We start from the raw sequence: 53,801 nt of genomic DNA, 5'->3' as shown, positions 1-53,801 counted from the left end.
GTACGCCTCGGGAATCACCGTGCCGAAAAAGCCCAGCTGGCCCATGGGCTTGATGGCCTCCGCATAGGGAAAATAGTGGTCCTTGTCCCACTGGTCCGCGTTCGGGGCGATCCGTTTGCTGGCAAACTCGCGCACCGCCTTGCGCAGCATCTCCAGTTCCTTGGTCAGCTGAAAATCCATGGGGTCTCCTTTGCTTCTCCGCTTGAATGATGGTTGACGGGCTGTCCGAAAATCGGGGGCTCCGTCTGGCCTCGTATTTGAACGGGCCCTTGGCGCTAACCGACGACTCGGTCAACCAATTCCACAGCTGCTTCCAAAATTCCTTTTTTAAACCGGATGGCCAGCGCGGCTTTGAGCATTTCCATTGAGATCACGCGGTCCATTCTGGCCAGGACAGCCAGGCTGGCCAGCGCCCAGTCCTGGGATTTGAGCTTCTGGGCTTTGAAATCAAACTCCCGCACCGTCGCGCCGGTCTCGGGAAGGGCGACTCCGGCAGCCTTGATGATCAGGGTATCACCGCCCAGCCGGGACAGCATTTTTTTTCGTCGCCCCACCCCTTCATCGGCCAGAGCCACCACCACATTTGGTCGGTCGATGCCCGTGTAGTCAACCGGCTGTTGGGACAGCACCATTTCGCTGACCGAATGCCCGCGCAGCACGGTGATGGGATAGTCATTTTTCAAGGTGGCATGCCAACCGCCAGTCATGCCTGCCAGGCAGAAAATCTCTCCGGCGGTGACGATGCGCTGACCGGCGCTGCCCAGAATCAAAACTTCCTGGCGGCCGCTGGCCGGCGGCTGAAAGCGGGCCTCAATTTTTTCCGGCTGTGCGGGTTTGGGCAGCCGAGCGGCCACTTCCCGGTATGCACTGCCGTATTCCTTGCGTTGGTTGCTCGGCACCGGCCCCTGAAAAGGAGGCAAGCCGGCCAGGTCGGCCTCGATACTTCTGGGTGTGATTTTATTGCGCTTGGTGTAGCGTCCCGGACACATGCCCCACATGTCAAGGATGGAAAACCCATCATAACTGATGGCTGCGGCCATCTGATCCACCAGGTCGGGGGCATAAGATGAGGTGCGGGTCACGAAGGCGGCACCGGCCGCAGCAGCGACCTGACAGATGTCCACGGGTTTTTCCAGCTGGTTGAGAAACCCGGACCCCACCACGGCCTCCTGGGGGGTAGTGGAGGAACACTGGCCACCGGTCATGCCGTAATTGAAGTTGTTGAGGATCAGCAGGGTCAGGTCGATGTTGCGCCGGCAGGTGGAAAGCACATGCGCGCCGCCGATGCCCAGGCCCCCGTCCCCCATGGTGACGATCACCTTCAGGTCCGGGCGGGCCATTTTCAGCCCCGTGGCGTAGGTCAGTGCGCGGCCGTGCAAGCCGTGAAAGGCATGGGTATCGAAAAACGTATCGAACAGACCGCTGCAACCGATGTCGCTGACGATGACCACCTGGCTGCCGTCCAGGCCCATCTGCTCAAAGGCCTTGTCCAGGGTATGGACGATGCGTTCATGACTGCATCCCGGGCAGAAGACCGGGGGGCGGCTGGTATTGATCAGACTGCTCATTTATATTACCTCCCGGATCTGTTCCGGCTTGATCAGATTACCGTTCATCTGGCCGAGAAAGTCCACCGTTTTGCCGGGCAGCAGCCGTTGAACCTCCCGCACGTATTGCCCCATGTTCATCTCCACCACCACGACCCGGTCATAGGGGACGGCCGTATCGATGATCAGCCGTTCCGGTACCGGCCAGAGGGTCTTGAGTGTCAGCATGGATACCGGCTTGCCCGCTGCTCTGGATTCAGCCACCGCCACCCGGGCTGCCCTGGCGGTGACCCCGTATACCACCACCAGCGTCCTGGCCTGTGGATCCAGATCCTGTTCGAAATGGGTGAACGCATCCACATGGGCCTTCAGTTTTCTCTCCAACCGAAGCTGAAATGCGTTGATTTCCTCAGGGTCCACGGTGATGTACCCGTTGACCCCATGCGTAGAAGAGGTTTGGCGTACCAGGGTCTGGTCACCGATGGGCAGAAAATCCGGGGCCGTGTCGTCGCTATGGGCAGCAAAGGGAAGAAATACAGTGTTCCGATCCGCTGTTTGGCGGGTAATGATATCCGGCAGTTCGACGGTGTCGAGATCGACACTCTCGCGGGTCATGGCGATCTCTTTGTTGGAAGCCAGAAACACCGGGCAGCGATACTGCTCGGCCAGGTTGAAGGCATGGACGGTGAGCCGATAGCAGTCAGCCACGTCCACCGGCGCGAGTACGATTACCGGCAGACCCGAACTGGATCCCCAGCGCATGAACTGGATATCACCGTCCGCCCCTTTGGTTGCGGATCCCGTGGAGGGTCCCAGCCGCTGGACATTAACGATGACCAAGGGGATCTCGCTGCCGATGGCAAATGAAATCTGCTCACTGTAAAGACTGATGCCCGGACCCGACGTGGCGGTAAGCACCTTGTTGCCTGCCATGGAGGCACCCAGGCAATATCCGATGGAGGCGATCTCGTCCTCGCCCTGCAGACAGACGCCGCCTTCGGGGGGCAGGTACTTAAGCATGGCGTTGTATATGGTGGTTGCCGGGGTGATGGGATATCCGGCAAAAAACCTGCAGCCTGCGGCCATGGCGCCCAAGGCCACCGCCTCGTTGCCCTCGATAAAACGCATTGCCATTGCAACTCTCCCTGAAAAAATTATCACAAATTTGATCAAATTTAGGATCAAACTGGCTTTCCCATAGCGAACCCGCATGGGGCTGTCAACGATTTTTAGAACCCTTGCCGTGTCCGATAGTCAATGTTCAAACCCGAAGGGAGATCCCCGCACGGCCAAACCAGTTTTTTTTTACAAGTTGCCACGACGGCACAACGGGCTTATTATGAAAAATATACCAGGAGGCGCCATGGCCGAGAAATCCGAGCATACCGACACCCCACCGACCGCTGCCGAGCCCTTTGAAAACCGGCTGAGCATATTGGGGGATTTATATGCGGCCTCCGCCAACTACCTGGCCGGCCTGTCGCGATACACGACCGATTTCATGCTGCCCTACCTGCTTTCAACCTACTACTTCCAGCAGGCTGAAACCACCCGCGTGGCCCAGGCTTCACCTGCAGACACACTGACCGCCTACCTGGGACTGCTGAATCAGAACTTCGAATTGATGCGTCGGGGTGTTGGCGGCGCAATGGAGATGGTGCGTCGCTATAGCGCCGCGGAGATGAACGGTTTCATGGCGGCATTCCTTAAAAGCGTATGGCAGCTCAATGCCGACGACCTGAAGTACATGGCACGTCGTCAGGCGCAGTTGATGGAACAGGTGGCAATCGCCTATCCAAAAGCAATTGCCGCCATCCAAGATGAATACGGTTTCCATTTCGAACGGGGCATCAACCCCCTTGTGGAGGAAACAGACCGTTTTCTTCTCTATCAGATCATGCCTACCAGCACCACCAAGGTCAACCCGGCAACAAAACCCGTCTGCATCATCCCGCCCTATGTGCTGGGAGCCAACATCCTGGGGTTTTTGCCCGGCGAACAGCGCAGCTACGCCCATTGTTACGCCAACCAAGGCATCCCCACCTACATCCGCATCCTTAAAGATATCGGCACCACCGCAGCCCTGCAGATCATGAGCGCTGAAGACGATGCCCGGGACACCGCCGTTTTTTGCAGGACCATCAAGGCCCGCCACGGCAAGCCGGTAACGCTGAACGGTTATTGCCAGGGCGGATACAACGCCCTGTGCACGATCTTGAGCGGCGTTCTGGATGGCCTGGTGGATGCGTTCATCACCTGCGTCGCGCCCATGGACGGCACCCGCAGCAAAGGCCTGGCTGGTTTTCTGGGTAAACTGCCGCCTCGTTTCAACGATCTGGCCTACGGTGTCAAAACACTGGCAAATGGCAATCAGGTGGCGGACGGGACCCTCATGGGCTGGGTATACAAGCTCAAGAGCATCGAAACCGAATCGCCCCTGGCGGCCTTTTACCGGGATCTGATCATGTTTGCCGGTCAGAAGGGTGACAAGCTGACGGTGGGAAAAACAGCCGCTGCCTTGAACTACTGGCTGGGTAACGAGCGCAACGACCTGCCCCTTGCCATCACCAGGATCAGCTTCGCGTCGTTCAACACGCCTATTGCTGCGGACGGTACGCTGCCCGTGACGCTTTTCGAAAACCCGCTCAATATCAGACGCATGCAAGCAAAGAAGCTTCCCTGGCTGATTTGTTACGGCACCCACGACGACCTGGTCGAAAAGGATTGCGCCCTGGCGCCGTTGGACCATGTCGATGCAGAGGTCACCCCTTTTCCCAAGGGGCATGTAGCCATGGCCACCTCCTGGTCACACCCGGATTCCGAGTATGCCCTGCACAAGCGGTACCAAAACGACCGCTATCGCGGTCCGGTGCGCTTTCATCTGGACCTGGAACTGCGGCCGGAAAAATAAATCAACCGAATGCGCCATTAAGCTGATCCATCAATGGGGGGTTCCATGGGTGAGAAGAAGGAAGATCCCTTTGGGTTTGAATCCATGGTTGGTGCCTGGACCGAGGCCATGAATGCGTTCTGGGGCAACCTCGCCCCATTGGCGCCTTCATCCGCCGAAAAATCCAAAGCGCCGCCGACTGCGGAAAAGGAAACATCATTCTCGAATCCGAACGTCATGGGCAGGGCAATGAAAAACTGGCGGACCCTGGCTGCGGCCATGTCGGCGCCGGAATCAGTGAGCGCCCTGCTCAAGGGCGCCGGTGCCATGCCGGAAATCCTGGCTCAGCTGGCCCAGAGTGCCTTGGGCAGTTTCATGGAACTGCAGCAGAAAGCAACGCAAAGTGCCGGCCGCATCGGCGCATCGGTGGAAGCCTACCAATTCGAGAATATAGACGAGAATATTTTCCACGTCTGGACGGAGATTTACGAAAAGGAGTTTAGTCAGTTTTTGCGCATCCCCCAGCTGGGCCTGAACCGTACATACCAGGAAAAACTCAACCTGGCGGTGGATACCTGCAATCGCTTCCAATCCACATTCGCCGAATTTCTCCGGCTGCTGGCCCTGCCTTTTAGCCGGGCATTGACCGTCATGCAGGACCAGATGGGAGAACTGGCTGAAAAAGGAGAACTGCCGGAGGATACCCAAGCGTACTATCGCATGTGGATCAAGGTGCTTGAGGGGCATTTCATGACACTGTTCCAGACTCCCGAATACGCGGAAACCCTGGGCAAGACAATCACATCCCTGGCGGAATTTTCCAACGCCAGGAATGCCGTGTTCGAGGATATGCTGCGCAGCCTTCCCGTGGCCACCCGAACGGAACTGGACGATCTGGCACGGGAGGTTTACGAGTTGAAAAAGCGCATCCGCCGGCTTGAAAAGCGCCACTAGCCGCAGGCGACCTGAAACGCAACCATTTCTGCCCACTGGGAGATGACCAATGACCCAATTCAAAATTCCTGTGGATTTGATCATATCCAAGCTGGCTGAAGAAGCCGAACGCGTGCAAAGTCGGGCCAAAAAAGCCTCGGAGGTGCTTCTGTCCGACCTCGACGCAAAACTGGCCCAGACGCCCTGCGACATCGTTTACCGGGAGGATCGGGTTACCCTGAAACATTACCGGCCCAAAAACGGCGTCCGCTATGAAACGCCGCTGCTGGTCGTTTATGCGCTGATCAACCGGGAGACCATGCTGGACCTGCAGCCAGGCAGAAGCGTGGTGGAAAGGTTTCTGGAAGCGGGCATCGATCTCTACATGATCGACTGGGGCTACCCCACCCGCAAAGACCGCTTCCTGGACTTCGACGACCACATCAACGGCTACATGGACAACATCGTGGAGATCATCCGCGCAAGAACCGGCGCCAACCAGATCAATCTGATGGGAATCTGCATGGGAGGAACCTTCAGCGTGATCTACGCCGCCCTGCATCCGCAGAAAATCAAGAACCTGGTCACCACGGTGACGCCCACGGCCTTCGACACCAAAAAGGGCCTGCTGCACGTCTGGATGAAACACCTGGATGTCGACCGGGTGGTGGATACCTTTGGAAACCTGTCGGCAGATATCATGAACTTCGGATTTCTGCTGCTCAACCCGGCGCGCCTGATGATCGACAAATATGTGGGCTTCATGGAGAATATGGACGACAAGACGTTCGTCGAGAATTTTCTGCGCATGGAGAAATGGATCTTCGACAGTCCGGATCTTCCCGGAGAGGTCTTTCGCCAGTTCATCAGGGATTGCTATCAGGAAAACAAACTCATCAACAACCAACTCGAGGTAGGCGGTCAACGGGTGGACTTGAAGAAGATCTCCATGCCCCTGCTCAATATATACGGCAAATTCGACCACTTGGTGCCGCCGGAAGCCTGCGAACAGTTGACCCGCCATGTGGGCAGCACGGACACAGAAGACCTTTGCCTGGATACCGGCCACATCGGCATATATGTCAGTTCCAAGTATCAGCGTGAGTTCGCGCCCAAGATCGCCGCATGGTTGAAGGACCGCGATCTGCCCGCGAAAAAAAAACAACCGGCGGCAGGCAACAAACAAACCAGAACCGTTAAAAAGAAACCCCGTCAATCATCAGGAGCGCTTACATGACCAAAGAAAAGGATTATTTCAAAACCTTTTGTAAAATCAGCAAGGCCTTCGGTACGGCCGCAACCAAGAATGAGTTGCTGATCTTGATTGTCGACAGCGCCATTAAAACCATGGAGGGCAAGGCCGCCTGCTTGTTTCTGAAGGATGAGAAGCAGGATGTCTTCATACCCGTGGCCCAACAGGGTCTGTCCGAAACCTACCTGCACGCCAACCCCATCCAGGCCAAACGGGTGGTCACACCCCTGGAAAAAGAAGGCTACCTGACCTTTCCCGATGCCACCTCGGACCCACGCCTGGAGAATCACGCGGCCAAGAAAGCTGAGGGCATCGCCTCGCTGCTGACCGTACCCGTAACGGTAAAAGGTCGCACAATCGGGGTGTTGTCGTTGTATTCAGGCACCCGGCGCGAGTTCAAACCCGATGAAATTGATTTTCTACGCGCATTGGCCGAACAGGGGGGGATCGCCATCGAGCATAACCGTCTGCTCCGGCGCATGCACAAAAACGCCATGCTTTTTCTGGAATTGGCCTCCAATATCAACTCCACCTTAGACATTCAGCAGGTGCTGGGCAACCTGACGGAGAACATCTGCGACACCCTGGGGATGAAAGGGGCGCTCATCCGCCTGATGGACGAAGATACAGGTTCGCTGAAGCTGGTGGCCAGCCATGGGCTCAGCAATGAATTTCTCGAAAAAGGCGCCATTACCTCTACGGAAACAGCGGCCCGCGCCCTGAAGGGTGAAACCATTGTGATCAGCGACGCCACCACCGACGCGCGCATCCGCTTCAAGGGTGCCATGAAACGCGAGGGCATCGTTTCCATGATCGTCACCCCCATTCTGGCCCGGGACAGGGTGATTGGCGTAATGCGTCTGTACAGCGGCGTCCAGCGGGAATTCCCGTCCGACCTGATGGTGATGGTGGAGGCCCTGGCCCACCAGGGCGGGCTGGCCATTCAAAACGCCTCCATGTTCCTTAAGCTTCAGGAGGACAAAAAAAATCTGGAGGAAGAGATCTGGAGCCATCGCTCGTGGTTCTGACAATCACAGCACGTCTATCAGCCATTGCCGGCCAGCCTCTCTTGACAACCCAGCCGGAGAGACCGATCTTTTGTCCATGAAATGCTTCCTGCCCAAAACAAGGATCGGCTGTCATGACCGTGATGATCATTTTTATATGTCTGGCTGTTCTGTACAGCGCCCTGAAAATCATTCTGGAAAAGCGCCTGGCACCGCTGGATGCTGTGGGTGAAGACGGAGACCTCTCGGATGTGGCCTTTTCCAGCGGGCTCAGCGTATACACACTTTTTCAGAAAGCCGGGACGCTGTGGCAGTTCTCCCATGCCAGGATTGATAACGATTTCAAGACTTATCTGTACACGGGGCATATTCCCGGATACGTTCGCCTGTTTGTCAAGCAGCAGCCAGCAAAAACCCGGGACCGCACCTTAAGCAAACTGATCTATTCCGGCGGCCGGCCGCCATACCTGTAATCGGTTTTCGGACAGCAAGGACTTCACGCACGCCATCGCCGGGGGCGATTTCATGGCGATGGGTCGAGCGGAATCTTTTGAATCAGACATTGAAGCGGAAGTTGATGATGTCTCCGTCACAGACCTTGTAGGTCCTGCCCTCCAGGCGGACCGTTCCTTTTTTACGGGCCTCGGCATAGGTCCCTGCATCCATGAGGTCATCGTAAGCCAGCACCTCGGCCCGGATAAACCCTTTTTTGATATCCGAGTGAATCACTTCGGCCGCATCCACGGCTTCGGTATTCCGGCCGATCGTCCAGGCCCGCACTTCATCTTCACCCACCGTGAAAAAAGAAATCAGCCCCATCAGGTCGTAAGAACGCTGAACCACGCGGTCCGTGGCCGACGCAGTGATGTTGAACTCCGCCAGAAAATCCTTGGCCTCGTCGTCTGACATCTGGGCCAGCTCCTGTTCCAGTTTGGCCCGGATCAGCAGGCATTCCTCCCCTTCCGGAAGAGCAGCGGCTTCGGGAAGAACATCATCTTCATCATCGTTGTTCAAGAGGATCAGCATGGGTTTGGCGGAAAGAAAAGCAAAACCACGCAGCAGTTTGGCTGCAGCGATATCGGCAAACCGACGCAGGGGTACTGCGTTGCCCAGATGTTCCTTGCAGCGCTCCAGCAAAACGGTCTCCTCGGGATTGGGTTTTTTTCCCCTGCGGTCGTCCAGAGCCAGACGCTCCAACCGCTTTTCAACCACCACCAGGTCAGAGATGATCAATTCCTGGTCCATGGCCGCCACGTCCGCCTTGGGTGTGGGTGCATCGAAGCCGTAGCCGCTGAAATTGCGCACCGCATGAATCAGTGCATCGCAGTCCCGCACCTGGGTCCAGATGCCCTGGTCATTTTTCGCACCCGTGTGATCCCCTTTGCCGGGCAGGAAATACTCGACCTGGGCGAAAATGGTTTTGCGGGGCTTGTACATGTCGCTGAGGATCTCCACACGCCCGTCCGGTACCGTAATCGTACCGATGCGGCTCTCCTGACGGTTGCCGTCGGCGGGAACACTGCGGGTCAAGGCTTCGAAAACGGTGGTTTTGCCCGATTGGGGCAGGCCGATGATGCCGAGTCTCATGGGTGATATGCTCCTGGTGCGCAACGATTGACGGACAGTCGACCTCCGGCTTCAATTTCCGGTTACAGCTGTTCCGGTGCGTGTTTCCGGTCTGGCCTTCGCATATCCGTTAACATTCGTCAAGGCAAACAACAGGGGGCCGTAAATTGAAAAACCGGAGGATTGCTCAGGGGTGCCCCCAGCGGTAAATCCGCAGGAATTTTTACTGTTATTCCTCGGTAATGCCGGATTCGGAGGCCTCGGGCTTTTGCAACCGGGGTGTGACCTCCTCTTTAAGCATGCAACAGGCGATTTTATAAAGCAGTTTACCGTCCTTGGCTGGGGAAAGGTTGCGCGGCTGGATAATGCGGTTCATGACGCATCCCTCGGGGATAAGCAGGGGAAACAGGTCGGCCTCGTTGATCCCGGCGGTCTCCACCAGACGGCCTCCACGGATTTCGAGGCTGTGCAGGGGGTAATCCTCGCACAGGGGACACCGATATACCCGTCCGTTGGGGAAGATGAAGTAGTTGTCCGCCACCACGCCGGCACATTCGAAAGGCTCATCCGGCTCCAGAAAAACCGTCGGAAAGGTGACGGTGATTCCCTGTCGGGCGGCTGCCTTCGCCGTCTTGGGAACGATCTCCAGCCAGGCATCCCGCTCAACCTGGGAAAGGGTTTCCAGACGCAGTTCATCTTCAATCCATTGCCCCCGAACGCCGATAACCTGTATGAAAAAACGATCCACCCCCAGCTCTGCCAGCAGGGACGGCATGCGCTGCAGGTGGTCGATATTGGCCCGACTCACCGTGTAGATGAGACTGACGGCAAAACCGCGCCTTTTGGCAGCCGCAATTCCCTGGGTACACTGTTTGAAACTGCCCTCGCCCCGCAGCGGGTCGTTGATCGATGGACTGGGTCCGTCCAGGCTGAAACTGAAAAAATCCACTTCTTCGGGGGTAACCCGGTCCAGGATGTCGTTAAAAAGATAACCGTTGGTGTCGATGGTGACCGATGCGTATCCTAATTTTCTGGCCCGCTTGACGGCAATGGCCAGATCCGGATGCAGGGTCGGTTCCCCGCCCAGAAAAATCACGTTGGGTGATGGGTGCCGACCGGCAAAAATCGCCAGCCAGCGGTCGATGGTATCGATGTCCAGCGTAGTATGGCCATGCTGGTTCGGATTGATGTAGCAGTGACGGCAACGAAGGTTGCAGCGGGTGAGGATGTGAAAAAAGACATTCGCCGATTGGCGGGTGAAAGCGACGGTTTTTCGCATTACAAAGATTTCATGAGCTCATCCAGATCCGCATCATCATTCTTGTCCGTTTCCGGGTTGTCTCTGCCGCCCAGGCGTCGTAAATCTTTTCTGGCCCGGATCAACTCCTCATTGGTGAGGCGAAGCCGATAGGTCATGTATTCGGCAAAGATCCGGTAGAGCAGAAGCAGGAAATCCAAGCGCTCGTCTTTTTGTTCGGATGTGGAAAGCCGGTTGCCGGCCGAGGTGTCCACGGCCAGGCAGATGGTTTTGCCCACGGAAAGCACCGTGGCGCTGCGGGTCTGGTCGTCGATAATACGCATTTCGCCAAAGATTTCACCATTTTTGTTGATGGCCCCGATCTCCTCGCCTTCCTTGGTTATCCGAATCTTACCGGACAGCAGAAAGTAAAGCCAGGGATCCATGTCTCCTTCCTGGATGATGGTCTCACCGTCTTCGTACTGGCGAATCTTGCTGAGTCGCAGCAACTTGCCCAGATTGCGGGTCTCGAAGTGCTTCAGGGCGGAGATGGACATGAGCCGCTGAATATTTTCGATATTTTCCTTTAGATATTTGGACTCTATCACGGAACCCCCCGGGGCGATGGTATTTGCCGGATGCCACCTGTATAGGGATATATTAGTGTGCCAACGCATGAAAGGCAAGCCCGATTGCATCTATCTGATTGATCCGGGCTCCATGCAGTGCTTGGACAGATTTTCATCGAACTGGACCGGGTAGCAGCCATCGAAGCAGGCTTTACAGAATTGGTCTTCCGGGTTTTCGATGCCGGTGGCCGCGAGCAACCCTTCCAGGCTGAGGTAGCTCAAGGTATCCAGACCCAGGTGCTTGCGCAGCTCCTCAACGCTCATTCTGGCGGCAATCAGTTCCCCCTTGGTGGAAAAATCGATGCCATAATGGCAGGGAAACCGGTGGGCCGGCCCGCTCACCCGCAGGTGAACCCGCTTTACTCCCAGATCACGCAGGGCCTTGACCCGTGTTCTGGCCGTTGTGCCCCGGATGATGGAATCTTCGATGATGATGATATCCTTGCCTCTGAGCAATTCCTTGATGGGGTTGAGCTTCACGCGCACGCTGAAGTCCCGCATGCTCTGGGTGGGTTGAATAAAAGTGCGGCCCACGTAGTGGTTGCGGATCATGCCCGTCTCGAAGGGGATCCCGGAGGTTTCCGAAAAACCCAGCGCCGCATAGGTGCCGGAATCGGGAAAAGGCATGACCAAGTCTGCATCCACCGGTGATTCCTCCGCCAGCCGTCGGCCGTGGGCCTTGCGGGTAAGGTAGACATTGTGACCGAAAAAAGTGCTGTCCGGCCGCGCGAAGTAAATGAACTCGAAAATGCAGAATGAACGCCGGTTGGGGGTTTTGGTGTGAATGCTCTTGACCCCGTTGCCGTTGATAATGACGATCTCTCCCGGATCCAGTTCGCGGACAAATTCCGCCTGGACCAGGTCGAGGGCGCAGGTTTCCGACGCCAGTACCCAGGCTCCGTTGAGTTTGCCCAGACACAGCGGACGAAAGCCGTTGGGGTCCTTGATGCCGATGACTTCTCCGCGGCTGGTGAGCACCACCATGGAAAAAGCCCCTTTGAGCCGCGCCACCGATGCTTTCAGGGCCTCCTCAAAGCCCAGGTGAAGACTGCGCACGAAAAGGTGCAGGAAAACCTCGCTGTCCATGGTGGTCTGGAAAATGGAACCGGCGTCCTCTAACTCCGCTTTCACATGGTGGGCGTTGACCAGATTGCCGTTGTGGGCCACTGCGTAGGCCCGGTCGCGGTGTCGCACCACCAGGGGCTGGGCGTTGGCCACCACGGAACTGCCGGTGGTAGAGTAGCGAACATGCCCGATGGCGCAGGTTCCTTTGAGGCCATCCAGAATATCCATGTCGAATACGTCGTGAACAAGGCCCATTGCTTTGTACTCATCGATGGCACCATCCTGGGCAACGGCGATTCCGGCGCTCTCCTGTCCCCGATGCTGGAGGGCATAAAGCCCAAAATAACATAATTTGGAAGCATCCGGGTGGTCGAAGACGCCGAAAAGCCCGCAAGCTTCGCGCGGTTTATCTTCGATGTCGCGTTCCCGGACGATTTTTTCTAATGGTATCATAGTCCTTTGCCTTGCACCTTGCAGGGATGATGGCAGAACAGAAGGCGCCGATCACCCTTGCCCATGGTAATCCTGAATGGGCTTCACCGAAAAGGGTTGCTCTCTCAACGCGGCAACCGCCCGGCACACCGCCAGTGCACCGGCGGCGGTGGTGGCGTAGGGCACCTTGAATTTAATGGCTGCCCGACGGATAACGTAACCATCACGGCGGGGTTCGTCACCGGTACCGGTGTTGATGACCAGCTGTATGCGGCCATTTTTAATGGCATCAACAGCGTGGGGTTGACCCTGGGACACTTTGTTGATGCGTTCGGCGGGAATACCGTTGATCGAAAGCTGAGACCAGGTGCCGTCGGTGGCCAGAATCGTAAAACCCATGTCTGCAAACTTTTTAGCCACAGGCATCGTGGCCACCTTGTCGTCATCGCCCACACTGATGAAAACCGTCCCGGACTGGGGCAGGCGCTGACCGGCGGCCAGTTGTGCCTTTGCATAGGCCAGACCGAAATCGGTGCCAATGCCCATCACCTCTCCGGTGGATTTCATCTCCGGCCCCAGCAGGGTGTCCACATCGGGAAACCGGTCGAAGGGAAGCACGGCCTCCTTCACCGACAGGTGGCGGGGAACCACCTCTTGGGTGAGTCCCAGCTCGGCCAGTGTTTTCCCCAGCATGACTTTTGTAGCCAGTTTGGCCAGAGGGACACCGGTGGCCTTGCTGACAAAGGGAATGGTCCGGGAAGCCCGGGGGTTGACCTCGATCACATAGAGCTGGTCGGCTTTGATTGCATACTGAACGTTCATCAGCCCCACTACTTTCAGTTCGGCGGCCATGGCCTTGGTGGCCGCACTGATTCTGTCGATCATGCCGCTGTCGATGCTGTAGGGCGGCAGTACGCAGGCAGAGTCGCCGCTGTGAACCCCGGCGGCCTCTATGTGTTCCATGATGCCGCCAACGATGGTGACGGTGCCGTCACAGATCGCGTCCACATCGACTTCCATGGCCGCTTCCAGGAATTTGTCAATGAGCACCGGGTGACCCGGAGAAGCCAGGATAGCCAGCCGGGTAAAGTTCTCCATGTCTTTGGGATCGTAGACAATTTTCATGGCCCGGCCGCCGAGAACAAAGGAGGGGCGTACGATCACCGGATAACCGATCGTGTCGGCGATGGTCAGGGCTTCGGCGATGGACAGGGCCGTGCCGTTGGCCGGCTGCATTAGATTCAGCTTTTTCAACATGACCTGGAACAGTTCCCGATCTTCGGCCCGGTCAATGCTTTCCGGCTGGGTTCCCAGGATGGGAACACCCTCCTGGTGCAGCGGCGTAGAGAGATTCAGCGGGGTCTGGCCTCCGAATTGAACGATCACGCCGTCGGGCTTCTCCTTCTCCACAATATGCAGAACGTCCTCACGGGTCAGGGGCTCGAAGTAAAGTTTGTCCGACGTATCGTAGTCGGTACTCACCGTTTCAGGGTTGCTGTTGACCATGATGCTCTCCACGCCCATTTCCCGCAGGGCAAAGGAGGCATGGACGCAGCAGTAGTCGAACTCGATACCCTGGCCGATGCGGTTGGGCCCGCCCCCCAGAATCATCACTTTCTTGCGCTGCGACACCCGGGCTTCGCACTCGGTTTCGTAAGTGGAGTAATAATAGGGGGTCGCCGCCCGGAATTCCGCCGCACAGGTATCCACCAGCTTGTATACCGGCCGGATGCCCAGCTCCTTGCGTGTCCGTTCGACCACTTTTTCCGTGCTGCCGGTGATATGGGCAATCTGAAAATCGGAAAAACCATAGGCCTTGGCACGGCTCAATTGGTCAGTGGTGAGGGTGGATAAACGGTCGCCTGCGGGCACCCCACACCCGTCAACCGTCTCGGCGACCTGGCTCAGTTCCTGCTCCATGCGGAAGATCTGCGCCAGCTGGAACAGGAACCAGGGATCGATGGCGGTCGTCTGATAAATCGTCTCGATGGGCATGCCTGCATGAAGGGCAAGGCGCAGGTAAAACAGCCGCTGGGAATTGGGGATGGCCAGCTTCTGTTCGATCTCTTCCAAGGTGGGCGGTGCGCCATCCACCTCCGGGCGGTCCCTGCCGTCGGCACCGAAACCGAAGCGGCCGATCTCCAGGGAGCGGAGACCCTTTTGAAGGGCTTCCTTGAAGGTCCGGCCAATCGCCATGGTTTCACCCACCGATTTCATGGAAGTGGTCAGCAGATCCTGGGTTTCGGGGAATTTTTCAAAAGTCCAGCGGGGAATCTTAACCACGCAATAGTCCAGGGTTGGCTCGAAGGAGGCCAGGGTTTCACCGGTGATGTCATTGGGAATTTCGTCCAGCGTATAACCCACGGCCAGCTTGGCGGCAATCTTGGCAATCGGGAATCCCGTGGCTTTGGAGGCCAGCGCGCTGCTTCGCGACACCCGGGGATTCATCTCAACGACAATCATGTCCCCGTTTTCAGGATTGACGGCAAACTGGACATTGGAACCGCCGGTGTCCACGCCGATCTCGCGCATGATGGCCAGGGAGGCATCCCGCATGACTTGATACTCCCGGTCTGTCAAGGTCTGGGCCGGAGCCACGGTAATGGAATCACCGGTGTGTACGCCCATGGGGTCCAGGTTTTCGATTGAGCAGACGATCACCACATTGTCGGCGTGGTCGCGCATCACTTCCAGCTCATACTCTTTCCACCCCAGCACCGACTCCTCCAGCATCACCTGTTTGGTCAAGCTCGCATCCAGCCCCGATTTGGCGATATTTTCCAGGTCCTCGGGATTGTAGACGACACCGCCGCCGGTACCCCCCAGGGTGTAGCTGGGCCGGATGATCAGCGGGAAGCCGATCTGTTCGGCAACCATACGGGCCTCTTCCATGGTGTTGGCAATTCCGCTGTCGGGAATTCGCAGCCCGATGCGGTGCATGGCCTCCCGGAAGCGGTCCCGGGATTCGGCTTTTTCAATGGCCTCGAGGGAAGCACCGATGAGCTCGACGCCGAACTGTTCCAGAACGCCCTGTCGGGCAACTTCCACAGCGGTGTTCAAACCGGTCTGCCCGCCCAGGGTGGGCAGCAGCGCGTCAGGGCGTTCCTTTTCGATGATCTTGGCGACGGTTTCGGGGGTAACCGGTTCGATATAGGTACGATCCGCCGTCTCCGGGTCGGTCATAATGGTGGCCGGATTGGAATTGACCAACACCACCTCATAGCCTTCTTCTTTGAGAGCCTTGCAAGCCTGGGTGCCGGAGTAGTCAAATTCGCAGGCCTGGCCGATAATGATGGGGCCGGCGCCGATGATCAGGATTTTATGGATGTCCGTGCGTTTGGGCATGTCAGGATTCGGGCAGTCGTGTTCCGCATCCCGTAGGCGCGGTCTATGGGTTGATCCGGGGCTGATCCGACTCAGGCGGTTTTCATCATGGACCTGAACTGATCGAACAGGTAGGCCGCATCGTGCGGCCCCGGAGATGCCTCCGGATGGTATTGGACGGAAAAGGCCGGAACCCGGCGGTGTCGGATGCCTTCCACGGTATTGTCGTTCAGGTTGATGTGGGTCACCTCAACGGCATCGGCGCCCAGGCTATCCATATCCACGGCAAATCCATGGTTCTGGGAGGTGATCTCCACCTTGCCGGTAAGCAGATTCTTGACCGGCTGGTTGGCGCCACGGTGGCCAAATTTAAGCTTGTAGGTGCGGCCCCCCAAGGCCAGACCCAGAATCTGATTTCCCAGACAGATGCCGAAAATGGGCAGCCTGCCCAGCAGTTCCTTTACGGTCTGGACGCCGTAAGTCACCGGTTCGGGATCCCCGGGTCCGTTGGAGAGAAAGAGGCCGTCGGGCGCCATGCCCATGATGGCCGACGCATCCGTTGCAGCCGGAACCACCACCACCTCAAACCCCACCCGTTCAAGGCAACGGGCAATATTGTACTTGAGACCGAAATCAATAGCCACCACCGAAGGCCGCACGCCCCGGTGCCGCCATATGCCGGCATCCCGCTTTACGTCGTCACCCAGCAGTTCGAGCCTGCCGCCGTTCCAACGGTAGGGTACGGCGGTGGTGACGTACCGGGCCAGATCCAGCCCCACCATGCGGGGAAGTGCATTGGCACGCCGCTTCAGGGATTCGGTATCCAGGTCTGTGGTGGAAATCATGGCGCGCATGGCACCGCCGTTGCGGATGTGGCGGGTCAACGCCCGGGTATCCAGGCCCTCAACACCCAGCACGCCCTGTCCGGATAGGTAGTCGGCCAGGGTGCCGGTGGATCTGAAGTTGCTGGGAAAGGGCTGGTACTCCTTGACCACAAAAGCGGCCACCTGGATCCCCGCAGACTCCACATCTTCATTGTTAACGCCATAGTTACCCACCAGCGGATAGGTCATGACGACCATCTGACCGCTATAGGAAGGGTCGGTGAGCACCTCTTGATAGCCGGTCATGCTGGTGTTGAACACCACTTCTCCGCTGGCCTCCCCTGGACCGGTAAAGGACCGGCAGGCAAAGGTGCGGCCGTCTTCAAGTGTCAGTCGCGCTTGCATGAATTCCGTATTTGGCCGGGTCCGCCCGGCCAGGTGTATAGTTGGAAACAGGCCTGCTGCTTTCTTATCGTCAAACAAACCACCCGTACGATTACAGCAATGGGCCAGCTTGAGTTCAGTGGTCAATTACCACATCTGCCCGACAAATCAACCCCCTTAAAAAGGCAGGCCCGCGAGCCTGCCTTTTTAACCGACAAACAAGGCATCGGCATCAGCCCAAGGGGGTGTTTTCCACGAGGTCCCAGATACCGCACGGACAGGCACCGGCGCAGAATCCGCAGCCGATACAACGATCCGGGTCGACCACATATTCAAACTCGACTCCCCCTAAGGTCTTGCGGCTGATGGCCGCCTCCGGGCACATGGCCACACAGATGCTGCAGTCCCGGCAGGTTCCACAGGAGGAGCACTGGGAACCGCACTGGTCCAGGCTGTCGTAGTGGACGATCCGCGGATCAAGATATTCCAAAGAGATGCGGTTGATGTCGATGACCATTCTCCGGTCCGCCCCGGGCCGCTTGCCGGCAAGAATTTCCGAGATCGTTTCGGCGGCTCGTCTCCCGGCACCAATGGCATCGGTGAGCAGACCCGGCCGGACTACATCGCCGATGGCATACACGTTGGGGTTGGAGGTCTGGTAATCCGCATTGACCACCACGAAGCCGCGCTGAGTGGCCACATCCTCGGGCAGAAATTCCAGATCCGGCGCGTCGCCGATGGAGACCACCACCGTGTCGGCAGGAATCAGCTCCCCGCTCTCCAGTTCCACTCCCTTTGCGGTGATCCTACGGGTGAAAACCGGCCAGCGGAATACGGCTCCAGCCGCTTCGGCGTCTTCACGCTCCTTGCCGAAACTGGCCGGTTCTTGTACATCCAGGAGGGTAATCTCCCTGGCTCCCAACCGCGCCGCTTCAGTGGCCACGTCGCAGCCCACGTTGCCTGCACCGATAATCACCACCCGCTTACCCGGTTTGATCCGGTCCTGCTTGGCATCGCATAAAAAATCCATGGCCGTAATCAGCCGCTCCTTGCCCGGGATGGGCAGGGTTCTGGGTTTCTGAGCACCGGCAGCCACGATCACAAAATCGTAATCGGCAATCAACTGGGCCGTGTCGGACCGGTTCAGCCGCTGCTGTAGGTGGACGTGAGGGATCACCTGGGCCGCCCGGGATAGTTCTTTCTCCACCACGTCGGCGGGAATTCGGCTGCTGGGAATCACCGAGGCGATTTTTCCGCCCAGCGTGGGGGCATTGTCGAAGACCACCGCCTCATGACCCATGCGGCGCAGCTGCCAGGCCGTAGAGATGCCGGCGGGTCCGCCGCCGACCACGGCGATTCGCTTGCCGGAAAGGGGCGGCAGCGCCGGCAGGCTGGCATTGATGCTGGCCCGACCCAGTTGAGACACGTCAACCGGTGCCATAAAAACCGACCCTTTGGCACAGGCAGTCATGCACGGATGCGGGCACAGGTAGCCGCACACCGAGGCCGGAAACGGTGTGAAGGCCAGAGCCAGGTCCACGGCCTCGTCCACCCGCCCCTCACGCACCAGTCGCCAGCGCTCCTGCACCGGAATCCCCGATGGACAGGTCGATTCACAGGGGGCCTTATATTTGCGGTTTTCCCATACGGGCACAAAACGCCGCAGGTCGCCATGGGTAATCAGCGGGATGGCGCTGCGGTCAAGATCGGTGAGGTCGCCGACGATACCGCCTTTGCCCAGTTTCTCATCCCAGACATTTTTCCTGAAATCGGCCATGGAGCGCCGCTCGACACCCTTTTTTTCCTGGGGCGATCGGGCGGCGATAAGCTGCCACTCTTCCCGGACCGACAAACTTTTAAACAGCTCCAACCGGTCAATGGCCGTCAGAAACGTTTTCAGCCCTTCGGTCAGCCATTCCCAGATATGGTCATCGATGGGCACCATTTTTGCGTCGACATGACTGAACCCCTGGTGCGGACCGCGAAACAGCACGCGCCCCCCCACCATGCCCACCATGGGTCGGTAACCCAAGACATTCTCGGGGTTCTGGGCGGCATGGCCACAGATTACGGCCACACCACCCGCCATGAACTCGGCGAAATAATCTCCGACGGAGCCCAGCACCCACAACTGGGGGGGGTCGAAGCGGGGATTGTACTTCGTCATGGTCATGCCCCGGGCGCCGATATTGCCTGCGATGAAGACTTTCCCCTGGGCCATGCCGTTGGCCACGCCATTGGAAGCATGACCGTGGACCGTGATGACTGCACCGGCATTGAGCCAACCCACGTCATCCGACGCCGGACCCAGCACGTCGATAAAGGTGCCCGGATAACCCATGGATCCCACCCGCTGGCCGGCATGGCCTTCGATATTTATACACACGGGCTCGCCGCTGGCTCTCCAGATCCGCCCGCCGATGCCGTGCTGGCCAAAGGCGTGGATGGTCAGTTGACCATGACCCGCTTGCACGGCCTGTTGAATCTGCTCCTCGAGAACCCGTGAGGCCAAGCGCTCCCCGTCACGCTTTCCGGCTATGTTGAAAGATTGTCTGTTTTCCGTCATCGTCTGTTCTCCGGTCGGTGCAAACGCATTTCATGCAACCCGCAGCTACAGGTGTGGATCGCCAGTCGGCGGTGAATTTAAACAACATACTTGATGCTGAGGCGCCGGGCGGCTTGGAAATCGCTGATGCCCAGCGCGTCCGACATGCCGATGGGCAGGGCCGTGGACCGACCCAGCGGCGCCATGATCTTTTTAAGCTCCGTGTCAAAGGCAAGAAAAATATCCACCACGCGCTCGGCCACTTTTTCCACATCCAGGCGGCGGTACAGGCGCGGGTCCTGGGAGGTGATGCCCCGGGGGCAGCGGCCGATATTGCATATGTTGCAACGATCGGTCTCCGAACCAAGGCAGCCGGCGGCGGCCTGCATGATGTACTTGCCAGTCTGGACCCCGCTGGCCCCCAGCATGATCAGGGCGGCGGCATTGGCAGCCAGGTTGCCCCTTTTTCCCACGCCACCTCCGGCGAAAAGCGGAATCTCGTTCTGCATGCCCACTTCCACCAGGTTGAGGTAGCTGTCGCGGATATTGGTGGCGATGGGGTGGCCCATATGGTCCATGGAGACGTTGTAGGCGGCACCGGTGCCTCCGTCCTCACCGTCAATGGCCAAACCGGCGGCATAAGGGTTGCGGGTGAGGTTGTTGAGCACCGCCATTGCCGTTGAAGTAGCTGAGATTTTTGGATATACAGGCACTCTGAACCCCCAGGCCATGTACATGGATAGGATCATTTTGGCCACAGACTCTTCAATGGAATACTGGGTCTGGTGGGTCGGCGGGCTGGGCAGGCTCACCCCCGGCGGCACGCCGCGGATGGCGGCAATGAGTTTGTTTACCTTGTGCCACATGAGCAGACCACCGTCTCCAGGTTTGGCCCCCTGGCCGTATTTGATCTCGATGGCGCAGGGATCTTCCACCATGTCAGGGATGGCGTGAATAATTTCGTCCCAGCCGAAATAGCCGCTGGCGATCTGCAAAATCACGTATTTGAGGAAGGGGCTTCGCAACAGGCGCGGCGGGCACCCACCTTCACCGGTACACATGCGTACCGGCATGCCTAGTTCCTCATTGAGGTAAGCCACCCCCATCTGCAAGCCCTCCCACATATTGGGAGAGAGGGCGCCGAAGCTCATCCCGCCGATGATCAGGGGATAGATCTCTCTAACCGGAGGAAGCCATCCGTTCTCACGCAGGAACTTAAGGTTCTTTTCCGGCGGCAGGACCCGGCCAAGCAGCGTCCGCAGCTCAAATTCGTGGCGACCGGCATCCAAGGCCGGGTCGGTGAGCATGGAAATCCGGATGAACTTGATCTGGTCCAGAATGCCAGCGGGTACGTTGCGCCGGCCGCCGCGGCTGCGGGGCTGGCCGCCGCGATTGATATGGAACCGCAGCTTGTCCGCCTCATCCGAACGCATGGGAAAAATAGCGTCGTTGGGACACACCAGGCTGCAGGTGGCGCAACCCACGCAGGCATAGGCCGGGTCCGTTTTCTGGCGGATACCGTGATAGACCTCGAAGCTGCTGGAGGGATTGCCCTGGGGCTCCAAAGACACCTTGATGCACCGCATGCGAAAAACCCCCAGTTCGATGGCATTCACCGGGCATACGGCCGTACAGCGCCCGCACAGGGTGCACTTGTCCTTGTGCCACAGGATCTGCCAGGGCAGATCCTTCACGCTTAATGTAGAAGGGGTAATGGCTGCGTTTGGCTGCATAGGTTAACCTCCTGGCGCGCCGGTCCGACAATGACGGTGTCCAGATGCATGGGTTGAAAATCCTTGCTCTTGTCCCGATCAGGAACCGCGAAATCCAGGCCGCAGATTTCCGAAGAGAAGGCGTATCGTCCGGGCCGCCCGCCCACCACACCGGGGCGCAGTTTCTTGCGGTCCTGGACCATGAAGAGACTATGGTCAGGCAGACAACCGATGACGCAATTGGGTCCGTCGATGATCAGGCGGCGGCAGGAATGCTTGAGCTGTTTGAGCAGTTCCGCATCGGGATGCCCCGCGATGTCGTCATCCTGCAACGGGGTAATGATATGCTTGTAGGCCGAAATATCAAGGCCCAGCCGGGTCTGGGTGTAATGCAGGATGTGTGTGAAGACCTCCGAGTCGCTCTGGTAGCCCGAGTAGCCGGGAAAGTTACGCGACAGCAGGAATTCGCGGATAGGGGTGAACGCCGTGCATTCTCCGTTGGTCATGGAGGCGTAACCCTGAATGAAAAATGGATGGCAGGCATACAGGTTGATGGCGTAGTTGGTGTTCTGCCTTCCCTGGGCCAGGATGACCCGGGCATGGAGCTCCTTTCGGTCCAGCTTCAGGTAATGGGCCACCTGCAGGGGATCGCCGATCTCCTTGATCATGATCACGTCCGGCCAGAAGGAGAAAACGATCATGTCGTGTTTCTCGTCGCCCATGGCCCGCAACCGGAGGCGAATCTCCAGCAGCTTGTCATGGAGCGCCGCCTGGGAATAATCATCCCACTCTTCGGGATATTCATAGGCGCGGATCAGGTAGATGTCGCGTTTGGGAACGCCGGGGGGCGGGTTCTTGGGCACCTTGATGGTAATCTTGTATTTGGTCATGAAGCCGATATCCATCATGAATGCATCCAGACGCCGCAGGCCCGCTTCGCTGAATATACCGGAGAGGATCGGCGCCTCCTTGATCTCCTCGAAGGGTCCTCCCAGATCCCGTAAAAACAAACCGACCCCGGACCCGTCGTGGCCCTCCCGCATGACGTCCATGGCTTCCATGGCGATCATGGGGGAGACGGGGGTCTCACTGGTCATGGCAAACAGTCGGCACATGGTTGACACACTCCTTTGGCTTCCAAGGGTAAAAAAGGCCGGCATTGACAGGCCGATGCCGGACGCGAACGGAGCGCTTGCTTTTCGGATCGAAGCTTCTCCGCGGCAAAACACAGGAAATGCACACGCTTTCCCGGTTCAAAATCAGCAAAATATGTACCATAGTTTAAAACACACGGAAATCCAATCGCATCCTGCCCGGATGGCGCACACTGCCGTTTTAAATCGGGTATATTTTTACAAATTTGAAATAAATTGGGCACCCAAATTACAATATTGTTCAGTTGGACTATACCCGTTCTGGAAAGCTGTAACCTATCGAAAAAATACTGATCTTGGCAAATTCCGAGAAACCTGATACCGTTCGTGCATGGTTTTTTGATCCGATTCAACCCGTCAGGTTTCGACGCTGCAACCGGGTTTTTAGACCACACAATGAGAAAGGATCGTTCGCGTGAGCCGTCACCCGCTTGCAAAAATGAGATTTATGCCACGGGGTCAAAGGATAGCTTCAGAATCATGACCAGCGCCGTTATCGAGTGCCTTGACAGGCATCAGCAGGAGCGATGGGCCACCTTCTGTGACCAGGCCCGCTCCACCGATCCAGCATTTTCCTCCTCCTCTGCCGGTGCAAAGGCCCTGGCAAATGCCTTTCGGTTCAGCGAATTCGTTTCCACCAGCTGCATTGGTCATCCACGCATGGCGTTGGATCTGGTCGCCAGCAACGATCTGTTTCATGCCTATCATGACGGTCAAATGGCCCAGGGGCTGGCACCGCTGCTCCAATCGGCAGCCGAGTCGGATCCGGACGCCGCCCCGGGTCTCCTGCTGACGCCGCTGAAAGCGGCGCTGCGGGTGTTCCGGCGACGGGAAATGGTGCGCATCGCCGTACGGGACCTGGCCGGCATCGGCGATCTGGATGACACCATGGCCGACCTCTCCGCGCTGGCTTCCGCAGCAATCGACGGGGCCCTGACCCTGCTTTATGCGCGGATGTGTGCGACCGATGGCATGCCCGAAGATGGTGCCGGCAACAGCCAGCGCCTAGTGGTGCTCGGCATGGGCAAACTGGGCGCCGGTGAGCTCAATTTCTCTTCGGATGTAGACTTGATTTTCACCTTTCCCGCCAGCGGTGAAACCCGGGGCGGCAGACGACCGTTGACCAACGAAGCCTTTTTTACCCGGCTGTGCAGACACCTGATCCAGGCCATCGGTGAAAACACGACCGACGGATTCGTCTTTCGGGTGGATACACGGCTGCGTCCATACGGCGACGGCGGACCGCTGGTAATGAATTTCGACCACATGGAAGACTATTACCAGTTTCAGGGCCGTGAGTGGGAGCGCTATGCCCTGATCAAAGCCGACGTCGTGGCCGGAGACCGACAGGCCGGCCAGAGACTGCTCAGGCGGCTGCGGCCGTTTGTCTATCGCCGTTACCTGGATTTCGGTGTGTTCGAGTCGCTGCGGGAGATGAAACAGAAGATCAGCGCCGAAGTCCGCCGCAAGAAACTATATGACAACATCAAGCTGGGCAGCGGCGGCATCCGCGAAATCGAATTTTTCGGTCAGATGTTCCAGCTCATCCGGGGCGGGGTCCTTCCGGTGCTTCAGAACCCTTCCATACAGACCGTTCTGGACACCCTGGGCCGGGAGGGGTTTGTCCCCAAAGTGGTATGCCGTGAACTTGCCGCAGCGTATCGCTTTTTTCGAAAGACCGAACACCGGCTCCAGGAAGTGAACGACCAACAGACCCATGCCCTGCCATCGGAACCCCTGGCCCGCCTGCAGTTGGCCCGGTCAATGGGATTCGACACCTGGGATGACTACCGGCAGGTTCTCGAAGGGCATCGAAACCGTGTGCGCGCTCATTTTGCCGGCCTGTTGGAACCGGAAGTTCATTCCGAGGAGAGCGGCAGTCAGGATGCATCCGGCCTGGCCGAGGTCTGGTCCTTCTCAGCGATGACCGGTGATCGGCAGCGTCTGCTTGAGACGGCGGGGTTTCAAGATGGCGATGCCGCCGCCGCCCTTCTGGAGACCTTTCAATCCGAACCCGCCACCCGAGCCCTGAGCAGTGCGGGAAAACGCCGCCTGGACCGACTGATCCCGCGCGTACTGGAGGCAGCCAGTGGGTGCGACGATCCCCAAACGGTCTTGCACCGGGTCCTGGAGCTGCTTAAAAGCATTCAGCAGCGCACCAGCTACCTTTCTCTGCTGCTCGAATATCCCACGGCTCTGGCCCATTTGATCCGCTTGGCAGCTGCCAGTCCCTGGATTGCAGCCTTTTTGAGCCGCCACCCGGTGGTGCTGGACGAGCTTTTGGATCCACGCACCCTGTATGCCCCCCCGGGCGCCGATGCCTTGCGCAGCGCCCTGGCCCGCCAAATGGCCACCGTTGCCGATGACGACCCGGAGTATCAGATCGAAGCCTTGTGCATTTTCCGCCAGATCAACACCCTGCGCGTTGCGGCGTCGGACATTACCAACGTACTGCCGTTGATGAAGGTCAGCGACCATCTCTCCTGGATTGCCGAAACGATTCTGGACAAGGTGGTGGAGATCTCCTGGAACCATCTGGTAGAAAAACACGGCCGACCGTCATGCACACTGGACGGAAAATCCTGCCGGCGGGGATTTGCCGTCATCGGCTATGGCAAACTGGGGGGAATTGAACTGGGATACGGGTCGGATCTGGACCTTGTCTTTATTCACGCGGCCGATCCCGGGGAAACCGTCGGTGGCAGGCGCCCCATCGACAATACCCATTTTTTTGCGCGCCTCGGTCAACGCGTGGTTCATATGCTTTCAACCCACACAGCTGCGGGCACGCTCTATGAAACCGACATGCGACTGCGCCCCAACGGCACCTCCGGACTGCTGGTGAGCCATGTGAAGGCCTTCAGGACCTACCAGATGGAGGAAGCCTGGACATGGGAGCACCAAGCCCTGATCCGGGCCCGGCCCATCACCGGTGATGCGGTGCTGCGGGATGCTTTCTGGGAGGTGCGGCGCCGGGTGCTTTGCCTGCGCCGTGAACCACAATCCCTGAAGACGGACGTAAGGGAAATGCGTGACCGCATGCGCGAAAGCCGCCTTTCCGCTCAACCAGGCCGATTCGATATCAAAGAAGATCTCGGTGCCATGGTCGATATCGAGTTCCTGGTCCAATACCTGGTGTTGCAGCACGCAGCGGACCACCCGGAGCTTACCCGCTGGACAGACAATGTTCGGCTGCTGCAGGCGCTGGCCGAAACCGGTATCATTGACGGGGAAACCGCCTACCGACTCCGGCAGGCCTACCTGATTTTCAGGGCAGTGGTTCACCGGCTCAATCTGCAGGAGCGATCCGCCCTGGTCGATTCCCATCGGTTCGAACACCTGCGGGGCCTGGTACGACGCTTCTGGCGGCGTGCCCTGGATTCGAAAGAACCCTTTCTTGGAAAATAAAACCGCTGCTCGGGTTGCTGGCGCCGACAGGCAAATAAACTAAAGGGCCGCGAAACGGTATTTGCCGCTGCCCATATTCTGGAAGACCGGTGAGCCAGGGTGCTTTCCGGCAAGCCCGCCAAGGAAAGTCTTGACAAACTTGACGGTTTTCCGGAGATTGATCGCATTCTCACCAACCTCCTGGACACAGCCCATGCCCGCAGACGAAAAAATAAAAATTCTGGTCGTGGACGACAGACCGGAAAACCTATTGACTATCGAAGGTGTCCTTGATCGGCCTGAGCTTACCATCATCACTGCCACCTCCGGCAACCAGGCCCTGGAACTGGTGCTGGCGCATGCGTTCGCCCTGATTCTCCTGGACGTTCAGATGCCGGGCATGGATGGCTTCGAGGTGGCGGAACTGATGCGGGGCAGTGAAAAAACCCGCCATGTACCCATCATTTTCGTCACGGCCATCAGCGAGGAGGAGACCCACGTCTTTGCCGGCTACGAGAAGGGTGCTGTCGACTATCTGTTCAAACCTTTGGATCCCTTGATACTGAGAAGCAAGGTCAATGTCTTCGTCGAATTGTTTCAGCAGCGCAAAAAGCTTCAACAGGGCAATGCCGAATTGAGGCGCACGGTTGCCGAGTTGGAAGCGGTCAACCGCCAGATCCGTGAACAGCAGCAATCGGTCATCGAGGAGGAACGCCTGAAGGTCCTGCTGCAAATGGCCGGCGCTACCGCCCACGAACTGAATCAGCCGCTGATGGTCCTGATGGGAAACGTTCAATTGATGGAGATGGACGGGAACATTCCGGAGCATCTGGCCGCCCGGGTGAATAAAATCTCCGAGGCCGCCAACCGCATTTCCCAAATCGTCAAAAAGATCCAGACGCTTCGCCACGACGAGCCCAAGCCTTACGCCGGTGGGAAAACCATTCTCAACCTTGAACAGAAGGTCTCCATCCTCTCCATTGAGGACAAGGATGAGGATTTCACCAAAGTCAAAAAAAACCTGCGGGATCACCAGCAATTGAAAATGACCCGGGTTAAATCCCTTAAAGAAGCATTCCGCTGCCTGGAGAAAGGACGCTTTGATCTCATTTTCCTGGACTATCTGCTCCCCGACGGTACCGGACTGGACTTTCTTGAAGCGGTTGTCAGCCAAGGGATCGAGACCCCGGTGGTGGTTATCACCGGTCAGGGGGACGAGTTGATCGCCTCCCGGATCATCCAGGCCGGAGCCTACGACTATCTGCCAAAGGACAAGATCAGCAGCAAGGCCTTGCTGCGCATCATCGCCAATGCCCTGGAAAAAGCTGGGTTGAAACGGGAGATGCGCATGGCCCAGGAGAAGCTGGCAGAGATGTCTGTCCGCGACGAATTGACCGGCATGTTTAACCGGCGCCATTTTGGGGAAGCACTGGAGCGGGAGATCTCCGGCGCCCAGCGATATGGTCACGGACTGACCCTGTGCATGATCGACCTGGATCTATTCAAACATGTCAACGACACCCATGGCCACTTGTGCGGGGACCGGGTACTCCAGGAGTTCGGGCGGCTTTTGAACGACAGCATTCGCAAATACGATGTGGGCTGTCGTTATGGCGGAGAAGAATTCGCCGTGATTTTACCCGACACATCCATAGACAAAGCGATTTCCCTGTGCGAACGGTTCCGTAAACGGGTCAAGCACCATGCATTCACCTACGATGACCTGATTCTTCAGATCACGATCAGCATTGGCGTCGCATCCCGGCCGACCGGAGTCGAAATCACCGGCAAGCAGTTGGTTGCCTTGGCCGACAAAGCCCTTTACCAGGCCAAAAGTCAGGGACGGGACGGTGTTGTGGCTATTCGACCAGAAACCGGACACTTGGGAATAGAGGCCTGAAGAGAATCCTCTCAGCATGGAAATCGTAGCAGTCGAACCGATCCAGGTCAACCCCAGCCCCCTCTGCCTCCAGGCTTCAGGATGTCCGCAGGCTCGCAAACCATCTCTTCTTCGAGATCGGTTGCGTGCACCCATTGTCTAATTTCACGGATAAAAAACGCCGGGGCTTCTGGTTCAGCGAAGCGCCCGGCGTTTGGTTTTCCGGCTTTATCGATCAGTTGCCGACGGTTGACAATCAGGACTTCCTGGCGCCGGCATAGCCGATGTCCTTGAGGGCGGCTTCCATCTCGGTCAGGATGGTCGGATCGTCGATCGTGGCCGGCACATTGTACGCCTTGTTGTCGGCGATCTTCTGGATCGTGCCCCGCAGGATCTTGCCCGATCGCGTCTTGGGCAGACGTTTGACCACCGTGGCCGTCTTGAACGCCGCCACCGGCCCGATCCGGTCGCGCACCATCTGGATCACCTCTTTGACGATCTCCCCTTGGGCCTTGTTCACCCCGGCCTTGAGCACCACAAAACCCACCGGCACTTGGCCCTTTAGGTCGTCATCCACCCCCAGCACCGCGCACTCGGCCACATCCGGATGGTCGGACAGCACCTCCTCCATGGCCCCCGTCGAAAGCCGGTGCCCGGCCACGTTGATAATGTCGTCCGTGCGGCTCATCACGTAGGCATACCCGTCCGCATCGATGTAGCCCGCGTCGGCCGTCTTGTAATACCCAGGAAACTCTTCCAGGTAGGACTCCACGTAGCGGTCATCGTTCTGCCACAAGGTCGGCAGTGCCCCCGGAGGCAGCGGCAGTTTCACCACCAGCGCGCCGATCTCACCCGGTGCCACCGGCTTGTTGCCGTCGTCCACCACCTGCAGATTCCAGCCCGGCGCAGGCTTGGTCGGCGACCCCTCCTTGACCGGAAACACGTGCAGACCCATGCAGTTGGCGCAGATCGCCCAGCCTGTCTCCGTCTGCCACCAGTGGTCCACCACCGGCACCTTCAGCGCCTCCTCGGCCCAGTGCAGCGTGTTGGGGTCCAGACGCTCGCCCGCCAGAAACAGCGCCTTGAAGTTCGACAGGTCGTACTTCTTCATCAGCTCTGCCTTGGGATCCTCGCGCTTGATCGCCCGGAAGGCCGTCGGCGCCGTGAACATCGCCTTGACCTTGTGATCGGCGATCACCCGCCAGAACACCCCCGCGTCCGGCGTGCCCACCGGCTTGCCTTCGAACAGAATCGTGGTGCAGCCCTTGAAAAGCGGGCCGTAAACAATATAGCTGTGACCCACCACCCAGCCCACGTCCGACGCCGCCCAGTATACATCCCCCGCATCGACGTTGTAGATGTTCTTCATGGTCCACTTCAGCGACACCACATGGCCGCCGTTGTCGCGAACCACCCCCTTGGGCTGGCCCGTCGTCCCCGAGGTGTACAAAATGTACAAAGGATCCGTCGCCGCCACCGGCACGCAGTCCACTGGCGCCGCCGACGCCATGGCCTCGGCCCAGTCCACATCCCGCCCGGCGATCATGGAAGCCTTCTCCATGGGCCGCTGAAAAATGATGCACGTGCCCGGTTTGCTCGTGCTCATTTCGATGGCCTTGTCCAGCAAAGGCTTGTAGGCGATCACCTTCTTCACTTCGATACCGCACGACGCGGTCACGATCACCTTGGGTTTGGCGTCGTTGATGCGTGTGGCCAGCTCCTTGGCCGCAAACCCGCCGAACACCACCGAGTGCACCGCCCCAATGCGCGCACAGGCCAGCATGGCCATGGCCGCTTCAGCGATCATGGGCATGTAAATCAACACCCGGTCGCCCTTTTCCACCCCCTGGGCCACCAGCACTCCCGCAAATCGGGCCACTTCGTCACGCAGCTGGCGGTAGGTGTACCTTCTGATCGTGTCCGTCACAGGACTGTCGTAGATCAGGGCCAGCTGCTCTCCCCGCCCCTGCTCGATGTGATAGTCCAGCGCATTGTGACAGGTGTTGATCTGTCCACCGGTAAACCAGCGGTAAAAAGGTTTGTTGCTGTCATCCAGCACCTTGTCCCAACGCTTGTACCAGTGGCAGTCCTCTGCCGCCTGGCCCCAAAATCCGTTCGGATCCTTGATCGACTGCTCAAATGCCGCTTGGTAGGGATTGGTCATGTGGCCTCCTTTTGCCGGTTGTTAAAAAATAAATGCGAAACAACGCAACATGGCGATTCAGTACTCTGGTTTCATCTGTGCCGAGGATTTTAGCGGATATCCCGTTGCCGGGAACGATCACCGGATAAAGACAGGCAGCCTCCTCGGTGGGTCCCCGCCCACACGGTCGAAAAACAATAGAGAATAAGAGTGATTAATGTCAAGAATAAAAGCTGAATTTCATACAGTATGTGAATGAATGAATTTATTTTTCCGATTGGATTTACGAAATAGGTATGCGAAACTTAAATTTCCGACCTCGACCATCCAACGATGCGCCCTCAAACCATACGGTCGGTGGTGATGCTTCAGCCATGTTGACCCGGAAAGGCTTTTCAGATATCGTCTTCGGGTGCTTGGGACACCTTGACCAATCGCTGTGTGCCGACAACCCCAACGGAAGAATTTCATGCAGTCATTTAAAGCCATGATCAACAAAAGCCTGCTGCTCAAGCTTCTGATCAGCGTCGGCTGGCTGTTGCTTGTATCCATCGCCGTGTGGGGTTTTTTCAATTTCAGATACATGCAGAAAAAGATGATGGACAACATTACCGCCGGCACTCAGCGGCTGAGCAACACCATCCGACTGGGCACCCATTACGCCATGATGCTCAACTCCCGGGACGACATCAAGCAGATCATTTCCAACATATCCAAACAGCACGACATTGTCAGCATTCGCATCTACAACAAGCAGGGGGAAATCAAGTTTTCCAATCACGATAATGAGATCGACACAGTCACCAACATCAAAAACGAGGCCTGTTATATCTGCCATCGCAGCGATCCACCGGCGAATCAGATAACACCCGACGACACGGTGCGCACCTTCCGATCGAACAGCGGCGACCGACTGATGGGCATCATCAGCCCGGTATACAACGAAGCCGGCTGCGCCACCGATGCCTGTCACGTTCATCCGCCGGACAAAAAAGTACTTGGCGCCATCGACCTGGTCGTGTCGCTGGAAGAAACGTATCTGGAGTTGGCGCGCTACGAAAGAAACCTGGTTGCATTGGCTGCCTTCATTTTTCTGGCTACATCGGCCATGATGTTGTTCTTCATTTATCGCTTCGTGAAACATCCCATCAAAAAACTCATTGACGGCACCCACCTCATCGAAATGGGAATTTTTGGGACGCCCGTTGAAATCAACCAGGCCGATGAAATGGGACAGCTGGCCAAGGCCATCAACCAAATGGGAAAGGCCATCGACAGCAAGCAGAGCGAACTCAACAAGCAGCGCGACCAGTTTCAGAACCTGTTTGAAATGGTACCCTGCCTGATAACCGTCCAGGACCGAAACTATCGCCTTTTAAGCTACAACCGGGAATTTGCCGACAAGTTCTCTCCCAAACCCGGGGACTACTGCTATCATGCCTACAAGGGGCGCACCCAAAAATGTGTCGTTTGTCCGGTTGAGGACACCTTTGCCGATGGCCGCTCCCACTATAGTGAAGAGACCGGTGTGGACAAGGACGGCAGCATCAAGCATTGGATTGTGCGCACCACCCCCATCCGGGATGAAACCGGCCAAATCGTTGCGGCCATGGAAATGAACCTGGATATTTCCGAACGCAAACAACTGGAAGAAAAGCTGGAGCTTTCAGAAAACAAATATCACGCCATCTTCAACAACATCCCCAACCCGGTGTTTGTGTTAGAGATCCGCAGCCTGGAGGTTCTAGATTGCAACCGGAGCGTCCAGGCTGTCTACGGTTTGGAAAGGAACCGGGTGATCGGCACCTGTTTTCTCGATCTGTTTGAGCCCGATGAGCGTGAGACCATGGCCTTTCGCATGGCCACAACGGCGTTCCTGAACCAGGTGCGTCATCTTGGCGCCGATGGCCGGCTGCTCTATGTAGATGTCCGCATCTCCCCGTCTGAATACACCGGTCAGCGGGTGCTGCTGGTAACCATCAGCGATGTAACCAAGCGGCTGGAAGCGGAGCAGCAGCTGATTCAGGCCAGCAAAATGGCCACCCTCGGCGAGATGGCCACCGGAGTTGCCCACGAATTGAACCAGCCCCTGGCCGTGATCAAGACCGCCAGCAATTTTTTCATGCGCAAACTCAGGAAGAAGGAGCCTATCCGAGATGAGATCCTGATGACCATGTCGGAGGAGATCGACAGCCATGTGGAGCGAGCCACCAAAATCATCAACCACATGCGCCAGTTCGGCAGGAAATCGGACCCCAACCTGGAACCGGTTCTGCTTAACGAAGTGCTCGAAAGGGCTTTCGAGATTTTCAGCCAGCAACTCAAGGTGCGCGGCATTGAAGTGGAATGGCAGATGGATCCGGACCTGCCGTTGGTCATGGGCAACCCCAGCCGCCTGGAGCAGGTAATCATCAACCTGCTCATCAATGCCCGGGACGCCATCGAAGAAAAATCGGACCAACCGCATGAAAGCACGCTGCCCCGCAAAATTCTCCTGGCCACCCGCCGTGATGCCAAAACGACCACCCTGGCGGTGTGCGACACGGGAACCGGGGTCCCGGAAACGATCCGGGGCAAAATATTTGAGCCGTTTTTTACCACCAAGAAGGTGGGCAAGGGAACCGGTCTGGGGCTCTCGATCAGTTATGGCATCGTCAAGGAGTGTGGCGGTAGAATCGATGTGACCGAAAATCCGGGAGGCGGGTCGTGCTTTAACCTGCATTTTCCCTTGGTGAAAGAGAACTGATGACTGGCGACATCCTGCTGGTGGACGACGAGGCAGGCATCCGCAAGGTGCTTGGCATTTCCCTGGCCGATCTGGGATACACGGTGCATACGGCGGAGAATGCAGCCAATGCCCTGGAGATAATCGAAGCGGTCCGTCCGCCCATCACCCTCACCGATATCAAGATGCCGGGCATGGACGGCATCGATCTGCTCAAGATTATTAAGAAGCGCTACCCGGATACAGAGGTAATCATGCTCACCGGGCACGGAGACATGGACCTTGCTGTGGAGAGTCTCAAGTTCCAGGCAACCGATTTCATAACCAAACCCATTTCCGAAGAGGCCTTGACGGTTGCCCTGCAACGCGCCGGTGAACGCATGGCGATGCGTTCTCAATTAAGGGCCTACACGCAAAACCTGGAACGCCTGGTGGAGGAAAAATCCCGCCAGTTGATCGAGGCGGAACGCCTGGCCGCGGTAGGAGAAACGGTGGCGGGGCTTTCCCATACCATCAAAAATATCGCCGGCGGTCTGGACGGCGGGGTGTTCGTCCTGGAAAAGGGCATCGAACTGGAGGACGCCGGATATCTGAAACAGGGATGGGCGCTGGTGAAAGGCAACGTTGACCGGATTAAGACCCTGTCCCTGGACCTGTTGAACTTTGCCAAAACCGACCGCCTGGAATATCGGCTGGTTGATCCTGATATGCCTGCCCGCGAGGTCGTCGACCTGATGAGCGCCCGCGCCAGGGAGCACGGGGTGGATCTGATGCTGAAGGTTGAACCGGCGCTTTCACCGGCCCAACTCGATCCCGCCGGCATTCACCAGTGTCTCTTGAATTTGATCACCAATGCAATCGATGCATGCATTGACACCGATCCCGACGAAAGGGGCCAGCGCATTACCATTTCTGTCAGCCAATCGAAGGCGGGAAAGGTGATTTACCAGGTGAGTGATACCTGCTGCGGTATGGACAAACACACAAAATCACGCCTGTTCCAGCGGTTTTTTACCACCAAGGGCGACCGGGGTACCGGCATCGGGCTTATGCTGACCCGAACGATCGTCCACCGGCACAACGGGACCATAGAAGTGACATCACAGCCGGGTGAGGGTTCCTGCTTTACGATAACGCTGCCTGCCAAAGCCGCGCACATCACCTGAACCGACTGCCGGTCACCGCGGTCACCGGTGGCTGCTGCCGGTCATTTCGCTCCATTTTTCCAGCAGCATCTGGATGGAAGTTCGATCATACACCGCATCCATGGCGTCCTGGGCCTGATTCCACAACCCCATGAAGGCACATGCTCCCAAAAAGGGGCAATTGCCTTTGGCAGCACAGGCCATGCACGCTTCAACATTGTCTTGCTTGTCCAGCGCCCGGAATATGTCTCCTACACGAATCTGGTCCGGTGCCCGAATGAGGGTATAGCCACCGGCATAGCCGCGCTTGGATTCCACCAATCCCGCCCGGGTCAACTGACCCATGATGACCTCCAGAAAGCGCAGGGGTATGGACTGGGCAGCGGCGATGTCTGAGGTCTTCAATGGATCATCGCCCGGATGTTGAGCCAATTGGAAAATTGCACGCAGGGCGTACTGTTTTTTTTGTGTGACCAGCATTGGTGCTTCGGTTCCCCGTCTGTACACCCGGCAGTGCAGAAGTCTTCAAACGTCCTCAGGCACTGCCATCGACTGTTGCGCCAGGTTGGTAGTGCCGTTGAAAATAACCCTTTTGCCGGAAAATTGCAATGTCGTTGCAAAACAATAACGGGCATTCGCCCTAAAAACGACTCGCCTGCGTTAATCGAAACCCAACTGATAAATTTATATCCATCTGTTATTAAAAACTTTTCCAATCCATTTAAAAAAATTGAAAAATTAATTGACATTCAATATAATACCCGACTATTAAGGTCAGGAAAGTACTTGATGTATTAAGTCAAGAAAGATCCCGCTCCCTAAACCCAGGAAAATGATTCTGCATGCTGGTGCCCCCTAAAAAAAACCAGTACGCGCTGCGCGCCATTTTCGAACTGGCCAAACACATGGACCAGGGGCCGGTGAAAATCTCTGATATCGCCGCTGCCCAGTCCATACCCCTGCGCTTTCTGGAAGTCATTCTCAATCAACTCAAGGCTAGTGGCATCGTTGATTCCAAACGTGGCTTTTATGGCGGGTACTTTCTTGTCAAACCGCCGGATCAGGTGTCGGTGGGCGATGTGCTGCGGTTTCTCAACCGGGCGCTGCCGGTACCCGACTGCATTGCCTGCGTTTCCAAGACCAGCTGCCCCTTTGATGGCCGCTGCGCCTTCTCATCCATGTGGATCCGGGTAAAACAGGCGGCCTTCAACATATATGATCAAACTTCTTTTAAAGACCTGATCGACCGGGATGATGATGCCGGACGGCCGGGTGAGCAATGAGGACGGGTTTTCCGTCCGTACCGTAGAACTGCATACCCTAAGGATGTCAACGATGCGGAAAGGAACAGTTCATTTCAAGACAGGCGGTGTGGTGCTGACCCTGGTCATGGTTTTTCTGTTTGCCGCAGGTGCCGTCGGGATGGAACCGACGGTTGACGGCCCCCTTAAAAGCGGCGCTGACCTGATCGTCATTGATGCCATGAAAGGCATGGGGCCGCTGGAACGGCCACCCGTGGCCTTTTTCCACAGCCGTCACACCGAAGCCCTGGCCCGGATCAATCGAGACTGCAGCACCTGCCACCTGGCCGACGAAAAAGGACGCCTGTCGCCCAAATTCAAGCGCCTGGTCGATACCGACCGGCAGGCGGTGACCGACACCTACCACCTCAACTGCATTGCCTGCCATCGCGAACTGGCCGGTCCAGACCAAAGGAGCGGCCCTCAGACCTGCGGGGGGTGCCACCAGGAAAATCCGGCCGTCGCCTCAACCTGGAAGGACATTGCATTCAGTAAATCCCTGCACTTCCGCCATGTTAAGGCCAACGCGGAAAAATGCGAAAGCTGCCACCACGAATACGACAAACAGGCCAAGAAGCTGGTCTATGCCAAGGGCAAGGAAGGCGCTTGCGTCTATTGCCACAAGGATACCCCGGTTGACAACGCCATGGTGCTGAAGGACGCCTCCCATTTCCAGTGCATCGGTTGTCACCGGGACCGCATGGCCAAGAACCAGCCGTCCGGGCCCATCAGTTGCGTGGGTTGCCACGATGCCGACTATCAGTTGGGGATCGAGGTGCTGCAGGAGGTACCCCGGCTCAAGCGCAACCAGCCTGACGTGGTGATTGTCAAAACCGGTGAAGAAACCAAGCCGGTTGATGAACGCGCGACGGCCATGTATTCCGTTGCTTTCGATCACCGATCCCACGAGGCCTACAGCGAAAGCTGCAAGGCCTGCCATCACGCCAGCCTGCAGGCTTGCAGCAGCTGCCATACCAATGCCGGCAAACAGGAGGGGGACAATATCAAGCTTGCCCAGGCCATGCATCAGGTGAGCTCCCCAGCCAGCTGCATCGGCTGCCACAAAGCAAAACAGAAGGCGCCCCAATGTGCCGGCTGCCATACGTTTATAGGTGGGAATCCGGACAGGCCCGGCGATCAGTCCTGTAGGGCGTGTCACCTGTCACCGCTGCCCGCTCATGTAAATCCGGCCAATGTCCAGGAAACCGCGGAGGTGGCCATGGACCTGCTGCAGGCGCGCAATCTGGAAACCCAAACGTTCCCCACCGATCGGATCCCCGAAAAGGTGACCATCGGTCGGCTGTCAAATCAGTTCGAACCGGCCGCCTTCCCACATGGCAAGATTGTCAACACGCTGATCGAAAAAATCCGGGACAGCAAGCTGGCCGGCTACTACCACAGTGAAAAGGGAACCTTGTGTCAGGGGTGCCACCACAACAGTCCGTCAGCAGAAAAGCCGCCCGCGTGCAGCAGCTGCCACGGCGAGGCCATAGAGGGGGCTGACGCGTTCAGGCCCGGACTGGTGGGCGCTTACCATCAGCAGTGCATCGGCTGCCATGACGCCATGGGCATCGAGAAGCCGGATGCCCGGGACTGCAATGGCTGCCATGTGGAGAAGTCCAAAGGATACGACGGGTCTTTACGGCCATAAACCGCAACTTGAGGGTGAACCATGTCACTTTCCAGGAGAAAATTTCTCGGTTGGATCGGCGCCGCAGCCGGCGTAACCGCCGCTGCCGGCCGTAAAGCATCTGCCGCAACCACGCACCATTTTAAAGGCTATCCGGAATCGATGGCTGTGCTTCACGATACCACCTTGTGCATCGGCTGCCGCCGGTGTGAAGGGGCCTGCAACGCTGTCAACAGTCTGCCAGCACCGGAAGTGCCCTTTACCGATCTCACGGTTCTAGAAAACCACCGCCGCACCACATCCAAAAACTACACCGTGGTGAACCGGCACCCGGGCAACGGCGGTGGACCGGTGTTTCTAAAAAATCAGTGCAACCATTGCCTGGAGCCGGCCTGTGCCTCGGCCTGCTTCGTCAAGGCCTTTACCAAGACCAAAGAGGGTGCGGTGGTCTACGACGCATCGGTGTGCGTGGGTTGCCGCTACTGCATGGTGGCCTGCCCCTTCGAGATCCCGACCTACGAATATGACAGCGCTTTTTCACCCCGGATCATGAAGTGCACCATGTGCCACCCCCGTGTCCTGGAGGGTAAGCTTCCCGGCTGCGTGGAATCTTGCCCCACCGAAGCATTGGTGTTTGGCCGGCGCGACGACCTTGTCAAGATCGCCAGGCAGCGCATCATCCACAGGCCGGAAAAATATGTTGACCATCTTTACGGTGAGCGGGAGATGGGCGGCACCGCGTGGTTATACCTGTCCGGCGTGCCCTTCGAATCCATTGGCATGCGCATGGATCTGGGGATAACCCCGGCACCGGAACTCACCGCCGGCGCCCTGGGCGCCGTTCCCATGGTGGTCGGACTCTGGCCGGTGCTGCTCACTGGCATTTACGCCATGAGCAAGCGCAAAGAAAAGATCGCCGCCGAGGAGAAGGCCCAGGCAGTCGCCGCAGCCCTGGCCGAAGCCGAGAAGCAGGCCGCAGCCGATCTGGAAACAGTCATGCAAAAGGCCAAACAGGAAAAAACGGCCGCCGTCGACAAGGCCGTCAAAGAAGCCCTTGAAGCCGAGGCCAGGGCCCGGGCCGATACCGCAGGCGAGACCTCGGCCGCCGTTCAGGAACCCGAAGCCACACCAGGCGACGATCAAGATGCATAACCGGGATTTGGGCCGGACCGAACGAATCGCTACAGGAGGAATCCTTTATGTCTGAAAATACAGCCGCCCTCGGCAAACCGATTTTCTCGCCGTTCAACATCGTGGCCGGTGCCATTTTGCTGGTGGGGGGAGTTTTGACCATCCTGCGCTTTACCCAGGGGCTGGACGCGGTCACCAACCTGTCGGACTACAATCCCTGGGGCATTTGGATCGGCTTCGACCTGTTGGTGGGCGTGGCTCTGGCCGCCGGTGGGTTCGTCACTTCGGCCGCCGTGTATATCTTCGGCATGAAGCGCTACCATACCGCCGTTCGTCCAGCCATCCTCACCGGATTTTTGGGCTATGCCCTGGTGGTCCTGGCCCTGCATTATGATGTGGGCCGCCCCTGGCGCCTGCCCTATCCGTTCATCATGCAGCGGGGCACCACCTCACTGCTCTTCGAGGTGGCCGCCTGCGTGGCCCTTTACCTGACCGTACTCTTCATCGAATTTTCCCCGGCAGCCCTGGAGTGGCTGGGGTTCAAGCGCGCACGCAACCTGGTGGTCAGACTGACCCTGTTGCTGACCATCTTCGGCGTGGTGCTGTCCACCCTGCACCAGTCCTCTCTGGGCGCTCTGTTCCTCATCGCGCCATCCAAGCTTCATCCGTTGTGGTACACACCGTATCTGCCGATCTACTTTTTCGTCACGGCTGTGATCGCCGGGCTCTCCATGGTGATCTTCGAAAGTTCACTGTCCCATCGTTTTTTCTCACACAAGATGGACGCCGCCCACCTGGCGGAAAAGGACACCGTACCCCTGGGGTTTGGCAAAGCGGCCGCGTTTGTGCTGGCCGGCTACTTCATCATCAAGGTCATCGGCATCAGTACCGGCAACACGTGGCATTATCTGACCACCGGTTACGGAGCCTGGTACCTGGTGGAACTGCTTGGGTTCGTGGCGCTGCCCGCCTTTCTCTACGCGGTGGGTGTGCGCGACAAGAACGTGACCCTGATTCGATGGACAGCCGCCTGGACCGTATTGGGGGTTATCGTCAACCGGTTCAATATCTGCCTGATTGCCTTCAATTGGCATCTGCCCGCCAGCGAACGCTATTTTCCCCACTGGATGGAAATCGGCATCAGTGTGTTCATCGTGACTTTAGGCATCGTGATCTACCGCTTTATCGTTACCCGCATGCCCGTGCTCTATGAACACCCGGACTACGATGCCCATTAACCGTTTGAAAAGGATACAGCCGCCCATGGAAACCATCCATACACTTCAGGAATTCATGCTGCACACAAAAAATATCACCTACGTGCTGATCGTCGCCGCCCTTGTGGGAATCACGGGATTCTGGCTGTTTCTTAATCAACGGGAGGATGATTAAAGCAATTGGCGTTCAGGGGATTAGGGAATCTTGGAATTCCTCAATCATGTAAAAGGAGCACCTCATGTATGAAGTTGTAACCGGCCCCCTTGCCTGGCTCGCTTTCGGCATCTTTTTTTTCGGCCTGCTTTTTCGCCTGGTTTGGTACATACGGGGCCTGAACTGGCAGATGGACCGCGTCACCTATTCGCAAAACGTAATTTATGGCATCCGGGGTGCCCTGCGCTCAATCTTCTATTGGCTAGTACCCTTCGGCACCCGCAGTTGGCGATTCTATCCCGGGTTCACCATCCTGGTGTTCGCCTTCCACCTCTGCCTGCTGGTGACCCCGATTTTCCTGATGGGCCATAATGTGCTGCTGATGGAACGATGGGGATTCAGCCTGCCCAGCCTGCCTGAAAGCCTGGCGGATGGGATGACCCTGACCGTGATCGTGGCCGCGGTGTTCATCATCCTGCGCCGCATCGCCCTGCCGGAGGTGCGCATCATCACCAAACCTTACGATTTTCTGGTGCTGGCCATTGCCGTGGCGCCTTTTTTAACGGGTCTCATCGCCTATCATCAGGTGGGCAGCTACGATTTCTGGATCGTTGCCCATGTGTTATGCGGCGAGATCATGCTGGTGGCCATCCCTTTTACCAAGCTGTCCCATTTTCTGCTGTTTTTTCTCTCCCGGGCACAGCTGGGTATGGATTTCGGAATCAAACGCGGCGGCATGAAAAACAAGGGAATGGCCTGGTAGGCCTTGCACAGCCGTTGATAATCATTTTTAATGCTGTCTATTCAGAAATGGTGGATAGGCACTGACGATCGGGGGTGCGAATATGCCCGAAGGGATCCTTTGCAACAAGCAGGTTGTCGACACCAAGGAAAAACTCAACGCCCTGTTGGCGGATAAGAGCGGCAAACAGTACTACACCGAGATGAAAGCACTCGATGTGGACAAAAAGGCCCTGTGGGCCACGCTGGAGAAGACCTGCAAGTCCAGACTGCGAACCTGGTTGGAAATCTGCGCCCATTGCGGCATGTGCGCCGACAGCTGTTTTTTCTACCTGGCAAATGGTCGGGACCCCAAGCAGGTTCCGTCTTACAAGATTCAGTCCACGCTGGGTGAGATGATTAAACGCAAGGGCAAGGTGGACAATGACTTCATGCACATGGTCATGGATACGGCATGGTCCAAATGCTCCTGCTGCAACCGCTGCGCCACCTACTGTCCCTTCGGCATCGACATGGGGGTGATGTTCGGCTACGTCCGGGGACTTTGCTTCTCACAGGGATTCGTTCCCTGGGAGTTGAAGATCGGGTCGGGCATGCACCGCATCTACAACGCCCAGATGGACATCACCAGTGAAGACTGGGTGGACACCTGCGCGTGGATGGCCGAAGAGTACGAAGAGGACTGGCCGGGTTTGGAGATCCCCGTGGACAAGAGCAATGCCGACATCATCTACACGGTCAACGCCCGCGAACCCAAACACTATCCGGAAGACCTGGCCGAAGCGGCAATCCTCTTTCACATCGCCGGTGAAAACTGGACCGTCCCCAGCCAGGGCTGGGAGGAGACCAGCCTGGCCATGTTTGCCGGAGACTGGGGAGCCTGTAAACTGCAGGTGGAGAGCGTCTATGCAGCCATGGACCGGCTCAAACCCAAGCGCATGGTCGTTACCGAATGCGGTCACGCCTACCGGGCGACAGTTCTGGAAGGACCCTACTGGGCGGGGCTCAAATCAGGCAAGACACCGGTGGACAGCTTTCACTATGTGGAGTGGGTGGCCGAGTCCCTGCGCACCGGGAAACTGAAGATCGATCCGGCCAAACGCATCAAAGAGCCGGTGACCTACCAGGATTCGTGCAACTATGTGAGAAACGGGGGCCTCGGCGACTGCGCCCGTGAAATCATGAGCTACATTGCCGAAGACTTCCGGGAGATGCGCCCCTGCAGGGAACACAACTTCTGCTGCGGCGGAGGCGGCGGTCTCAACGGCATCGGTCGCTACCGCCAGGAACGCAACATCGGCTTGAAGGTCAAACGGGACCAGATTCTGGCTACCGGTGCCAAACTGGTGGTGGCTCCCTGCCACAACTGCTGGGATGCCATTCGTGACCTGGAGGAGATCTATAAAATCGGCATCCGCTGGTCCTTTCTCAAGCCGCTGCTGCTGAGCATGGTAGAGATCCCGAAACACCTGCTGCCCCAGGACGAATAACCCGAACAGGTGCATGATGGACAACCTCCGCCTCTACATTGACGGCAGCATCGAAATGATCCGCAAAGCGGATCATGCCGCACTGTTGGGCTGTCTTGCCCGTCAGGTGGAACTATCGCCGGGGTACACCCTGCGCAGCTTTTTCAGGATGCTGGATGCCCATGAACCCCTTGTTCACCTCAACCCCTTTTTCCCCGATCTGCTGGAACAGGTTCATCAGGGGCCAAGCAGCGGATGCCGGGTTGAGACCATGGATTGGCTGGTTCTGGAAAAAACAGTTGAAATGGTCGGCTTTCCCGGTGAACCGCGCCTTGACATCTACCGACGCTTTACGGGATACAGCGGCGGGAAATCGGTTCAGATCAAAGAATTTCAGGTGGATATGCTGCTGGACATGCAGGTGCGTTTAGGCAAGCTGAAGCATGTCATCTTCGGAGACCAGGTCGATGTCTTTGAGTTCGATACCGTCTTCACCCTTTTTGAACTGGTAGAGGGGATCGGTTGGGAACTCGGATTTCATGGAACACCCAGGGAATGTCAGATAAGGAGATAGCATATGTTTAAAAAAATCCTGTTTGCAACTACGGCGTCGCCGGCCTGCGACAACGCAGCCAAGGTGGCCTTCGACCTGGAAATGAAATGGGATGCCAAGCTGTACATATTTCACGTCCTGGGTGTTCCAGCCCGCGGATTCAGTTCTTTTGTCACCGATGTCCGGACCGGGGAGACCGAACAGATCGACCCCGACTATGTAGATTGGGTGAAAGAAGAAATGAAGCATACCTACGCCGAGCTTCTCAAAGACAGTGACAACGCTACCCTGGAGGCGGTCATCGGTGTTCCCCACCGGGAAATCCTGAGAAAGGCGCGTGCCGAAGACGTGGACCTGATCATCATGGGCGCCCACACCCGCGACGAAGACATCGGCGCCACCCGCTATCGCAGCGTGGTGGGCAGCACCATGCAGAAAGTGGCCAAGAGCGCCCGCTGTCCGGTGGTCATCATCAGCCGCCCCTGCACCACCTGCTGGAAACTTTTTTCAAACATCGTCGTGGGCACCGATTTTTCCAAACCGGCCACCAGTGCCTTCCTCTGGGCCGCACGGCTGGCCAGGGAGGTCAACGCGCGGCTGCACATCTTTCATGCCGTGGATATCAGTGCCACCGAACTGGGAAAAGTTAAAGGGCAGGTGGAAATCGAGGCGCGCATCGAATCGGCCCGGCAAAAAGTCGAAACCAAATACCTTGCGCAGCTCAATGGGTTCGACAACTATGAAATCGGCATCCGGGAGGGAGCGCCCTACGTGGAAATTCTCAAATTCGCCCGGGAAAAACAGGCCGACCTGATCGTCATGGCTCACCACACCCGGGAGATCGATCCGGAGCTGGCCCTGTTGGGCTCCACCGTGGAGCAGGTTGTGCTGCGCTCATCCTGCCCGGTGGCCAGTGTCAATCACCCGGACAAGACTCAAGATTCACCGGCCTGAGAAATCCGGCCCATGCCATCCCCTTTCAAAACGCTATTTCCATGACGCCACCCCAACCGGATTCGAATAAGGGAACCATTCTCATCGTCGACGATGCGATGGACATGCGGGTGTTTATATCCGCTTTGTTCAGAACCAACGGATACCGCACCGAAACCTGCCGGGAAGGATCGACCGGATTGGCCAAAGCCCGGGAGATCTCTCCCGACCTGATCATCCTCGACGTAATGATGCCAGGGACCGGCGGCGCAATGATGTATAAAAGTTTGAAAACGGACCGCCGGTTGAAGCAGATTCCCGTTCTCATGCTGTCGGCCGTGGGGCAGCGATCCTTCCAACATTACCTGAAGATGCTCAACATCAAACTCGAGGAGTCGCTTCCTGACCCGGAAGCTTACCTGGAAAAGCCGCCCGATGCCCGTCACCTGATGGATACGGCGGTTCAGCTCATGGATTTACGAAAAGGGTAGAAATGAAAACAAAGATCCTGCTGGTCGATGATGAGGAGGGCATCCGCAAGGTCCTGGGTATTTCCCTCATGGATATCGGCTACCAGGTGTTGTTTGCGGAAAACGGCAAAGCGGCCTTGGACGTATTCCGGCAGCACGCCCCACCCATCCTTCTCACCGACATCAAGATGCCCGTCATGGACGGCATCGCCCTGCTCCAGCAGATCAAGGCGGAAAGTCCGGACACCGAAGTGATCATGCTCACCGGCCACGGCGACATGGACCTGGCCATCAAGTGCCTGAAGCTGGAAGCGACCGATTTTATCACCAAGCCCATCAACGACGATATCCTGGAGATTGCCCTCAAACGGGCCAACGACCGCATCAGCATGCGCATGCAGCTACGGGCGTATACCGAGAATCTGGAAAACCTGGTACGCGAACAGACCACCCGGCTGGTCAAGACCGAACGGCTGGCCGCCGTGGGGCAGGCCGTGGAGGGCTTGTCTTCAGCGCTGAGGGGCCTCGCCGGGGACCTGGATGCCGGCATCAACTGTTTCAACGAGCTGCCCTGCTTCGTTGCTATCCATAACCGCCGCCAGGAGATCATCGCTATCAACCCCCTCTACCGCGAGAGGCTGGGGGACCACGTCGGTCAGGCCAGCGGAGCTGCTTATCCACCCGAGAGTGGGGAGACTTCACCGGTCAACGAGACCTTTGCCACCGGCACTGGCCTGCGACGTCGCGTCACCGTGGTATATGCCGACGGCACCCGGGGTCCGGTGATGGTCCACACCGCCCCCATTCGTGACAGCCAGGGCGATGTGGAGCTGGTGGTGGAGATCGGGGCGGACATCGGCGAAGTCCGACGGCTGCAGGAGCGGCTCCAGGCCACCCAGCAACGTTATCAACAGCTATTTGACGAGGCGCCCTGCTACATCACCGTGCAGGACCCCGACCTGACCATCCGGGCAGCCAACCGCCGTTTTCAGGAAGACTTCAACCTGACCCTCGGCGCACCCTGCCACAAGATATACAAAGACCGGGAGGAGACCTGCCCCGACTGCCCGGTGGCCAAAACCTTTACCGACGGCGGCTCCCACCAGTGCGAGATGGAGGTGACTTCGAAACGGGGGGAGACTTACCGGGTGCTCATCCAGACCGCGCCCATCCGCGACCTGGCCGGCAACATCACCCACGTCATGGAGATGTCCACCAACATCACCCGCACCCGCCGCCTCGAAGATCAACTGGCCTCTTTGGGGTTGATGATCGGATCGGTTTCCCACGGCATCAAGGGACTGCTTACCGGCCTGGACGGCGGCATGTATCTGCTGGATTCGGGCTTTAAAAAGGAGAATCAGCAGCAGATCCGCGAGGGATGGGATATCGTGCGCTTCATGGTGGGGCGTATCCGGGAGATGGTACTGGACATCCTCTACTACGCCAAGGAAAAGGACCTGAAATGGGAAACGGTGGACGTCCTTGCTTTTGCCGAGGAGGTGCTGAACACCGTGGGGCCCAAGATAAAAGACCAGGATATCACGCTGAGCCACCGGTTCGACCCCGGTATCGGCCGTTTCCAAGTCGATGCAGGCATCGTTCGCAGCGCCCTGACCAATATCATCGAGAATGCCGTGGAAGCCTGCCGGTCGGATCGCTCGGGACGGCCCCACGAGATCTGTTTCGAGGTCACCCAGACAGCCGGTTACATCTATCTCAACGTGTCGGACAACGGCATCGGCATGGACGCAACGACCCGGGCCAATGTTTTCACGCCCTTTTTCTCTTCCAAGAGCCAACGTGGCACCGGCTTGGGGCTGTTCATTTCCAACCGGATCCTCAGCCAGCATGGCGGCGGGATTTCTCTGGAATCAGAACCGGAGAAGGGATCCCACTTTTCCATCAAAATCCCCAAAAAAGCATCGGTTACCGGCCCTCCCCACAAAACGACATAGATGCCTTGCTTGGATCTGCGCTATGCTTCAACCCGCCTCACTGCAAAACCATGGCCTTTTCCGGGCAGATCTCCTGGCAGCAGAAGCAGATCACGCATTTTGCCATATCCACCTGAGGCAGATCGTCCACCATGGACAGGGCCTGGGCCGGGCATTGCTCCACGCAGGTACCACAGGCGGTGCAACCGTCCGGGGCCGCCTGGGGGGTAAGCCGAATTTTGCTTTCGAGCATTGCCTGAACCGCCGCATTGTCTAAAATGGCCTCGCCGCCCAATGGTGGAAGCTTGAAATTTTCCAGGGGCACCAGATTGCCAACGATGCCGATCTCATCCATGCGCCAGGCTCCCAGCCCGGCTTCGGCTGCTCTCTGGAGGAATCTCAGGCGCTCTGGATCCAGTCCCATCATGGTGGCAATCACCGCGTCCATGGCCACGGCATTGTCCGATGCCAGGATCAGGCCGATTTCCCGGAGATCAGGCGAGGCCGGGCCGTTGCCCTCCATTCCCACCACGGCGTCAACGATGAACAAGTCTGGCACCCGCAGCCTGAATACCTCCACCACCAGATCGTGAAACCGGGACGGATTGCCGGCGATTTTGTGAAGCCGGGCCTTCTGGGCGCCGGGCAGGATCCCGTAGCTGTTCTTGATGGCGCCGGTCATAACCGTAAGCCCGTGGGTTTTGAACTTGGGCAGGCTGATGACGATGTCCGCCTCGACGATGGCCCGCGAAACGTTCACCGTTTCCATAAAATCGGGATTAAAGGGCAAGGCGACAGCATCCAGGCCGATGTTGCGGTAGGTGCCTCGGGCGGCGGCCATGAGACCGGTCTGTTCGAAGGCCGCTTCATTGGCGCCGTAGCTGAAAAGCCCTGGATTGTCACCCACGACGATCGAAGCCGGTCCCATGGTTTGCACTTTATCCACCACCGCAGCCAGCACGGCCGGATGGGTGACAATACCCTCGGCGGCCTCTGATCCCCGCAGCACGTTGGGCTTGATCACTACCTTTTTATCTCTGAGATCCTGAGGAAACAAATCAAATGTATGGTCTATCGCCCCACGGACGGTCTCGTAGCTTGCCGGATGGATCATAACCTGATGCATTGTCAATCCTCAACTTTAGCGGATTCGAAATAGATCGAAAACGGACTCGGTCATCGCCCTTTGACCATTCGCACCAGGGTGCGGTCACGGTCGATGAAGTGGTGTTTCAGCGCCGCGGCGGCATGTATGGCGATGCTCACAGTCAGCACACCGGCGGTCACCCTGTGGACATCACCGAAAAAGGATCCCAGTGCCGGACTGGTCCAGACGAACGGGGGAAGCGTGAATAGGCCAAAAAAGGCGACCGGATAGCCAAGGGCCTGGGACATGAGAATACCCGACAAGGGTTGCAGAAACAGCAGCGTGTACAAACACACGTGCAGCACGTGCGCAAGGTAGTTCAGTACCTGGGTTCCTCCCAGGTCAACGGGTTGGGGATTGAACCGCCGCCAAAACAGCCGACCAATCATCAGCAGCAAAATGACGACACCGACGGATTTGTGGGCGCCGGTTACGATGGCTTTCAAACCGCCGGCAGGCAGAAATGACAGGAGCGCGCCGCCCATGAGCATGCCCACCACCAGCCCAAAGACCAGCCAATGCAGCAGACGGGCAACCCAACCGTATTGGTCGCGAGTATTCATCAACATACAAACCTCCTTGGTGATTATTATGACCGGCAGCAGGGCGACGGACTGGAATTCCGCTGGTCAATCAGTGGAGCAGGTGGCTGCCATACAGAATGCGTCCCAGCTCCCGGTGGGTGAAGTAGGGGTCGTCGTTGCGCAGGTAGGGCAGCATGATGCGTTTCTTGCGCACCAGATCCCTTGAAATATCGGCGAAAATGGCATCGGGATCAAACAAGGCCGCCGTGGTGATGGCCTGGCCGAAGGGGTTGATGATCTCGCTGCCACCCCAGAACCGGAACGGGTTGTCGTCAACCACCGCCGGCACCTCATCGGTACGTTCACCATCGTCGGACCTGAGGTCTTCAAACACTTCACAGCCCACGCGATTGGCACACAGGTTGTAGACACCGAAGACCCGCGAGTAGAAACGGTTGATGATGTTCCAGCTTTCGATGTTTGAAAATTCATCACCCATGGAACCCCTGGAAGAATTGAACATGGTGATGAAGATGTCCGCTTTCTGAGTGACACCCAGGTATGGCAGCGAAGGATGCCAGAGATCATTGCAGATGAACGGGGCGATGGTCAAGCCCTTGTGTCTGAAGACCCGAACCTTTTTGCCGGTGGCAAAGATCTTGCGCTCTTCGAAAACGCCGTAATTGGGCAGGTTGAGCTTGCGGTAGGCAAACCGGATCTCGCCGTCCACGGCCACCAGGGCCGAATTGTAAAAATTCAATGCCGGGGACTCTTCGATGAAGCCGACGACCGCTGCCGTCCCCCGGGTCGCTTTGGCCAGCCGTTGAATCTCAGGCGAGTCCATGCGCAGCGACGCTTCGTGATACCTTTCGCGGACAAAATACCCGGTCAGGGAGAGCTCGGGGAAGACCACCAGGTCGACCCCCTGTGCCTTGGCCGCTTCGATCTTTTCGATGGTTGCCTCGAGGTTGGTTTTCACATCCAGCAGGACCGGGTCGGTCTGGTAGACACCCACTTTCATTGATCTGTTCCTTATTTTGGCGTTGATAATCGATAGTTGCAGATTGTTTGAACAATCAGGCAGCCACCGCCCGGCACCCATCGATGATGGGATCGATTGATGCCCAGCGCTGCGCCGACCAGATTTTTTTGATCAATGCGTTGGCTCTCACTTTACCAAGGATCGGGTTGGTCAGCCAGAGGAATTTGGCCTCCAGCACACTATCCGAGGGCAGACTGTCCGGCGGCTCCCACAGGGCTTCGATACGGCCGGAACGGAATACCGCACCCATTTTGGTTTCAATGATCACCTCACTCGGGGCCTTGGCCGGGAACTCGGCTTCAAACGCCGGATCCACTTCAGTTGAAACCCGGTCTATCAGATCGAGCAGAACGGGATCATGCAGCCGCGGAGGCAGGACCTGGCCGGGCCCCACCTCTCCGTCCAGCAGTGCCGCGGCAACCGGGAAGGCCAAGCTGTACTGGGCCTCCTCCGTGTTGCAGGGATGCCCGTGGGACAGGCGGGTGGCCGCCTCAAAAGTGCGCACCCGGATACGCCGGATCTGTTCCGGTTTCAGGTTGGATTCCCGGGCGACTTTCAGCGCACCGGCCACCGCAGGTTGCCCCCAGCGACAGGCAGCGTATGGCTTGAAATAGAGATTGAGGATCTCCCACTGCTGACCGAGGTTTTCCACCCAGGCCCGGTCCGGCGCATCGTCGAACAGCGGACGGATACCGGTGAACCCGCCCCGGGCCATGAGGGCCGACAGCACCGCCACCATGCAGCCCCAGCCGATGCTGTCCTTACCCATGGCGGGGGTGTCGATACCTTTCATCATGGGGGCGATGGGGGCATGGTATTCGGCAGCTCCCATGGCATGGAAAAGCTGCTCCCCGGTGAGGCCGATCAACCTCCCGGCGGCCGCTGCACCGGCAATAGCCCCCCAGCTTCCGGACGAATGATACGCCGCATAGGTGGCATGGCGGATCACTCCGGCACGAATACCCAGTTCGTAGGCGATTACCAGGGCAGTCAAAAACTCCGGACCGCTGGATGAGCCGGCCAGTTCGGCTGCGGCCAGGACAGGCGGCAGGGCGCAGGCGCCGGGGTGTCCCTTGACGTTGCGGTAGCCGTCGTCGATGTCCAGGGCATTGCCGAAAAAGCCGTTGGCCAGGGCGGCACCGGCGGCTGATACCCGCTGGCCGGTCACCATTACAGCAGGATGCTGAATGTCTCCCGCAGGACTTGATCGATATCGGTTGGGATGTAAGATTTCTCTTCAGCTGCAAGAATCTTGCTGGCGATTTTTTTTGCCCGCTCACGGGTGTCCATTGAGCCGCCTTGTTCCCACTGGTGGCGGCTTTTGCTATCGGTCACCCCATTTCCCTGAAAGTACTCACTGCGCATATATTTCATGGTGTGGGGTGACATCATGAAGTTTCCCGCCGGGCCCACCGTGTCGATGACCTCCAGGGCCAGGTGGTCGGCGTCCACCGCGATCCCCTTGAGCACCTTGCAGGTCATTCCGATGATCTCGTCGTCGATGACGAACTGCTCGGGAGCCACCGTGAGCATGGACTCCAGCATGCCGGCGCTGTGGTGCATGTAGTTGGAGCCGCCCATGGCGCCCAGCAGGATGGTCATGGCCTTCTCCCAGCCGGCCTGGGCATCGGGCAGTTTGGCATCGGTCAACCCGGCGGAGTTATAGTTGGGTATATTGATGAATGCGGCCATCTGGTGGATCGCCGCATTCATCATGCCGCACTCCACGCCGCCGCCCAGGTAGCCCATGGTGGCCATGTTGGCCATGCCCGGAATACCCCCGTAGAGCAGCGGCGCACCGGGCCGGGTCAGCTGGCAGATGGTGATGCCCACCAGCTGTTCGGCATGCAACTGGGCCAGGGTGCCGGCCATGGTCATGGGGCTGGTGGAGCCGGACATGGGCGCTGAGGACAGGGCCACGGGAATGCCCCGGCGATTGCATGCCTGCATGATGCGTGTGGACTGGGTGCACAGCTTCAGCGGTGAGATGGCAAAGGAAGTGATAATCGAAATAAAGGGCTTGGCCTGCAGCTGTTGCTTGCCGCCGGCCAGCAAGGCGGCCATGTCGATGATGCGATCCAGCCCCGCCTCGTCGTTGACGCCGCTCATGACATGCTTGCCGGTGGCTTTGAGGCAGGCATAAAACATGTTCACGTCGTAGTCCGCCTCAGGGATGTCCGTGGGGATGCAGGGGCGCAGGAAAAAATGAATGTGATCGAGCCGGTCCACCAGCCGCCCAAGGTCGTAAAGGTCCTTGAGGGTTGACGACCGCGGCAGGCCGGTTTCCAGGTCGAGGATTTTGACAGCGGCGCCGCCGGTGCCCAGATGCACCTTGTCTTCGGTCAGGTCCAGATCATTTTTTCCGTCGCGCGCGAACAGGATCACCTGCGAAGGTGCTTTGGCAATTTCTTCGAGGATCAGTTCACGGGAAAATCGAATCCGTTTGATCTCCCGGTCAACCCCGGCACCCGCGCTGGCAAGCATATCTACCGTTTCGCCCAAACCGGATTCATAGGCGATACCGGTTTTTTCGAGAATGGTCAGTGATGCGTTGTGGATGGTTTCGATGCCTGCGGGCGACAAGGGTTTGTAAATGCCGCCGCTGAGACCCTTCGCGTTCATTTCTCATCTCCTAAAATGAATGTTGTTTGTTTGATTCAAATGATTGATTATCTTTCATATGAAATAATCAAAGTCAATTAAAAAAATTCCATTCAGCCCGATCTTTCAATTACCCTGCCAAAATAAAAGCAAAGACCTGTTTTGGATATATAAAAACCAAAATTAAAACAGTATATTAAGCGCTTTTCAGGGTGTTTTTAATTTTCTTATTGCGCTTTCGAGTTTGTCTGTGATTTGATGTTGAAAATAGTCATATGAAAGAAACACCGGCTTAAAGGTTGTGAAGGGTTTTATTACTTTGAATGTTTTTCATTCTTCCGAAAGTGGAGGTGCTCGGTGACAAGGTCGAAACTGCACCCCTTAATTGAGAAAATTTCCGAAAGCATTGAGGGGCTCACGCCCAAAGGACGTATTCTTGGGGAGTACATCACATCCCAGCCGCGCAAGGCGGTGTTCATGACCACCAAGGAGCTGGCCGAAGCCTGCGAGGTGAGCGAGGCCACTGTGGTACGATTCGTTTCCGGCATCGGCTACGACCGCTACAGCGATTTTCAACAAGCCCTGCGGGATTTCGTGGACACGGAACTGACCCTGTTGGATCGGTTGGACATCGCGGACATGAAGGCACCCGGCGCTGTCCGATTCCGGAGAACGGTTGCCGAGGAGATCGACAACCTCCAACAGCTTTACAACTCGCTTGACGTCGAGATCATGGAAGCGGTGGTAGACGTTCTAAACCGGCGGGTGCCGATTTACGTCATCGGCTCGCGGCTCTCCTATACCCTGGCCTACTATATGGGCTGGGCAATGACCAAGGTGCGCGGAAACATCCGCATTATGAAGGGCAGCGATCGCACCACCATCGACTGGCTGACCATCGCGCCGACTGACAGCGTCACGGTAATCGTGGCCACTTCCCGCTACCCCAACGAGCTGATTCGCCTGGGCAAGCTGGTCAAACGCCTGGGCCAGACCCTGGTGGTGATCACCGACAGCGCCACCTGCCCGGTGCTTCAATTCGCCGATCACCACCTGATCGCCGCCTCCAAACACATCCCCTATCTAGGCAGCCCGACGCCCATGTCCTGCCTGATCAACTACCTGGTCCACGAGCTGGCCTCCCGGCAGGGCGAGGCCTTGAAAACGCATCAGGCCAAACTGGAGCAATCCTACTGGGAAAACGATGTGCTGTTCAACATGAAGGATCTGGACGACAGGACGCCGGAGTGAACTTCGGGTTGTGGTCATTCGGCGAAGCGTTTACGGGTTCAACCGGTCAGAACGAAAATGTACAGTTCCCGCGGCCCGTGGGCGCCATGGACGAGCGTGGCCTCGATATCCGCCGTCTTACTGGGGCCGGTAATAAAGGTCATGCAGTGAGTGATACCTTCGGTTTGCTCACTTGGGTTCCATCTCAGCAGTGTGTACAACTCATTGAGGTTTGAGATAATCTGTTCCAGCCGAATAACCGCGATATGGATGGACGGCAGCAGTGAGACGCAGCGAGGCTGACCGGGGCGGGTTTTCATGGTGAGGGTCGCCGTTTCGGCAATACAGAAGTCGGCCGAAGTGATGCCGATGAAGGCATCTTCAGCGTGTTTACGAAAGGCCGCCTGCCGGTCGACCGTGCCGGGTTCGACATCCTGGAAATAAACGGGTATGTTTAAGGGTCGAAGGCGGTCAGTCAGTGCCAGACGTTTTACAAGCGGATGATCCCAGGCAACCACCGACTTGCGGTCGCCCCATTCAGCGCTTTTCTGGGCAGCAAGCTTAAGGATCGAGGCATCGGCCGAGGCGGTGTCCTTTGCGGCAATGACGCCCACATTCACCAATTTGCCGTTTTCGACGAGCCGCTCAAGCAGGGCCAGATGAGCGCGTGTGTCCCGATCGGCGATTTTTTGAAGAAGTCTGGAATCGTCCGCATTCGGTGCATCTGGGATGATAGCTTCCAGTGACCGCTCACCGGAGTCTTTGCGGTTCAGCGCCTTTCGGACAGCTGCTATGAATTCAACCCGCCCGGATGACCTCATTTCATTCGCCTGCGTGCACTTTCGTTCCTAAATCGTTGGACGAAACTGTGGCCTGAAAGCCGTCTCACATCGCGGCTCTGAGTCCATCCCCGGCCTGAAAAGGGAAGGCGGTTGATCATATTATGCGGTCCAGGCAGAAATTTCTGACCGATATAGGCGCATTTGAGAAATATATCGAAAAGTAGCCGGCTGCGTATCAGGTAGGACCAGGCCGTGAATGCAGCCTGTTCTGTCCTGCTTTTAATGCCAACCGCCCAGGAAATATCCCCTTCGGCCAGTTTTGAACGCAGCAGAAGCAGCATGCGGGGGATATTGATATTAACCGGGCAGGCAGGCATACAGGCGCCGCACAAAGACTCTCCCAGGCAAAGATCAGCAGCCTGGTTGATACCCTTGAGAAGTGGGTTGACCACAGCACCAACCGGACCTGAATAGGCAGATCCATAGGCATGCCCGCCGATCTTCCCATATACCGGACACACGTTGAGGCAGGCCCCGCAGCGGATGCAGCAGAGCATCTCCCTGAAATCCGGATCCGCCAGGATTCGACTGCGGCCGTTGTCAACGATGATCAGATGAAACGCTTCAGGACCGTCTGCCCATCCCTTTTCTGCGGGCCCTCCGATGTAGCTCACATATCCCGCCATTTGCTGTGCCGCCGCGCCGATGGACAGGAGCCTAAAGAGGATTGCATGGTCTTTGAGGTCGGCAACGATTCTTTCCATGCCCATGAACGCCACATGAACGCGTGGCAGGGTCGTGGCCATCCTGATGTTGCCTTCATTGGAAACAGTGGTGATATGCCCGGTCTGGGCACATGCGAGATTGCATCCCGAAATCCCCATATCCGCTTTAAGAAACTTTCTACGCAGGGCCTGCCTGGCAGCCAGTGTCAACGTGGGAGGGTCGTCCGTGTAGGGGATGCCCAGTTTATCCCTGAAAAGACGTCCGACCGCCTCCCGGGACTTGTGAATGGCCGGAGCAATAATATGAGAAGGTGTTTCGCCGGCAAGCTGTACGATGTATTCTCCCAGATCGGTTTCCACCGTTTCAATACCGGCTGCCTGCAGAGCAGGGTTGAGCCCGATCTCCTCGGTAAGCATCGATTTGCCTTTGACTG

42 protein-coding genes (1 of these 42 running past the window's edge) are annotated in these 53,801 nt (G+C 57.5%); 21 read left to right on the top strand and 21 right to left on the bottom strand.

The genetic code is table 11. From position 1 onward, the window contains the following. The 3 genes from R6V78_RS10540 to R6V78_RS10530 form a co-directional block, all read right to left on the bottom strand. The coding region (locus R6V78_RS10540; RefSeq protein ID WP_410289318.1) for an acyl-CoA dehydrogenase family protein at positions 1-180 on the bottom strand (180 nt) is incomplete at its 3' end. A 95-nt stretch (positions 181-275) separates the two neighbouring features. Beyond that, the gene (locus R6V78_RS10535; RefSeq protein WP_410289317.1) at positions 276-1,568 is read right to left on the bottom strand and encodes a thiamine pyrophosphate-dependent enzyme; all 1,293 of its coding nucleotides are present in this window, start codon (positions 1,566-1,568) and stop codon (positions 276-278) included. Continuing rightward, positions 1,569-2,681, bottom strand: a complete 1,113-nt coding sequence (locus tag R6V78_RS10530) for a pyruvate flavodoxin/ferredoxin oxidoreductase (RefSeq protein ID WP_410289316.1) — start codon at positions 2,679-2,681, stop codon at positions 1,569-1,571. 229 nt (positions 2,682-2,910) lie between these two features. On the opposite strand from R6V78_RS10530, the gene R6V78_RS10525 reads away from it, so the two are divergent. The 5 genes from R6V78_RS10525 to R6V78_RS10505 all read left to right on the top strand — a co-directional run bounded on the left by R6V78_RS10525 (position 2,911) and on the right by R6V78_RS10505 (position 8,102). Further along, positions 2,911-4,458, top strand: coding sequence for a metal transporter (locus R6V78_RS10525; RefSeq protein WP_410289315.1), 1,548 nt, complete (start codon positions 2,911-2,913; stop codon positions 4,456-4,458). Between the two features lie 45 nt (positions 4,459-4,503). Further along, positions 4,504-5,391 carry a poly(R)-hydroxyalkanoic acid synthase subunit PhaE gene (locus R6V78_RS10520; RefSeq protein WP_410289314.1) on the top strand — a complete coding sequence of 296 codons (888 nt, stop codon included), beginning with the start codon at positions 4,504-4,506 and terminating at the stop codon, positions 5,389-5,391. Positions 5,392-5,440: 49 nt separating this feature from the next. Then, complete coding sequence (phaC, locus tag R6V78_RS10515; protein ID WP_410289313.1) at positions 5,441-6,607, top strand: class III poly(R)-hydroxyalkanoic acid synthase subunit PhaC; 1,167 nt, start codon at positions 5,441-5,443, stop codon at positions 6,605-6,607. Then, complete coding sequence (locus R6V78_RS10510; RefSeq protein ID WP_410289312.1) at positions 6,604-7,650, top strand: GAF domain-containing protein; 1,047 nt, start codon at positions 6,604-6,606, stop codon at positions 7,648-7,650. The genes phaC and R6V78_RS10510 overlap by 4 nt, the downstream gene beginning before the upstream one ends. A 113-nt stretch (positions 7,651-7,763) precedes the next feature. Next, positions 7,764-8,102, top strand: a complete 339-nt coding sequence (locus tag R6V78_RS10505; RefSeq protein WP_410289311.1) for a hypothetical protein — start codon at positions 7,764-7,766, stop codon at positions 8,100-8,102. Between the two features lie 82 nt (positions 8,103-8,184). Here R6V78_RS10505 and R6V78_RS10500 read toward each other — a convergent pair whose 3' ends face one another. The 9 genes from R6V78_RS10500 to R6V78_RS10460 all read right to left on the bottom strand — a co-directional run bounded on the left by R6V78_RS10500 (position 8,185) and on the right by R6V78_RS10460 (position 22,462). Next, positions 8,185-9,216 carry a DUF933 domain-containing protein gene (locus tag R6V78_RS10500; protein WP_410289310.1) on the bottom strand — a complete coding sequence of 344 codons (1,032 nt, stop codon included), beginning with the start codon at positions 9,214-9,216 and terminating at the stop codon, positions 8,185-8,187. Positions 9,217-9,424: 208 nt separating this feature from the next. Beyond that, positions 9,425-10,474 (bottom strand): radical SAM protein, encoded by a 1,050-nt coding sequence (locus tag R6V78_RS10495; RefSeq protein WP_410289309.1) that lies wholly within the window; start codon positions 10,472-10,474, stop codon positions 9,425-9,427. Beyond that, positions 10,474-11,040: a cyclic nucleotide-binding domain-containing protein gene (locus tag R6V78_RS10490; RefSeq protein ID WP_410289308.1), complete on the bottom strand. Its 567-nt coding sequence runs from the start codon at positions 11,038-11,040 to the stop codon at positions 10,474-10,476. The genes R6V78_RS10495 and R6V78_RS10490 overlap by 1 nt, the downstream gene beginning before the upstream one ends. A 90-nt stretch (positions 11,041-11,130) precedes the next feature. Beyond that, positions 11,131-12,579 carry an amidophosphoribosyltransferase gene (gene purF, locus R6V78_RS10485; RefSeq protein ID WP_410289307.1) on the bottom strand — a complete coding sequence of 483 codons (1,449 nt, stop codon included), beginning with the start codon at positions 12,577-12,579 and terminating at the stop codon, positions 11,131-11,133. Positions 12,580-12,630: 51 nt separating this feature from the next. After that, positions 12,631-15,903 carry a carbamoyl-phosphate synthase large subunit gene (gene carB / locus R6V78_RS10480; RefSeq protein ID WP_410289306.1) on the bottom strand — a complete coding sequence of 1,091 codons (3,273 nt, stop codon included), beginning with the start codon at positions 15,901-15,903 and terminating at the stop codon, positions 12,631-12,633. Between the two features lie 71 nt (positions 15,904-15,974). Continuing rightward, the gene (carA, locus tag R6V78_RS10475; protein ID WP_410289305.1) at positions 15,975-17,111 is read right to left on the bottom strand and encodes a glutamine-hydrolyzing carbamoyl-phosphate synthase small subunit; all 1,137 of its coding nucleotides are present in this window, start codon (positions 17,109-17,111) and stop codon (positions 15,975-15,977) included. A 211-nt stretch (positions 17,112-17,322) separates the two neighbouring features. Next, positions 17,323-19,656 carry an FAD-dependent oxidoreductase gene (locus R6V78_RS10470; RefSeq protein ID WP_410289304.1) on the bottom strand — a complete coding sequence of 778 codons (2,334 nt, stop codon included), beginning with the start codon at positions 19,654-19,656 and terminating at the stop codon, positions 17,323-17,325. A 77-nt stretch (positions 19,657-19,733) separates the two neighbouring features. Next, a complete protein-coding gene (locus R6V78_RS10465; RefSeq protein WP_410289303.1) occupies positions 19,734-21,368 on the bottom strand; it encodes a glutamate synthase-related protein in 1,635 nt (544 codons plus the stop codon). Continuing rightward, on the bottom strand, positions 21,332-22,462 hold the full coding sequence (locus tag R6V78_RS10460; RefSeq protein WP_410289302.1) for a glutamate synthase: 1,131 nt from the start codon (positions 22,460-22,462) through the stop codon (positions 21,332-21,334). The genes R6V78_RS10465 and R6V78_RS10460 overlap by 37 nt, the downstream gene beginning before the upstream one ends. 519 nt (positions 22,463-22,981) lie before the next feature. Between R6V78_RS10460 and glnE the strand changes: the two genes are divergently transcribed. Beyond that, positions 22,982-25,909, top strand: coding sequence for a bifunctional [glutamate--ammonia ligase]-adenylyl-L-tyrosine phosphorylase/[glutamate--ammonia-ligase] adenylyltransferase (gene glnE, locus R6V78_RS10455; protein ID WP_410289301.1), 2,928 nt, complete (start codon positions 22,982-22,984; stop codon positions 25,907-25,909). A gap of 193 nt (positions 25,910-26,102) precedes the next feature. Next, positions 26,103-27,788 carry a diguanylate cyclase gene (locus tag R6V78_RS10450; RefSeq protein WP_410289300.1) on the top strand — a complete coding sequence of 562 codons (1,686 nt, stop codon included), beginning with the start codon at positions 26,103-26,105 and terminating at the stop codon, positions 27,786-27,788. Between the two features lie 235 nt (positions 27,789-28,023). Here the strand turns inward: R6V78_RS10450 and R6V78_RS10445 are convergent, their stop codons facing one another. Further along, positions 28,024-29,931, bottom strand: coding sequence for a propionyl-CoA synthetase (locus R6V78_RS10445; protein ID WP_410289299.1), 1,908 nt, complete (start codon positions 29,929-29,931; stop codon positions 28,024-28,026). Between the two features lie 448 nt (positions 29,932-30,379). Here R6V78_RS10445 and R6V78_RS10440 point away from each other — a divergent pair, with 448 nt between their 5' ends. After that, complete coding sequence (locus tag R6V78_RS10440) at positions 30,380-32,656, top strand: PAS domain S-box protein (protein ID WP_410289298.1); 2,277 nt, start codon at positions 30,380-30,382, stop codon at positions 32,654-32,656. Next, the gene (locus R6V78_RS10435; protein ID WP_410289297.1) at positions 32,656-33,801 is read left to right on the top strand and encodes a sensor histidine kinase; all 1,146 of its coding nucleotides are present in this window, start codon (positions 32,656-32,658) and stop codon (positions 33,799-33,801) included. Before R6V78_RS10440 ends, R6V78_RS10435 begins: the two co-directional genes overlap by 1 nt. 21 nt (positions 33,802-33,822) lie before the next feature. Here the strand turns inward: R6V78_RS10435 and R6V78_RS10430 are convergent, their stop codons facing one another. Then, positions 33,823-34,260, bottom strand: coding sequence for an RrF2 family transcriptional regulator (locus tag R6V78_RS10430; protein WP_410289296.1), 438 nt, complete (start codon positions 34,258-34,260; stop codon positions 33,823-33,825). Between the two features lie 362 nt (positions 34,261-34,622). Here R6V78_RS10430 and R6V78_RS10425 point away from each other — a divergent pair, with 362 nt between their 5' ends. From R6V78_RS10425 to R6V78_RS10375, 11 genes are all read left to right on the top strand, one after another. Continuing rightward, the gene (locus R6V78_RS10425; protein ID WP_410289295.1) at positions 34,623-35,063 is read left to right on the top strand and encodes an RrF2 family transcriptional regulator; all 441 of its coding nucleotides are present in this window, start codon (positions 34,623-34,625) and stop codon (positions 35,061-35,063) included. Positions 35,064-35,115: 52 nt separating this feature from the next. Continuing rightward, positions 35,116-36,732: a sulfate respiration complex hexadecaheme cytochrome HmcA gene (gene hmcA, locus R6V78_RS10420; protein WP_410289294.1), complete on the top strand. Its 1,617-nt coding sequence runs from the start codon at positions 35,116-35,118 to the stop codon at positions 36,730-36,732. A gap of 21 nt (positions 36,733-36,753) precedes the next feature. Further along, positions 36,754-37,863 (top strand): sulfate respiration complex iron-sulfur protein HmcB, encoded by a 1,110-nt coding sequence (hmcB, locus tag R6V78_RS10415; RefSeq protein ID WP_410289293.1) that lies wholly within the window; start codon positions 36,754-36,756, stop codon positions 37,861-37,863. A 47-nt stretch (positions 37,864-37,910) separates the two neighbouring features. Next, positions 37,911-39,080 (top strand): sulfate respiration complex protein HmcC, encoded by a 1,170-nt coding sequence (hmcC, locus tag R6V78_RS10410; RefSeq protein ID WP_410289292.1) that lies wholly within the window; start codon positions 37,911-37,913, stop codon positions 39,078-39,080. 25 nt (positions 39,081-39,105) lie between these two features. Further along, the gene (gene hmcD / locus R6V78_RS10405) at positions 39,106-39,234 is read left to right on the top strand and encodes a sulfate respiration complex protein HmcD (protein WP_410289291.1); all 129 of its coding nucleotides are present in this window, start codon (positions 39,106-39,108) and stop codon (positions 39,232-39,234) included. 64 nt (positions 39,235-39,298) lie between these two features. Further along, positions 39,299-39,976 (top strand): sulfate respiration complex protein HmcE, encoded by a 678-nt coding sequence (hmcE, locus tag R6V78_RS10400; protein WP_410289290.1) that lies wholly within the window; start codon positions 39,299-39,301, stop codon positions 39,974-39,976. A gap of 82 nt (positions 39,977-40,058) precedes the next feature. Next, positions 40,059-41,444, top strand: a complete 1,386-nt coding sequence (hmcF, locus tag R6V78_RS10395; RefSeq protein ID WP_410289289.1) for a sulfate respiration complex iron-sulfur protein HmcF — start codon at positions 40,059-40,061, stop codon at positions 41,442-41,444. Between the two features lie 13 nt (positions 41,445-41,457). Further along, positions 41,458-41,997 (top strand): hypothetical protein, encoded by a 540-nt coding sequence (locus R6V78_RS10390; RefSeq protein WP_410289288.1) that lies wholly within the window; start codon positions 41,458-41,460, stop codon positions 41,995-41,997. Between the two features lie 3 nt (positions 41,998-42,000). Beyond that, positions 42,001-42,930 (top strand): universal stress protein, encoded by a 930-nt coding sequence (locus tag R6V78_RS10385; RefSeq protein WP_410289287.1) that lies wholly within the window; start codon positions 42,001-42,003, stop codon positions 42,928-42,930. A 41-nt stretch (positions 42,931-42,971) separates the two neighbouring features. After that, positions 42,972-43,400 (top strand): two-component system response regulator, encoded by a 429-nt coding sequence (locus R6V78_RS10380; RefSeq protein WP_410289286.1) that lies wholly within the window; start codon positions 42,972-42,974, stop codon positions 43,398-43,400. A gap of 2 nt (positions 43,401-43,402) precedes the next feature. After that, positions 43,403-45,337: a response regulator gene (locus tag R6V78_RS10375; protein WP_410289285.1), complete on the top strand. Its 1,935-nt coding sequence runs from the start codon at positions 43,403-43,405 to the stop codon at positions 45,335-45,337. A 37-nt stretch (positions 45,338-45,374) separates the two neighbouring features. On the opposite strand, the gene R6V78_RS10370 is transcribed toward R6V78_RS10375, so the two are convergent. From R6V78_RS10370 to R6V78_RS10350, 5 genes are all read right to left on the bottom strand, one after another. Continuing rightward, the gene (locus R6V78_RS10370; protein WP_410289284.1) at positions 45,375-46,442 is read right to left on the bottom strand and encodes a DUF362 domain-containing protein; all 1,068 of its coding nucleotides are present in this window, start codon (positions 46,440-46,442) and stop codon (positions 45,375-45,377) included. A 50-nt stretch (positions 46,443-46,492) separates the two neighbouring features. After that, a complete protein-coding gene (locus tag R6V78_RS10365) occupies positions 46,493-47,032 on the bottom strand; it encodes a cytochrome b (protein WP_410289283.1) in 540 nt (179 codons plus the stop codon). A 64-nt stretch (positions 47,033-47,096) separates the two neighbouring features. Next, the gene (locus R6V78_RS10360; protein WP_410289282.1) at positions 47,097-48,008 is read right to left on the bottom strand and encodes a nitrilase-related carbon-nitrogen hydrolase; all 912 of its coding nucleotides are present in this window, start codon (positions 48,006-48,008) and stop codon (positions 47,097-47,099) included. Positions 48,009-48,063: 55 nt separating this feature from the next. Next, on the bottom strand, positions 48,064-49,200 hold the full coding sequence (locus tag R6V78_RS10355; RefSeq protein WP_410289281.1) for an MmgE/PrpD family protein: 1,137 nt from the start codon (positions 49,198-49,200) through the stop codon (positions 48,064-48,066). Beyond that, positions 49,200-50,651 carry a trimethylamine methyltransferase family protein gene (locus R6V78_RS10350; protein ID WP_410289280.1) on the bottom strand — a complete coding sequence of 484 codons (1,452 nt, stop codon included), beginning with the start codon at positions 50,649-50,651 and terminating at the stop codon, positions 49,200-49,202. The genes R6V78_RS10355 and R6V78_RS10350 overlap by 1 nt, the downstream gene beginning before the upstream one ends. A gap of 336 nt (positions 50,652-50,987) precedes the next feature. Here R6V78_RS10350 and R6V78_RS10345 point away from each other — a divergent pair, with 336 nt between their 5' ends. Next, positions 50,988-51,881, top strand: a complete 894-nt coding sequence (locus R6V78_RS10345) for a MurR/RpiR family transcriptional regulator (RefSeq protein ID WP_410289279.1) — start codon at positions 50,988-50,990, stop codon at positions 51,879-51,881. A gap of 38 nt (positions 51,882-51,919) precedes the next feature. Here the strand turns inward: R6V78_RS10345 and R6V78_RS10340 are convergent, their stop codons facing one another. Beyond that, entirely contained in the window at positions 51,920-52,681 is a 762-nt protein-coding gene (locus R6V78_RS10340) for a lactate utilization protein C (RefSeq protein ID WP_410289278.1), read from the bottom strand. Then, a protein-coding gene (locus R6V78_RS10335; RefSeq protein ID WP_410289277.1) for a LutB/LldF family L-lactate oxidation iron-sulfur protein crosses the window boundary here: on the bottom strand, positions 52,678-53,801 show its 3' portion. 331 nt of this gene lie beyond the right edge of the window; 1,124 of the gene's 1,455 nt are visible here — the last part of the coding sequence; the start codon falls outside the window, past its right edge; the stop codon is at positions 52,678-52,680. Before R6V78_RS10335 ends, R6V78_RS10340 begins: the two co-directional genes overlap by 4 nt.

The organism is Desulfosarcina sp. (assembly GCF_046496365.1).
GTDB lineage: Bacteria > Desulfobacterota > Desulfobacteria > Desulfobacterales > Desulfosarcinaceae > Desulfosarcina.
This window is presented reverse-complemented; position numbering and strand designations above follow the sequence as displayed.

Excerpts from the sequence above, each read along its gene's own strand:
- R6V78_RS10440 (WP_410289298.1), top strand. The coding sequence starts at position 30,380 with ATGCAGTCATTTAAAGCCATGATCAACAAAAGCCTGCTGCTCAAGCTT.
- R6V78_RS10360 (WP_410289282.1), bottom strand. The coding sequence starts at position 48,008 with ATGAAAGTGGGTGTCTACCAGACCGACCCGGTCCTGCTGGATGTGAAA.
- R6V78_RS10370 (WP_410289284.1), bottom strand. The coding sequence starts at position 46,442 with ATGCATCAGGTTATGATCCATCCGGCAAGCTACGAGACCGTCCGTGGG.
- R6V78_RS10355 (WP_410289281.1), bottom strand. The coding sequence starts at position 49,200 with ATGGTGACCGGCCAGCGGGTATCAGCCGCCGGTGCCGCCCTGGCCAAC.
- R6V78_RS10505 (WP_410289311.1), top strand. The coding sequence starts at position 7,764 with ATGACCGTGATGATCATTTTTATATGTCTGGCTGTTCTGTACAGCGCC.
- R6V78_RS10430 (WP_410289296.1), bottom strand. The coding sequence starts at position 34,260 with ATGCTGGTCACACAAAAAAAACAGTACGCCCTGCGTGCAATTTTCCAA.
- R6V78_RS10520 (WP_410289314.1), top strand. The coding sequence starts at position 4,504 with ATGGGTGAGAAGAAGGAAGATCCCTTTGGGTTTGAATCCATGGTTGGT.
- hmcC (WP_410289292.1), top strand. The coding sequence starts at position 37,911 with ATGTCTGAAAATACAGCCGCCCTCGGCAAACCGATTTTCTCGCCGTTC.
- R6V78_RS10365 (WP_410289283.1), bottom strand. The coding sequence starts at position 47,032 with ATGTTGATGAATACTCGCGACCAATACGGTTGGGTTGCCCGTCTGCTG.
- R6V78_RS10465 (WP_410289303.1), bottom strand. The coding sequence starts at position 21,368 with ATGCAGCCAAACGCAGCCATTACCCCTTCTACATTAAGCGTGAAGGAT.
- glnE (WP_410289301.1), top strand. The coding sequence starts at position 22,982 with ATGACCAGCGCCGTTATCGAGTGCCTTGACAGGCATCAGCAGGAGCGA.
- R6V78_RS10495 (WP_410289309.1), bottom strand. The coding sequence starts at position 10,474 with ATGCGAAAAACCGTCGCTTTCACCCGCCAATCGGCGAATGTCTTTTTT.
- R6V78_RS10450 (WP_410289300.1), top strand. The coding sequence starts at position 26,103 with ATGCCCGCAGACGAAAAAATAAAAATTCTGGTCGTGGACGACAGACCG.
- R6V78_RS10445 (WP_410289299.1), bottom strand. The coding sequence starts at position 29,931 with ATGACCAATCCCTACCAAGCGGCATTTGAGCAGTCGATCAAGGATCCG.
- R6V78_RS10435 (WP_410289297.1), top strand. The coding sequence starts at position 32,656 with ATGACTGGCGACATCCTGCTGGTGGACGACGAGGCAGGCATCCGCAAG.
- R6V78_RS10425 (WP_410289295.1), top strand. The coding sequence starts at position 34,623 with ATGCTGGTGCCCCCTAAAAAAAACCAGTACGCGCTGCGCGCCATTTTC.
- R6V78_RS10460 (WP_410289302.1), bottom strand. The coding sequence starts at position 22,462 with ATGTGCCGACTGTTTGCCATGACCAGTGAGACCCCCGTCTCCCCCATG.
- phaC (WP_410289313.1), top strand. The coding sequence starts at position 5,441 with ATGACCCAATTCAAAATTCCTGTGGATTTGATCATATCCAAGCTGGCT.
- hmcB (WP_410289293.1), top strand. The coding sequence starts at position 36,754 with ATGTCACTTTCCAGGAGAAAATTTCTCGGTTGGATCGGCGCCGCAGCC.
- R6V78_RS10535 (WP_410289317.1), bottom strand. The coding sequence starts at position 1,568 with ATGAGCAGTCTGATCAATACCAGCCGCCCCCCGGTCTTCTGCCCGGGA.
- R6V78_RS10470 (WP_410289304.1), bottom strand. The coding sequence starts at position 19,656 with ATGACGGAAAACAGACAATCTTTCAACATAGCCGGAAAGCGTGACGGG.
- hmcD (WP_410289291.1), top strand. The coding sequence starts at position 39,106 with ATGGAAACCATCCATACACTTCAGGAATTCATGCTGCACACAAAAAAT.
- R6V78_RS10530 (WP_410289316.1), bottom strand. The coding sequence starts at position 2,681 with ATGGCAATGCGTTTTATCGAGGGCAACGAGGCGGTGGCCTTGGGCGCC.
- carB (WP_410289306.1), bottom strand. The coding sequence starts at position 15,903 with ATGCCCAAACGCACGGACATCCATAAAATCCTGATCATCGGCGCCGGC.
- R6V78_RS10350 (WP_410289280.1), bottom strand. The coding sequence starts at position 50,651 with ATGAACGCGAAGGGTCTCAGCGGCGGCATTTACAAACCCTTGTCGCCC.
- R6V78_RS10380 (WP_410289286.1), top strand. The coding sequence starts at position 42,972 with ATGACGCCACCCCAACCGGATTCGAATAAGGGAACCATTCTCATCGTC.
- R6V78_RS10500 (WP_410289310.1), bottom strand. The coding sequence starts at position 9,216 with ATGAGACTCGGCATCATCGGCCTGCCCCAATCGGGCAAAACCACCGTT.
- R6V78_RS10340 (WP_410289278.1), bottom strand. The coding sequence starts at position 52,681 with ATGAGGTCATCCGGGCGGGTTGAATTCATAGCAGCTGTCCGAAAGGCG.
- carA (WP_410289305.1), bottom strand. The coding sequence starts at position 17,111 with ATGCAAGCGCGACTGACACTTGAAGACGGCCGCACCTTTGCCTGCCGG.
- R6V78_RS10510 (WP_410289312.1), top strand. The coding sequence starts at position 6,604 with ATGACCAAAGAAAAGGATTATTTCAAAACCTTTTGTAAAATCAGCAAG.
- hmcE (WP_410289290.1), top strand. The coding sequence starts at position 39,299 with ATGTATGAAGTTGTAACCGGCCCCCTTGCCTGGCTCGCTTTCGGCATC.
- R6V78_RS10525 (WP_410289315.1), top strand. The coding sequence starts at position 2,911 with ATGGCCGAGAAATCCGAGCATACCGACACCCCACCGACCGCTGCCGAG.
- hmcA (WP_410289294.1), top strand. The coding sequence starts at position 35,116 with ATGCGGAAAGGAACAGTTCATTTCAAGACAGGCGGTGTGGTGCTGACC.
- hmcF (WP_410289289.1), top strand. The coding sequence starts at position 40,059 with ATGCCCGAAGGGATCCTTTGCAACAAGCAGGTTGTCGACACCAAGGAA.
- R6V78_RS10385 (WP_410289287.1), top strand. The coding sequence starts at position 42,001 with ATGTTTAAAAAAATCCTGTTTGCAACTACGGCGTCGCCGGCCTGCGAC.
- R6V78_RS10390 (WP_410289288.1), top strand. The coding sequence starts at position 41,458 with ATGATGGACAACCTCCGCCTCTACATTGACGGCAGCATCGAAATGATC.
- R6V78_RS10375 (WP_410289285.1), top strand. The coding sequence starts at position 43,403 with ATGAAAACAAAGATCCTGCTGGTCGATGATGAGGAGGGCATCCGCAAG.
- purF (WP_410289307.1), bottom strand. The coding sequence starts at position 12,579 with ATGATACCATTAGAAAAAATCGTCCGGGAACGCGACATCGAAGATAAA.